The sequence below is a fragment of the Lacticaseibacillus porcinae genome (assembly GCF_003946305.1).
GTDB lineage: Bacteria > Bacillota > Bacilli > Lactobacillales > Lactobacillaceae > Lacticaseibacillus > Lacticaseibacillus porcinae.
Map to the genome: position 1 here is coordinate 115,343 of NZ_RHNS01000002.1, position 57,671 is coordinate 173,013.

General features: G+C 47.4%; 56 protein-coding genes (2 of these 56 running past the window's edge). 51 read left to right on the plus strand and 5 right to left on the minus strand.

The genetic code is table 11. The features are described from left to right. The 7 genes from EKM92_RS02865 to EKM92_RS02895 all read left to right on the plus strand — a co-directional run. Positions 1-11 carry the 3' portion of a MurR/RpiR family transcriptional regulator gene (locus EKM92_RS02865; protein WP_225420711.1) on the plus strand. It extends 826 nt beyond the left edge of the window, so 11 of the gene's 837 nt are visible here — the last part of the coding sequence; its start codon lies off the left edge, out of view; its stop codon occupies positions 9-11. An 18-nt stretch (positions 12-29) separates the two neighbouring features. Continuing rightward, complete coding sequence (gene murQ, locus EKM92_RS02870; RefSeq protein ID WP_125707692.1) at positions 30-911, plus strand: N-acetylmuramic acid 6-phosphate etherase; 882 nt, start codon at positions 30-32, stop codon at positions 909-911. Between the two features lie 82 nt (positions 912-993). Continuing rightward, a complete protein-coding gene (locus EKM92_RS02875; RefSeq protein WP_125707694.1) occupies positions 994-1,779 on the plus strand; it encodes a sulfite exporter TauE/SafE family protein in 786 nt (261 codons plus the stop codon). 266 nt (positions 1,780-2,045) lie between these two features. Next, positions 2,046-2,573, plus strand: coding sequence for a translation initiation factor IF-3 (infC, locus tag EKM92_RS02880; protein ID WP_082611841.1), 528 nt, complete (start codon positions 2,046-2,048; stop codon positions 2,571-2,573). 29 nt (positions 2,574-2,602) lie between these two features. Next, positions 2,603-2,803 carry a 50S ribosomal protein L35 gene (gene rpmI / locus EKM92_RS02885; protein WP_054718570.1) on the plus strand — a complete coding sequence of 67 codons (201 nt, stop codon included), beginning with the start codon at positions 2,603-2,605 and terminating at the stop codon, positions 2,801-2,803. Positions 2,804-2,906: 103 nt separating this feature from the next. Beyond that, positions 2,907-3,263, plus strand: coding sequence for a 50S ribosomal protein L20 (gene rplT / locus EKM92_RS02890; protein WP_125707696.1), 357 nt, complete (start codon positions 2,907-2,909; stop codon positions 3,261-3,263). 409 nt (positions 3,264-3,672) lie between these two features. Continuing rightward, complete coding sequence (locus EKM92_RS02895; protein ID WP_125707698.1) at positions 3,673-5,379, plus strand: M3 family oligoendopeptidase; 1,707 nt, start codon at positions 3,673-3,675, stop codon at positions 5,377-5,379. Between the two features lie 55 nt (positions 5,380-5,434). On the opposite strand, the gene EKM92_RS02900 is transcribed toward EKM92_RS02895, so the two are convergent. Genes EKM92_RS02900 through EKM92_RS02910 form a run of 3 tightly spaced genes read right to left on the minus strand, consistent with a single transcriptional unit; the run spans position 5,435 to position 7,955 of the window. Next, complete coding sequence (locus EKM92_RS02900; protein ID WP_125707700.1) at positions 5,435-6,388, minus strand: NADP-dependent oxidoreductase; 954 nt, start codon at positions 6,386-6,388, stop codon at positions 5,435-5,437. Beyond that, positions 6,385-6,996 (minus strand): alpha/beta hydrolase, encoded by a 612-nt coding sequence (locus tag EKM92_RS02905; protein WP_125707702.1) that lies wholly within the window; start codon positions 6,994-6,996, stop codon positions 6,385-6,387. The genes EKM92_RS02900 and EKM92_RS02905 overlap by 4 nt, the downstream gene beginning before the upstream one ends. After that, positions 6,993-7,955, minus strand: a complete 963-nt coding sequence (locus EKM92_RS02910) for a VOC family protein (protein ID WP_125707704.1) — start codon at positions 7,953-7,955, stop codon at positions 6,993-6,995. Before EKM92_RS02910 ends, EKM92_RS02905 begins: the two co-directional genes overlap by 4 nt. Positions 7,956-8,096: 141 nt before the next feature. Between EKM92_RS02910 and EKM92_RS02915 the strand changes: the two genes are divergently transcribed. From EKM92_RS02915 to EKM92_RS02955, 9 genes are read left to right on the plus strand one after another with little or no spacing between them, the layout of a single operon-like run. After that, entirely contained in the window at positions 8,097-8,621 is a 525-nt protein-coding gene (locus tag EKM92_RS02915) for a YqeG family HAD IIIA-type phosphatase (RefSeq protein WP_191988943.1), read from the plus strand. Continuing rightward, entirely contained in the window at positions 8,614-9,723 is a 1,110-nt protein-coding gene (yqeH, locus tag EKM92_RS02920; RefSeq protein ID WP_125707708.1) for a ribosome biogenesis GTPase YqeH, read from the plus strand. The genes EKM92_RS02915 and yqeH overlap by 8 nt, the downstream gene beginning before the upstream one ends. 11 nt (positions 9,724-9,734) lie before the next feature. Then, the gene (locus EKM92_RS02925; RefSeq protein ID WP_125707710.1) at positions 9,735-10,046 is read left to right on the plus strand and encodes a YhbY family RNA-binding protein; all 312 of its coding nucleotides are present in this window, start codon (positions 9,735-9,737) and stop codon (positions 10,044-10,046) included. Between the two features lie 9 nt (positions 10,047-10,055). Further along, positions 10,056-10,712 carry a nicotinate-nucleotide adenylyltransferase gene (locus EKM92_RS02930; protein ID WP_420812553.1) on the plus strand — a complete coding sequence of 219 codons (657 nt, stop codon included), beginning with the start codon at positions 10,056-10,058 and terminating at the stop codon, positions 10,710-10,712. Then, the gene (gene yqeK / locus EKM92_RS02935; protein ID WP_125707712.1) at positions 10,699-11,301 is read left to right on the plus strand and encodes a bis(5'-nucleosyl)-tetraphosphatase (symmetrical) YqeK; all 603 of its coding nucleotides are present in this window, start codon (positions 10,699-10,701) and stop codon (positions 11,299-11,301) included. Before EKM92_RS02930 ends, yqeK begins: the two co-directional genes overlap by 14 nt. A gap of 3 nt (positions 11,302-11,304) precedes the next feature. Next, positions 11,305-11,661 carry a ribosome silencing factor gene (rsfS, locus tag EKM92_RS02940; protein ID WP_056964698.1) on the plus strand — a complete coding sequence of 119 codons (357 nt, stop codon included), beginning with the start codon at positions 11,305-11,307 and terminating at the stop codon, positions 11,659-11,661. Continuing rightward, the gene (locus EKM92_RS02945) at positions 11,661-12,398 is read left to right on the plus strand and encodes a class I SAM-dependent DNA methyltransferase (RefSeq protein WP_125707714.1); all 738 of its coding nucleotides are present in this window, start codon (positions 11,661-11,663) and stop codon (positions 12,396-12,398) included. Before rsfS ends, EKM92_RS02945 begins: the two co-directional genes overlap by 1 nt. Positions 12,399-12,400: 2 nt before the next feature. Then, positions 12,401-13,537: a nucleotidyltransferase gene (locus EKM92_RS02950; RefSeq protein ID WP_125707716.1), complete on the plus strand. Its 1,137-nt coding sequence runs from the start codon at positions 12,401-12,403 to the stop codon at positions 13,535-13,537. Between the two features lie 12 nt (positions 13,538-13,549). Further along, a complete protein-coding gene (locus EKM92_RS02955; RefSeq protein ID WP_125707718.1) occupies positions 13,550-14,104 on the plus strand; it encodes a YceD family protein in 555 nt (184 codons plus the stop codon). Positions 14,105-14,149: 45 nt separating this feature from the next. Here EKM92_RS02955 and EKM92_RS02960 read toward each other — a convergent pair whose 3' ends face one another. Next, positions 14,150-14,755: a hypothetical protein gene (locus EKM92_RS02960; protein WP_125707720.1), complete on the minus strand. Its 606-nt coding sequence runs from the start codon at positions 14,753-14,755 to the stop codon at positions 14,150-14,152. A gap of 968 nt (positions 14,756-15,723) precedes the next feature. Between EKM92_RS02960 and gndA the strand changes: the two genes are divergently transcribed. The 33 genes from gndA to clpX all read left to right on the plus strand — a co-directional run bounded on the left by gndA (position 15,724) and on the right by clpX (position 56,440). Then, the gene (gene gndA, locus EKM92_RS02965; RefSeq protein ID WP_125707722.1) at positions 15,724-17,148 is read left to right on the plus strand and encodes an NADP-dependent phosphogluconate dehydrogenase; all 1,425 of its coding nucleotides are present in this window, start codon (positions 15,724-15,726) and stop codon (positions 17,146-17,148) included. A gap of 316 nt (positions 17,149-17,464) precedes the next feature. Continuing rightward, the gene (locus tag EKM92_RS02970) at positions 17,465-18,151 is read left to right on the plus strand and encodes a response regulator transcription factor (protein ID WP_056964689.1); all 687 of its coding nucleotides are present in this window, start codon (positions 17,465-17,467) and stop codon (positions 18,149-18,151) included. Continuing rightward, entirely contained in the window at positions 18,148-19,719 is a 1,572-nt protein-coding gene (locus EKM92_RS02975) for an ATP-binding protein (protein WP_338035093.1), read from the plus strand. The genes EKM92_RS02970 and EKM92_RS02975 overlap by 4 nt, the downstream gene beginning before the upstream one ends. Before the next feature lie 222 nt (positions 19,720-19,941). Continuing rightward, the gene (locus EKM92_RS02980; RefSeq protein ID WP_125707725.1) at positions 19,942-23,715 is read left to right on the plus strand and encodes a YhgE/Pip family protein; all 3,774 of its coding nucleotides are present in this window, start codon (positions 19,942-19,944) and stop codon (positions 23,713-23,715) included. Positions 23,716-23,751: 36 nt separating this feature from the next. Further along, positions 23,752-24,207, plus strand: a complete 456-nt coding sequence (locus EKM92_RS02985; RefSeq protein ID WP_125707727.1) for a MarR family winged helix-turn-helix transcriptional regulator — start codon at positions 23,752-23,754, stop codon at positions 24,205-24,207. Between the two features lie 886 nt (positions 24,208-25,093). Beyond that, on the plus strand, positions 25,094-26,113 hold the full coding sequence (trpD, locus tag EKM92_RS02990; protein ID WP_125707729.1) for an anthranilate phosphoribosyltransferase: 1,020 nt from the start codon (positions 25,094-25,096) through the stop codon (positions 26,111-26,113). Further along, positions 26,110-26,892 carry an indole-3-glycerol phosphate synthase TrpC gene (trpC, locus tag EKM92_RS02995; RefSeq protein WP_125707730.1) on the plus strand — a complete coding sequence of 261 codons (783 nt, stop codon included), beginning with the start codon at positions 26,110-26,112 and terminating at the stop codon, positions 26,890-26,892. Before trpD ends, trpC begins: the two co-directional genes overlap by 4 nt. Then, positions 26,889-27,473, plus strand: coding sequence for a phosphoribosylanthranilate isomerase (locus EKM92_RS03000; RefSeq protein WP_125707732.1), 585 nt, complete (start codon positions 26,889-26,891; stop codon positions 27,471-27,473). The genes trpC and EKM92_RS03000 overlap by 4 nt, the downstream gene beginning before the upstream one ends. 1 nt (position 27,474) lies before the next feature. Then, a complete protein-coding gene (gene trpB / locus EKM92_RS03005) occupies positions 27,475-28,668 on the plus strand; it encodes a tryptophan synthase subunit beta (RefSeq protein WP_125707734.1) in 1,194 nt (397 codons plus the stop codon). Continuing rightward, positions 28,661-29,434 carry a tryptophan synthase subunit alpha gene (gene trpA / locus EKM92_RS03010; protein WP_125707735.1) on the plus strand — a complete coding sequence of 258 codons (774 nt, stop codon included), beginning with the start codon at positions 28,661-28,663 and terminating at the stop codon, positions 29,432-29,434. The genes trpB and trpA overlap by 8 nt, the downstream gene beginning before the upstream one ends. 370 nt (positions 29,435-29,804) lie before the next feature. Continuing rightward, a complete protein-coding gene (glgB, locus tag EKM92_RS03015; RefSeq protein ID WP_125707737.1) occupies positions 29,805-31,688 on the plus strand; it encodes a 1,4-alpha-glucan branching protein GlgB in 1,884 nt (627 codons plus the stop codon). Then, positions 31,678-32,820: a glucose-1-phosphate adenylyltransferase gene (locus EKM92_RS03020; RefSeq protein ID WP_125707739.1), complete on the plus strand. Its 1,143-nt coding sequence runs from the start codon at positions 31,678-31,680 to the stop codon at positions 32,818-32,820. Before glgB ends, EKM92_RS03020 begins: the two co-directional genes overlap by 11 nt. Then, positions 32,817-33,986: a glucose-1-phosphate adenylyltransferase subunit GlgD gene (glgD, locus tag EKM92_RS03025; RefSeq protein WP_125707741.1), complete on the plus strand. Its 1,170-nt coding sequence runs from the start codon at positions 32,817-32,819 to the stop codon at positions 33,984-33,986. The genes EKM92_RS03020 and glgD overlap by 4 nt, the downstream gene beginning before the upstream one ends. Next, on the plus strand, positions 33,979-35,418 hold the full coding sequence (glgA, locus tag EKM92_RS03030) for a glycogen synthase GlgA (protein WP_125707743.1): 1,440 nt from the start codon (positions 33,979-33,981) through the stop codon (positions 35,416-35,418). Before glgD ends, glgA begins: the two co-directional genes overlap by 8 nt. Before the next feature lie 84 nt (positions 35,419-35,502). Next, positions 35,503-37,905 carry a glycogen/starch/alpha-glucan phosphorylase gene (locus EKM92_RS03035; protein WP_125707745.1) on the plus strand — a complete coding sequence of 801 codons (2,403 nt, stop codon included), beginning with the start codon at positions 35,503-35,505 and terminating at the stop codon, positions 37,903-37,905. Next, positions 37,906-39,693 carry an alpha-amylase family glycosyl hydrolase gene (locus EKM92_RS03040; protein WP_125707747.1) on the plus strand — a complete coding sequence of 596 codons (1,788 nt, stop codon included), beginning with the start codon at positions 37,906-37,908 and terminating at the stop codon, positions 39,691-39,693. A 240-nt stretch (positions 39,694-39,933) separates the two neighbouring features. Then, positions 39,934-41,670: an ABC transporter ATP-binding protein gene (locus EKM92_RS03045; protein ID WP_125707749.1), complete on the plus strand. Its 1,737-nt coding sequence runs from the start codon at positions 39,934-39,936 to the stop codon at positions 41,668-41,670. A 6-nt stretch (positions 41,671-41,676) separates the two neighbouring features. Next, positions 41,677-43,773 carry an ABC transporter ATP-binding protein gene (locus EKM92_RS03050; RefSeq protein WP_125707751.1) on the plus strand — a complete coding sequence of 699 codons (2,097 nt, stop codon included), beginning with the start codon at positions 41,677-41,679 and terminating at the stop codon, positions 43,771-43,773. 153 nt (positions 43,774-43,926) lie between these two features. Then, positions 43,927-44,175 carry a hypothetical protein gene (locus EKM92_RS03055; RefSeq protein WP_125707753.1) on the plus strand — a complete coding sequence of 83 codons (249 nt, stop codon included), beginning with the start codon at positions 43,927-43,929 and terminating at the stop codon, positions 44,173-44,175. A gap of 70 nt (positions 44,176-44,245) precedes the next feature. Then, positions 44,246-44,506 (plus strand): hypothetical protein, encoded by a 261-nt coding sequence (locus EKM92_RS03060; protein WP_125707755.1) that lies wholly within the window; start codon positions 44,246-44,248, stop codon positions 44,504-44,506. 81 nt (positions 44,507-44,587) lie between these two features. After that, on the plus strand, positions 44,588-45,037 hold the full coding sequence (locus EKM92_RS03065) for a MarR family winged helix-turn-helix transcriptional regulator (RefSeq protein ID WP_125707757.1): 450 nt from the start codon (positions 44,588-44,590) through the stop codon (positions 45,035-45,037). Positions 45,038-45,050: 13 nt separating this feature from the next. Next, positions 45,051-45,575, plus strand: a complete 525-nt coding sequence (locus EKM92_RS03070; RefSeq protein WP_125707759.1) for a GNAT family N-acetyltransferase — start codon at positions 45,051-45,053, stop codon at positions 45,573-45,575. A gap of 80 nt (positions 45,576-45,655) precedes the next feature. Then, positions 45,656-46,939 carry a trigger factor gene (tig, locus tag EKM92_RS03075; RefSeq protein ID WP_125707761.1) on the plus strand — a complete coding sequence of 428 codons (1,284 nt, stop codon included), beginning with the start codon at positions 45,656-45,658 and terminating at the stop codon, positions 46,937-46,939. A gap of 262 nt (positions 46,940-47,201) precedes the next feature. Next, positions 47,202-48,578: a glycoside hydrolase family 1 protein gene (locus tag EKM92_RS03080; protein ID WP_125707763.1), complete on the plus strand. Its 1,377-nt coding sequence runs from the start codon at positions 47,202-47,204 to the stop codon at positions 48,576-48,578. Further along, on the plus strand, positions 48,578-49,990 hold the full coding sequence (locus EKM92_RS03085; protein WP_125707765.1) for a PTS sugar transporter subunit IIC: 1,413 nt from the start codon (positions 48,578-48,580) through the stop codon (positions 49,988-49,990). The genes EKM92_RS03080 and EKM92_RS03085 overlap by 1 nt, the downstream gene beginning before the upstream one ends. Beyond that, positions 49,990-50,313: a PTS sugar transporter subunit IIB gene (locus EKM92_RS03090; protein WP_125707767.1), complete on the plus strand. Its 324-nt coding sequence runs from the start codon at positions 49,990-49,992 to the stop codon at positions 50,311-50,313. The genes EKM92_RS03085 and EKM92_RS03090 overlap by 1 nt, the downstream gene beginning before the upstream one ends. 3 nt (positions 50,314-50,316) lie before the next feature. After that, positions 50,317-50,523 (plus strand): hypothetical protein, encoded by a 207-nt coding sequence (locus tag EKM92_RS03095; protein ID WP_125707769.1) that lies wholly within the window; start codon positions 50,317-50,319, stop codon positions 50,521-50,523. 71 nt (positions 50,524-50,594) lie between these two features. Continuing rightward, positions 50,595-51,311, plus strand: a complete 717-nt coding sequence (locus EKM92_RS03100; RefSeq protein WP_225420703.1) for a GntR family transcriptional regulator — start codon at positions 50,595-50,597, stop codon at positions 51,309-51,311. A 126-nt stretch (positions 51,312-51,437) separates the two neighbouring features. After that, positions 51,438-52,307 carry an ROK family protein gene (locus tag EKM92_RS03105; RefSeq protein ID WP_125707771.1) on the plus strand — a complete coding sequence of 290 codons (870 nt, stop codon included), beginning with the start codon at positions 51,438-51,440 and terminating at the stop codon, positions 52,305-52,307. 121 nt (positions 52,308-52,428) lie between these two features. Further along, positions 52,429-53,367, plus strand: a complete 939-nt coding sequence (locus EKM92_RS03110) for a DMT family transporter (protein WP_125707773.1) — start codon at positions 52,429-52,431, stop codon at positions 53,365-53,367. A 62-nt stretch (positions 53,368-53,429) separates the two neighbouring features. After that, positions 53,430-53,945, plus strand: coding sequence for a DUF805 domain-containing protein (locus tag EKM92_RS03115; protein ID WP_164509875.1), 516 nt, complete (start codon positions 53,430-53,432; stop codon positions 53,943-53,945). 95 nt (positions 53,946-54,040) lie between these two features. Further along, positions 54,041-55,024, plus strand: a complete 984-nt coding sequence (locus EKM92_RS03120; protein ID WP_125707777.1) for a choloylglycine hydrolase family protein — start codon at positions 54,041-54,043, stop codon at positions 55,022-55,024. Between the two features lie 162 nt (positions 55,025-55,186). Further along, positions 55,187-56,440 (plus strand): ATP-dependent Clp protease ATP-binding subunit ClpX, encoded by a 1,254-nt coding sequence (gene clpX, locus EKM92_RS03125; RefSeq protein ID WP_125707779.1) that lies wholly within the window; start codon positions 55,187-55,189, stop codon positions 56,438-56,440. 34 nt (positions 56,441-56,474) lie between these two features. Here the strand turns inward: clpX and EKM92_RS03130 are convergent, their stop codons facing one another. Continuing rightward, the gene (locus tag EKM92_RS03130; RefSeq protein ID WP_125707781.1) at positions 56,475-56,771 is read right to left on the minus strand and encodes a hypothetical protein; all 297 of its coding nucleotides are present in this window, start codon (positions 56,769-56,771) and stop codon (positions 56,475-56,477) included. 130 nt (positions 56,772-56,901) lie between these two features. Between EKM92_RS03130 and yihA the strand changes: the two genes are divergently transcribed. Further along, complete coding sequence (yihA, locus tag EKM92_RS03135; RefSeq protein WP_125707783.1) at positions 56,902-57,501, plus strand: ribosome biogenesis GTP-binding protein YihA/YsxC; 600 nt, start codon at positions 56,902-56,904, stop codon at positions 57,499-57,501. Beyond that, a protein-coding gene (locus EKM92_RS03140; protein ID WP_054715814.1) for a nucleoside triphosphate pyrophosphohydrolase family protein crosses the window boundary here: on the plus strand, positions 57,501-57,671 show its 5' portion. 117 nt of this gene lie beyond the right edge of the window; 171 of the gene's 288 nt are visible here — the first part of the coding sequence; the start codon lies at positions 57,501-57,503; the stop codon falls past the right edge of the window. The genes yihA and EKM92_RS03140 overlap by 1 nt, the downstream gene beginning before the upstream one ends.

A 57,671-nucleotide genomic window follows, 5' to 3' on the forward strand; every position in this document is an offset into this window, starting at 1 on the left:
AAATTCAATGATGAAAGTGGGAATGTCCAATGACGCAATTAACCACTGAATCCCGCAATCCTGACACCATGCATATCGATCAGTTAAATGGTGTGGGGATCGCAGAAACAATTAATCAAGCTGATCAAGGCGTAGCCGTTGCTGTGGCGACCCAAACGCAAGCCATCGGCGAAGCCATCGAAGCTATTGCGGCACGGTTTGCGCAAGGCGGGCGGATCATTTATATGGGTGCCGGTACATCTGGGCGCTTAGGTGCTTTAGATGCCATCGAATTGACCCCGACTTATAGTGTGTCGCCTCAGCGTGCATTTGGTTTGTTAGCTGGCGGCGCTGAAGCCATGTACACCGCAGTTGAAGGGGCTGAAGATTCGAAAACTTTGGCGATCGAAGATTTGAAAGCGCATGCACTTGTTCCTGGAGACACCGTGATCGCCATCGCTGCCAGCGGTCGCACCCCTTATGCCATCGGTGCTTTAGAATATGCTAATGAGATTGGGGCATTGACTGTGTCAGTGACTTGCAACGCTGACAATGAGATGATGCACCTTGCCCAAATTGCCATCAGCCCAGTCGTTGGGCCTGAAGTGATCACTGGGTCTACACGCATGAAGGCAGGCACCGCTCAAAAAATGGTCTTAAATACCATTTCTACCGGGGTGATGATCAAGTCTGGTTATGTCTACGAAAACTTGATGATCAATGTACAACCTACCAACGAGAAACTGGTGCGTCGCGCAACAGGGATCTTGATGGAAGTCCTTGACCTGGATGTGGCAGCGGCGGCTGAATTGTTGCAACAAGCAGAAAATAATGTTCAAGCCGCGATCGTCATGGCAAAAAAACATGTTGGTCGCGATGAAGCTTTAGCGTTGTTAGCAGCCCATGATAATCGCGTGGATGCGGTGATTTAAATATTGAATGGCAAGCGTCGATGCTGAACCCATCATGGGCGTAGGTAGCGACGCTTTTTCAATGGTGTAAGGAGGGAGACGAGTGGGTGTTAGTTTACTTTATGCGCTAGTGATCGTCGTCGCCAATTCCTTTGGTGCCGTATCTGGCATGGGCGGCGGCGTGTTGATCAAGCCCATGCTTGATACGATTGGTGCAGATTCTGTCGCCGCGATTTCTTTTTATGCGACGGTGGCGGTGTTTACAATGTCTGTGGTGACCACTGGCAAACAGTTGCAACATGGGGTGAAATTGTCATTCAACATGTTGCTGTGGATCGCCTCAGGCGCCGTGATCGGTGGGGTGATCGGCAAGGCGTTGCTGTCTTGGAGTTTGAGCATGTGGTCTGAGCACATGGTGTTAGCCGCTCAAATCATTTTGACGATCCTCACCATTTTGTTTGCGTTTTTGAATACGCGGTTCAATTGGCGTAGCTTTGGGTTAAATGGGTGGTATTGGCAATTAGGTTGTGGCTTAGTCTTGGGATTCTTTGCGAGTTTCTTAGGGATCGGCGGCGGTCCGATCAATGTCGCGTTGTTGATGTTGTTATTTGGGATGCCGATCAAACTCGCAACTGTGTATTCGCTGGCGACGATTTTTTGTTCGCAAGGGGCGAAGTTGATCGCGATCATCATCGCCGGAGATAATCTGCAATTTGATCTGCAGCGGTTATGGTTCATTATTCCTGCGGCGATCGTCGGTGGGTTTGTCGGGGCTAAGCTTAGTCAAGTGTTGTCTAGTGAAAAAGTAACGATCGTTTTTCAATTGATGTTGCTGGTAGTGATCTTGATCAACGGGTATAATGGGGTGCAGCTGCTGATGCATTGGTGACAACTGATAGAAAAAATCTGTCGATTTAGCGAAGCAATCACACTGGCTCAGAAAAATATTTTTCTGGCGTCAATCTTTTTTCTTGACGCCACTGCACATTTCAGGTATGATATTAAACGTTGAGAAAACAAGCAGAAGCGCCCGCTTCTCGCCCACGTCATTGTGACCGCTAGGCAAATGTTCGGTAACCATGACGGCGGGAGTTTCTATGTAAAGAAGCTCGCGCTGTCTTTTTGCTTGGTTTTTTCCAAAAATTTTGGAGGTGAATTGCCATAGCACGAGATATGATGGTCAACTCGGGGATCCGTTCACGTGAAGTTCGTTTGATTTCAGAATCCGGCGAACAACTCGGCGTGAAGGCAACCCGCGATGCCTTAGCGTTAGCAGAAGCTGCTAACTTGGATCTGGTTCTTGTATCACCGAATGCAAAGCCACCCGTTGCGCGCATCATGGACTTCGGGAAGTTCCGCTTCGAATTACAAAAGAAGCAACGCGAAGCCCGCAAGAAACAAAAAACCATCAGCATCAAGGAAATTCGCTTGAGCCCAACGATCGGTGAGGCTGACTTCAACACTCGTTTGAAGAATGCCACCAAGTTCCTTGAAAAAGGGGATAAGGTCAAAGTTTCCGTTCGTTTCCGCGGCCGGGCGATTACCCATAAGGACTTGGGTCAAAAAGTTCTAGAACAAATGGCAGAGGCCACTAAGGAACTCGCCGTTGTTGAGTCTCGTCCAAAGATGGACGGGCGGAGCATGTTCTTGATGCTCGCACCAAAAGCTGACAAAAATAATTAGTCAGAAACGTTATTTAGGAGGAAATCGTCATGCCAAAATTCAAGACCCATCGCGCTTCAGCTAAGCGCTTCAAGAAAACCGCTAGCGGTGCTTTGAAGCGGGGCCACGCTTACACTTCTCACCGTTTCCACGGTAAGACCAAGAAGCAACGCCGTCAACTGCGCAAGTCCGGCTTAGTATCCCATTCAGATATGAAGCGGATCCGCCAGATGCTCAGCCAAATGAAGTAGTTTCCTTTACGGAAGCTCATTGATGGAGCACGGATCTCGCGCTCATGTTATCGTTTTACACTTCACACAACGTTGTGTGAGTTGAAATTAGGGAGGAATTCTAATGCCACGTGTTAAAGGTGGAACTGTTACTCGCGCTCGCCGCAAAAAGGTCTTAAAGCTTACTAAAGGCTACCGCGGTTCTAAGCACCGTTTATTCAAGTCTGCAAATGCCCAATTGATGGTTTCTTATCGCTATGCTTTCCGCGATCGTCGTGCGAAGAAGCGTGATTTCCGTCGTTTGTGGATCGCCCGTATCAACGCCGCTGCGCGTATGAACGGTCTTTCTTACAGCAAGCTGATGCACGGTTTGAAGTTGGCTAACGTCGACATGAACCGTAAAATGTTAGCAGATATTGCTATCGCTGATCCTGCAGGCTTCACTGCCTTAGCAGAAACAGCTAAAAAGGCTTTAGCCTAAATAGCGTAAAAGATCAGACCTTGTGTCTGGTCTTTTTTTGCCTTGCGGCACGAAAAGCTAAAGGCTCCAGGCCAATTGACTCTGGCTGGACAAGCATGGAACGCAGTCCACGAGATTTGAGCTAACTCGCAAAGCCCGCGAGTGGATCTCAAATCTTGTGCCATTGTAAGGCGGTGAACCGCCAACAATGGTTCGACGGCTGATGCTTGTCCAGCCTCCGTCAATTGACCTTACGCCTTTAGCTTTTCTGGTTTCCGGATCGTTCTGACACAACGAGCTTCGACTGCTGTGAAATGGGCAACTGTTTTTGATTCATGTTAATGTAAATCTGATATCAAGTCGTTGAATCCTGAGTCACTATTGCTCAAACAGAAGCACTCGGCGATAATAGGCACAGGAGGTGGGGTTTATGGATTTCACACAAGTTAAATACGAACGTCCGAATTTTCAAACTTATCAAACGACCATGACGCAAGCGGCGAAAGCTTTGGCCGACGCATCTACTGCAGAAGCTGCAGTGAAGGTGGCCAAGGCGACGGTTCCAGCAGTTAATGCGGTGATGTCTGCGGCAATGCTGGCAATGATCCGCCACAGTATTGATACACGCGATGATTATTACACCGCAGAAGACGATTATTGGAATGAATATGGCCCACAATATGACAATGTGGAGACCGATTACCTCAAAGCGTTAGTCAACAGTCCCTATCGTGATGAATTAGAAGCGATTTATCCGAAGCCATTTTTCTTAAAGGCTGAGAATCAACTACGGATCCGAACGCCAGCAGTGCTTGAACTGCAACAACGCGATAATCAATTGATCAGTGAATATGATAATTTAACTGCTGGTGCGGAAATTGAATTTGGTGGGAAAACATACACGCTTGCGCAACTTGGCGCGCCTATGGCAGATGCCGATCGCGACCTTCGCAAAGCTGCCAGTACCGCATATTGGGGCTGGTACGCTGACCATGAAGCTCAAATCGATCAGATTTATGATCAAATGGTCCAAGTACGCACTGAAATGGCCCACAAACTCGGTTTTAAAGATTATTCTGAAATGAGTTACGTGTTTATGGATCGCTTCGGTTATGATGAAGCGCAAGTGTCAACATACCGTGAAGCGATTCAAACTCAAGTGGTCCCGAAAGTAGTGATCCAACGAGAAAAGCAAGCAAAGCGTTTAGGGTTGTCCAAACTTGAATACTTTGATCTCGGCGTGCAGTTTAAATCAGGCAATGCCAAACCAGTGGGGACGCCGATCGAACTGGTGGCCAAAGCCAATCATATGTACCATCAAATGTCCCCAGTCGCAGGCGAATTCTTTCAACATATGATCGATTCGCATTTGCTGGATCTGGTGGCTAAGCCTGGTAAAGCTGGCGGTGGTTTTGCGGAATATATTCCAAGTGTTGAATCGCCATTTATTTTCTCGAACTTCAATGGCACAAGTGGCGATGTCGATGTGTTGACTCATGAAGCAGGGCACGCCTTGCAAACCTATGTTGCCCGCTGGATCCAACCAGGCGATACGGTATTTCCGACGAATGAAGCAGCGGAAATTTTCTCAATGAGCATGGAGTTTATCGCTTATCCTTATATGCCGGCATTTTTTGAAGGGCAAACCGATAAATACTTGTATGCCCATTTGCAAGCAGCACTCGAATTCTTGCCTTACGGGATCTTAGTGGATCACTTCCAACATGAGGTTTACACCCATCCAGACTGGACGCCGACAGAACGCAAAGCAGCATGGCGACGTTTGGAAAAATTATATTGTCCGGATCGCGATTACAGTGAAAATTCAGCCTTAGATCACGGCATTTACTGGTTCCGCCAAGCCCATATTTTCGATGTGCCATTTTATTATTTGGACTACACCATTGCGCAAGTGCTGGCGTTTGAATTCTGGCAACGGTTCAACGTTGACCATGATCCCAAAGCTTGGGACGATTACATGGCGATGGCCAAAGCCGGTGGGTCACAAACGTTGATCGAATTGATTCAAACTGGCCATTTGCGCTCGCCATTTGAACCAGACGCGTTACGCGATACCTTAAATGCGGTGCAAGCGGCCCTTGACGCCGTTGACGACCAACAACTTGATCACCACTAACTAAAATCGACGCCAGTTACTTCTATATAATAGAAGTTGCTGCCGTCGATTTTTTCTAAAGTAAATTCCGATTCAGGTGGGCGGCGTTCAATACGGTGTCTGGTTGCATCACCACTAATTTTCCACCAGTGTTGCCGGCTTCCATGAGTTCATGGCCATGGCGCACACCTTCAACAGTGAACGGTAAACTTTCACCGATGGTCATGGTCAATCCCCATGAACGAGCAGTTGTCATTAACGCTGCCAAGGCGACATCAGTCGGCGCGAGTTTGGTCAAATGCAGATTTTGATAATCGCCATCAGGGACGTCAACATAAGCGCTGGTCAACAACTTCCCGCCGCTAGTGACGAGCCGTTGTGCCAAAGGGGTCGTGGCACCGTTGAAGCGGACGTTGACGACATTGGGATAATGATGGGACTGCAAGGCTTGCGCTTCGACATCATCTAAGATCACGTCTGCGCCTAAAGCTTTGAGTTGATCGTGATGGGCAAGGCTGGCGATCGCGACGACATGCACCCCTTGGGCTTTGGCGAGTTGCACCAAGATACTGCCGACCCCGCCGCCAGCGCCGATGATCACTAAGCGGTCGTGTTGATGTAAGTCAAGTTGATTGAGGATCGAAAAAGCTGCGATCCCGACTAACGGTAACGCCGCGGCAGTCATGAAGCTGATGGCTGTGGGCTTTTTGATGATCTTGCTGGTGCTGGCAGTGACGAATTCGCTGTAGCCGCCGATCGGGCGATAATTGATCACCACATCGCCAAGTTGAAAATCATCGACGCCTTCACCTAAGGCTGAGACGCGACCGACGACATCAGAGCCTGGGACGATGGGAAATTTTAATGGCCGCGCGGTTTGTTCACCGCGACGCAAGCTGGCGTCGTAAGGATTGAGGCCAAAGCCTAAGACTTCCAGTTGGACTTGACCAGCTTTTGGTTGTGGGGCTTGCGCATTGATCAGGTTAAACACCCGAGGACTACCGAAATGATCAAAACCAAAACGTTTCATTGTACTTCCTCCTCTAAAATGGTTTGCAGCCATCGCTTGGTGGCATTGAGTTCCGCTTGGATCAATGCGTGACCGCGGCGATGGGAATAAGTCGCCACTGCCGCAAAGGCTTGAGTGAATTGCGTTTGTAATTGGGTGAAATTTTCTTTGGTGCTGTAAGGATCACCGGCGCCATGGGTCAACCACACGCGAGTATTGAACAACCGGCGCCTTGGATGAAAAGCTTCGATCGACACAGGATGCAGTAACATCGCATCGCGCCAAGGAACTGGTTGATGCAACATCGCATAGGCCGCAATGTTAGCACCGTTAGAATAACCTAACACGATGGCATGTTGCGGGTCGCGGTGATGCGCCGCGAGTTGTGCCGTGATTTCCGTGGTCAACCAAGTTGCTTGCCGTTTGGCATCGGCTAAATCAAAGCCGCCGGTTGCCGTATGCGCGAAATAGCGTGATTGTTCATTTTCCACCACGCGCCCGCCGATGGCTAAGCGCGCAGCTTGCGGCGCAAGAAACTTCGCGATGGGGATCAAATCGCGTTCTGAGCCGCCGGTCCCATGCAGCAAAATCAAGGTGGTGGTGCTAGTACTAGGGTCATAAATCGTCATGTTGCACCTCCGATTTGAAAAGGTGGCAATTGCGGTTGAAGAGATTGGCGTTGTGCTGCCAGCCATGGTGGCAACACCAATTGCTGACCGGCTTGGCTCGGCGTTTCATCACGGAAAAATCTTGGTCCCCGCGTTGCCACTTCAAATAATAATTGGGGACTGGGACGGAAATAATCAGATTGAAAGTAATACCGATCGACAATGCCTGACTGCGACAAGTCAAATTCTCCTAAGTGCGCCACCCATTGTTGTAAACTCGCCTGATCTTCAGTGATGAAGGCAATGTGATGGCCCATCCCATAACCTTGAGTGGCAATTGGCAGGTTGGGTTGCGCATCAATGATGAGCTGTTGACTGTGGCCACGAGTGCCGAGGGCAAATAATTGTTGGCTTTTGGCAGTGGCCAAGAGGTGAAAGCCGAGCACGTCAGTTAACACATAAGCTAAGTGCGCAGCATTGACGACGCTGATGGTCACCGGACCTAAGCCGCGCAACGCGATCTCAGCATCGACTGGGCTTTGGTCCCATGGTTGGTTGACTGCAGGCGTTGGGTCATGGGTATCTGACCACAGTTCAAAAACTTGCCCATCAGCGTCTTCAAAGGTGAGGACGGCATCGCCGAATCGCGTTTGGCGAGTGGATTCAATGCCAAAGCTCGCCAAGCGTTCGGCCCATTGCCCCAAGGCGTGATCATCCACCACGCGAAAGCTGATCGCAGCGATCATATTACTACCACGAACTGCAGGCAATTGCTTAGGCAAAAAGAAAAAGGTGAGGTCGCTACCTGCAGTCCCGACGGCATCAGTGAAATAAAAATGGTAGCTGTCTGGTTGATCAAAGTTGACGGTTTGTTTGATCAACCGCAACCCTAAAATATGCGTCATAAACTCATAGGAAGATTTTGGATCGCGAGCGATGGCCGTGACATGATGGATTCCTTGCAACGGTGGCAGAGACATTTGACTGACCTCCTTTTGCTTCTATAGCTTAAGTGTACACGCTTATTTTCCAAAAGGCGATTTTCAAGCTTCGCGGCGGTGTGCAAGGCCTAGCATCTTTGTTATAATAGGTTAGATATGCAAAGAAACGGAGGCCCATGTGTGGCAGTAATTAAACCAACGTGGCTGGTGCAAGCGGTGTATGGATTGACCCCTTCGCACTTGCAACAACAAGGCATCAAAGCGGTATTGTGTGATCTCGATAACACCTTGATCGCTTGGAACAACCCAGATGGCACCAAGCAACTGCATGATTGGTTGCAAGCGATGCAAGATGCTGGGGTGATCGTGATGGTGGTATCCAACAACAATCATGATCGCGTCAAGCGCGCGTTAGCCAAACTCGACTTACCATTTGTTTCCCGGGCGTTGAAACCTTTACCAGTTGGCATCCACCGCGCGATCAAACAACTGGGTTTTCAGAAGCAAGACGTGGTGATGGTCGGCGACCAACTGTTGACTGATGTGTTAGCCGGCAACATTGCTGGCGTTAAAACCATTCTGGTGCAACCGCTGGTGGAAACAGATGCTTGGAATACGCGGATCACGCGCTTTTTTGAACGCGGAGCATTTTGGTTGTTAGGCGGCAAAAAGCGTCTAACTTATATGGAGGACATTAATGACTGAAGAATTGCGTTGCATTGGTTGTGGGGCGTTGCTTCAAACGGAAGATCCAAACAAATCAGGCTACTTGCCAAGTAGCAGTTTGGCAAAGATCCAAGCCGATCCCGACGCTGAAGTGTATTGCCAACGGTGCTTCCGCTTGCGGCATTACAATGAAGTGCAAGACGTTGAATTAACTGATGATGACTTTTTGAACTTGTTGAACGCCTTAGGCCAAAGCGATGCCTTGATCGTTAATGTGGTCGATATTTTCGACTTTAACGGTTCGGTCATCCCTGGTTTGCACCGCTTTGTCGGCGACAACCCAGTGATTTTAGTCGGCAACAAAGCGGACGTCTTACCAAAGTCCGTCAACCCACGTAAGTTGACCAATTGGTTGACACAAGCGGCGCATGCCCAAGGCTTACGGCCAGTGGCGACCATGTTGACCTCGGCCAAAAAAGGGAAAATGATCGACGAGTTGCTTGACACCATTGAAAAATATCGCGAAGGTCGCGATGTTTACGTCGTTGGCGTCACCAACACTGGGAAATCGACGTTGATCAACCAAATCATCAAGCGATTGACTGGGGTGCAAGAATTGATCACCACCTCACGCTTCCCAGGCACCACGCTTGATCGCATCGAAATTCCACTGTCTGATGGCAAAGCGTTGATCGATACTCCAGGGATCATTCACCGCGGTCAAATGGCGCATTACATCGACACCAAAGATTTGAACTTAGTCGCTCCGACCAAACCAATCCGGCCAGCGGTTTATCAATTAAACCCTGGGCAAACGATTTTCTTAGCCGGTTTGGCGCGGTTTGATTTCTTACGCGGCAAACGCTCAGGCTTCACGATTTACGTCGATAATCAATTATTATTGCACCGCACCAAATTAGAAAATGCCGATGCCTTTTATGAAAAGCACAAAGCCGGCTTATTGCAGCCACCGCGTCCAGGGGCAGATTTTCCAGAATTGGTCCGCTTTGAATTCACGCCTAAGCAAAAGTCTGATTTAGTGTTTGCCGGCCTTGGTTGGATCGTCGTACCTGCAGGCGTTACCGTTGCTGGTTGGGCGCCTAAAGGGGTCGATGTGTTGATCCGCAAAGCATTGGTTTAAAGGAGAAAAACATGTTAACAGGGAAACAAAAGCGTTACTTACGCAGCTTAGCCATGACTCAAAAGCCATTGATCAACGTCGGTAAAAACGGTGTCTCAGACACGTTCATCGATGGCGTCAAAGCGGCTTTAGAAGCCCGTGAAATGATCAAGATCAGCTTATTGCCTGCTACTGACGATACCCCAAAGTCTGTGGGCGAGGCTTTACAAGAAGCGATTCCAGGGATGGACATTGCCCAAACGATCGGCCGCAGCTTGGTCGTTTACAAACGTGCCTTTGATCCAGAAAACCGCAAATTGTCTGCGGAACTCGCAAAGCTGTAGGCATCAGTCATGGGGACATTCATGAAAACCACCACGTTGTCGCATCCGGTGATCACCGCTAAAGAATCGGTGCAGATCCTAGGGCCACGTCGCAAACAAGTCGCGTTGTTTGGCGGGACGTTTAATCCCATTCACAACGGGCATTTGATCATGGCAGAAGCGGTGGGGACGCAACTGGGGTTAAAGCAAGTCTGCTTTATGCCAGATAACCAACCGCCGCATGTCGATCACAAAGATGCGCTGCCAGCTGCCCAACGGTTGCAAATGTTGGAGCTAGCGATCAAAGACAACCCGTTATTTGGGTTGGAATTGTGCGAACTCGAACGCGGAGGCGTCAGCTACACTTATGACACCATGGTTGACTTGAAGAAATTGCATCCTGACACGGATTATTTTTTCATTATCGGGGCTGACATGGTCGACTATTTACCGAAGTGGTATCGCATCAACGACTTGGTGAAGTTAGTGACTTTTGTCGGGGTCAAGCGCCCAGGCTACGCGCCTGCTAGTCCTTATCCAATCGTGTGGGTGGATGCGCCGATCATTGAAATTTCCTCGACTCAAATCAGGGAGCGTGTCGCAAGGGGCCAAAGCATTCGCTACTTGGTGCCTGATGCGGTGCGTGATTATATTAAGAAAGAAGGATTATATCTTGGCGACCATTGAATACCCGAGTCAATTGACCAACGGGCAGTCGCGAGGCAGCATTTTAGCCTTACTGCAGAATCGCTTAAGTCCTGAACGTTATCAACATTGCTTACGGGTGGAACAAACTGCACGCGTTCTCGCTGAACGTTTCGGCGAAGATGTCGATCGCGCGGGGCTTGCAGGCTTATTGCATGACTATGCCAAAGAGATCTCAAAAACTGACTACATCGATGTGATCAAACGTAACGGCTTTGATTTGGATCTTTTGCATTACAACCGCGGCATTTGGCACGGCATCGTTGGCACTTGGTTCATTAAACAAGAAGTCGGCATCACCGATCATTTGGTGATCCAAGCCATTGAGCGCCATACCACCGGCGATCCGCAAATGACGACACTTGATCAAATCATTTTTGTAGCGGACTTCATTGAACCTGAACGCAAACTTGAAGCGGAGATCAAAGCACGTGCCGCTGCCAAAACCAACATGCGCGAAGCCACGTTGATCGAATTGGAAAACACCTTAAGCTACTTGATCGCCAATCGCTACATCGTCTACCCAAAAACTTTATTGACCTATAACGCATTTATTCAACCAAAGGAGTAATCAATGGATAAAACCCAATTATTAGAAACTATCGTCAAGGCCGCAGATGACAAGCGCGCCGAAGACATCGTTGCTTTAGATATGGAAGGCGTGTCATTGTTGGCAGATTATTTTGTCATCATGAACGGGAATTCCGAACGCCAAGTGCAAGCTATCGTTGACGGTGTCGAAGATGCAGTGATGGCAGCTGGTGGCAACCAACCACGGATCGAAGGCAAAAAAGGCAGTCGGTGGATGTTGATGGACTTCAACGACATTGTGGTGCATGTCTTCGTCCCAGAAGAACGTGAATTCTACAACTTGGAGAAGCTTTGGTCTGACGCGCCGTTAGTTGACGTGCAACAATGGGTCACTGACTAATGATTTATTCCAGTTTCGCGCAAGTGTACGACACCTTAATGGATGATTCACTTTACTTGCGTTGGCGGGATTACGTCCAAAAACGTGTCCCCGCCCACGGTCAGAAATTATTAGAATTGGCAGGCGGCTCTGGTAGCTTGGCGCTGTTATTACAAGACGCCGGCTTTGATGTGGCGTTGTTTGACTTGTCTAGCGAAATGCTCGACCTTGCAGAAGCTAAGCTCGTGGATCAAAACAAGCAAATGCTATTGATGCAAGGCGACATGCGCGAACTTGACGGCATTGAACCTGTGTCAGTGGTGACTTGTTTTGATGATTCGCTGTGCTACATGCCAGATCTTGATAATGTTCGCCAAGTGTTCGCTTCCGTGTATGGCGTGCTAGAAGCAGGTGGTGACTTCATGTTCGATGCGCATTCGCTGCATCAAATTGATGACGTGTTCCCTGGGTACATGTACAACTACCAAACTGAAGACTATGCCTTCATGTGGAGTAGCTATGAAGGGGACTTGCCGCACACTGTGGAACATGATTTGACCTTCTTCGTGTACGACGAAGACATCGATGCTTACCACCCAATGCAAGAGACCCACCATGAACGCACCTATCCTGTCGCTGACATTGTCGCGCAATTGCAAGCAGTCGGCTTCTCCAACATTGAAGTCACTGCAGACTTCGGCGAAAAAGCCGTTGATGACAACGACACGCGGTGGTTCTTCCACGCGAAAAAGGCGTAATCATGCAAGCAGTGGGGATGATCGCAGAATTTAATCCGCTGCATAATGGACATGTCCACGCTTTGGCAGAGGCACGGCGCCGCGCCAACGCTGATGTGGTGGTAGTTGCCATGTCTGGGAACTTTGTGCAACGTGGCGAGCCGGCCATTCTCGATAAGTGGGCGCGCGCGAAAGCCGCTTTGCAATGTGGCGCCGACCTTGTCGTTGAGTTGCCAGTATTTGACGCCGTGCAAGCAGCGCCGCAGTTTGCGACTGGTGGCGTGGCGATCATGCAAGCGCTAGGCGTTTCAAGTTTAGCCTTTGGCACTGAAGCCGCAGACGTGGACTACGCGCGTGCTGCTGAGCGACTGCAAAGTGCCAAATTTGACGCTTCAGGGTTTCAAGATTTCACCCAAACTTATGCCACCCAACTCAACCAACAATACCGCGAAGCAACAGGGTTAGACTTGTCGCAACCAAATTTATTGTTGGGGATGAGTTATGCGCAGGCGAATTTGCAGTTGCAAGCAGGGTTGAAATTGTTGGCCATCCCGCGCGTCGGCGTTGACCATGATGCGCAACATGTCGCTTCACAATTTGCGAGTGCCAGCCATTTACGGGAGCTGATCACATCAGGACAACCCGTGAATGAATGGATGCCTGAAGCATCAGTTACCAGCTTGTCATCGCCGCATTACGATTGGTCGCAACTTTTCCCACTGTTGAAATACCGCTTATTGACTGCTAGCCTGAGTGAACTTGAGCAGATCAGCGGTATGAGCGAAGGGTTGCAATATCGGTTGAGTCAACAAATCAAAGGCCAGCAGTCATTTGATGATTTCATGACGGCCATCAAGTCCAAGCGCTACACCTATGCAAGGCTGCGGCGATTGTGTTTGAATGTGGTGTTAAACCTCACCCAAGCGCAAGTTGACGCGGCGCAACAACACCGCTTTTTGCATGTGTTAGGCTTCACCCAAGCTGGGCAAGCGTATTTACATCAAGTCAAAAAGTCAGTCGGCTTGCCATTGATCGTCAAACCTACCGCTGACCAACTGACGCCTAAAGGCTTAATGGCGGTGCAACAACAAGCAGATAATTTGATCACATTTCTCGGCGCCCCAGACCAAAATTATGGTCGGGTCCCATATCGTTTTTGATAGGAGGCAGTTATGCTAAAATTTACCGTTGCCGATTTGGCAAAATACAAACACACCCCGATGCACATCCAAGAAACTTTGGACGTGAAGGCAGAATTATTGGCGCGCGATCCTGAAATTTTAGACGCCACGCCGATGCAACTGGATGCATACTTAAGCGCCGATGATGGCGACTTCTTGTTGTCTGCCACCATTAAAGGGGAACTCACCGTGCCATCGACGCGGTCATTGACCCCTGTGAAGTTACCACTTGATTTCACCTTTAGCGAGATCTACGTCACCGACGACGCCGCGCGAGAAAAATATCAAGACGGCGAATTGGTCATCACTTTAGAAGATGATGAACTCGACCTTGGCGCCGCAGTGCTGGACCACATCGTGTTGAGCATTCCCATGAAGATCTTGACGCCTGAAGAAGAACAAGGCGCCAACATGCCAAAAGGTGAAGATTGGGAAGTGGTGTCAGAAGATGATTTTGCCGCCACCAAAGCAAAAGAAAATGAAAAGAATTCTCCTTTTGCTGGGTTGCAAGGATTGTTTGACGACAACGACGACCAAAAAGATTAATTTAAGTAGCGTGAAGCCTTTCAGCTTCGCGCTTTTTGTTTGACTTCAAAATTTTAGGTGATAATGATCGAGTTGTTCGGGATACCAAATCGGTTGGTTGCGTGCTTGTTGCGTGGCTAACCATTGAGGATCGTAAAAAGGCATGTGGTCGCGTTCAAATTGCGCTTTTTGTTGATTGACCCGCAAAAACATTACCCGTAGTAAGTCGTCAGTTTTGCGCAACGCTGCGTCTTCTTGATCAGTGTTGAACTGGATATCGCGGGCGTTACTATACATGTAATGTTCGACGTTTTTGATGTTAATGACTAAAATTGCGACTGGCAAGCGGGAGTTGATTGCTTTGTCATAGTGATCTCGAATCTCATTGGCAAGTGCTACGCGAACTTTGAGGCGGTGTATTTGACGGTCACTGCCGCCTTCAAAGTGAGCGATGAATTGCTGCAATAACTGATAATAAGTCAGTTTCCGATCGCCAAAAGCTTTGATACTGTGTTCGAGTTGACGGACTTGTTGAGACCAGTCGGTTCGCTGTGGATGGTCTGACGTTTTCAACCACCGCCGAAAAGCTTTGATTTCTGCGCCTATGAACGCGCGTTGCATTTGGTTGGCAAAATCGAGATCAGCAGGGTCCGTAATTAAATTCACCGTCATGAGGTGACCTTGTAAGCTTACCGCCTTGGCATAGCCCAAGCTGCCGTGTTTTTTTATAAATGACGGCCCGTATTCGGCAAAAACAGTTTGCGGTGGCCAACCCAGTTGTTCGTGTTTACCACCACGTGCAAAACGATTGGCACCTAAGATTACCAAATCATACTTACGAATGTGGCCATCAGGCATTAAGCAGGGTAATCGCACTGTGCCAGCAGTGACGGCCCGAAATTGAAATTGTTTACGGCTTTGTAGTAGCGTCTTGTCACCCCTTTCTATTGTCATTGTGAAGGCAAGTGACTGAATTGACAAATTTTAAGTCTTTAAAACGCGCAAAAAACTTTTTCCGGGCTCTCAACATCGTCGATACAAAACATTTACAAAAAGTTCTCGGCATAAGTACTTGACTTAGTTCTATGAAGGCGTTATCATGATGTCGAATTCTATGAGGAGTGGGTGGCTGAGCGCAGGTCACTCGTATCACTTCGCGACGGGTGGAAGTGCCCGCTAAACTCTCGGAGACCATCCCGTAGCATCTGGGCTTAACTGTCGAGCGCTGCTAGATCTCCAGTTCCAAAGTGCCGGTACTGAAGGGTCCCAGTCGTGGACTCAAACCAGTTACAGCCGGGAGTAGTGCCCTCACGGTGACGTGAGACGCAAGGCGACGTCTGTTTGCCAAAGGCAGTGCAAAGCCGATTAGCAACGAACGCGGTTGAGGTCTAATAAGCCAAGGCCCGCAGCAACGTCCTTGATTGTTGTTGGAATTGTATCATCGTAATTGAATGGCATACAGCCGTGAATCCACGAAGCAGAATACTGTTTCGTGGATTTGTTGTGCCGTCAGCCGGATGATTAATTATTTGCTGACAAGCAGTTGAATTCGTCGTGTGCCACTTTTAATCTGCGCTTAATTCTGCTACCATGAAAAGGTACGAAGTTGCGCTTTTTTGCGTATTAGGAGGCAATATTTAATGGATAAACCGACAATTGGCGTCATTGGCATGGCCGTGATGGGGAAAAACCTGGCTTTAAACATCGAAAGCCGCGGCTACACCGTCGCCATTTATAACCGTACCGCCAGCAAAACTGAAACTGTGGCCAAAGACCACGCAGATAAAAAACTTGTGCCAAGCTACACAATCGAAGACTTTGTGGCCAGCCTTGAAAAGCCTCGCCGCATCATTTTAATGGTGAAAGCTGGGGCCGGCACGGATGCGGTCATCGCGCAATTGTTACCATTATTAGATAAAGGCGACATTTTGATCGATGGTGGGAACACTAACTTCCATGACACCCGTCGGCGCAACAAAGATCTTGCCAACTCTGGCATCAACTTCATCGGCATGGGTGTGTCCGGTGGTGAACTTGGCGCCTTGCAAGGCCCAAGTCTCATGCCAGGCGGCCAACGTGAAGCTTACGACTTGGTTGCCCCAGTGTTGAACCAAATCGCTGCCAAAGCTGATGAAGACGGTTCTGCTTGTGTTGCTTACATCGGGCCAGATGGCGCCGGCCACTATGTCAAAATGGTCCACAACGGCATTGAATACGGCGATATGGAATTGATCGCTGAAGCTTACAACTTGCTGCGCAACTTTGTGGGCTTGGATATGGATGAAATCGCCAAAGTCTTTGCTGACTGGTCGAAAGGTGAATTGCATTCTTACTTGATCGACATCACTGCAGAAATTTTGACTCGCAAAGATGATCTAGGGACTGGCAAGCCTATCGTTGACGTGATCTTGGATCGCGCCGGCAACAAAGGCACTGGGAAGTGGAGTTCACAATCTGCTGCTGAACTTGGGGTTCCTCAATCTGTCATCACTGAATCCTTGTACGCACGCTACATTTCCGCAATGAAAGACGAACGTGTCGCCGCAAGCAAAGTTTTGCCAAAGCCAGTAGGCAACGTTGACGCCGGCGACAAAGCTGAAGCCATCGAAATGATCCGCAAAGCGTTGTACTTCTCCAAGTTGATGAGTTACGCCCAAGGCTTCGAACAAATGCGGGTGGCTTCTGATCACTATGATTGGGACTTGAACTACGGTGAAATCGCATCGATTTGGCGTGCCGGTTGCATCATCCGCGCTCAATTCTTGCAAAACATCACCAACGCTTACGAAAAGAACCCAGCTTTGAAGAACTTGTTGCTTGATGATTACTTCATCGACATCACCAAGAACTATCAAGAAGCTGTCCGTGACTTGGTCGGCTTAGCTGCTAAAGCTGGTGTGCCAGTGCCAGGGTTCATGGCTGCCATTTCTTACTATGATTCTTATCGTAGCGAAGTATTGCCTGCCAACATTTTACAAGCCCAACGTGATTACTTCGGTGCCCATACCTACGAACGTACCGATCGCGAAGGCACGTACCATTACACTTGGTATACTGAACAATAATCAAATTGAAACTGAGCTGCCGAGGTAGCTCAGTTTTTTTATGGTCAATTGTTGAATTGGAATAGACCAAAGAGAAAAGTGTTAGTTAGTGAAGACTATATTAGCATTTTGGTCTAGTCCAACTCATTTTACCAGAAATTCTTCCTTTTCTTTGTGGCAAACACTCTTAAGAATAACTGTGATAGTCAGTTAAAAAAATCTATGGTACAATGGCACAAGCAACGTTTTGCATGAGAAAAGCAAGACGACGAGGCGCGGCAAGATGAGAATTTTGTCATCGCCTCAAAATAGGTGAAAATGACAAAGGAGTCCAATCATGAGCCGAATTTTAATTATTGAAGATGAGAAAAACCTCGCCCGCTTCGTCGAACTGGAATTGAAGCACGAAGGTTACGAAACTGCCGTGCACTTTAACGGGCGCACAGGCCTTGAAGCTGCGTTAAGCGAAGACTGGGATGCGATCTTGCTTGACTTGATGTTGCCAGAACTCAACGGGTTAGAAGTTTGCCGTCGCGTTCGCCAAACCAAAAACACCCCAATTATCATGATGACTGCTCGCGATTCTGTGATCGACCGCGTTTCTGGTTTGGATCATGGGGCTGACGACTATATCGTTAAGCCTTTTGCGATTGAAGAATTGCTGGCTCGTTTACGCGCTTTGCTTCGCCGGATCTCTATCGAAGGCGAACATAACGCCGCTAAGCAAACCACTTTGACTTATCGCGACTTGACCATTGAAAAAGAAAACCGCGTGGTTCGTCGTGGCGACGACATCATCGAACTGACCAAACGTGAATACGAATTGCTGTTGACTTTGATGGAAAACATCAACGTTGTCTTAGCGCGTGACGTTTTGTTGTCTAAAGTTTGGGGCTACAACTCTGATGTTGAAACTAACGTCGTGGATGTTTATGTCCGCTACATTCGCAACAAGATCGATCGTGCTGGCGAACCTAGCTATATCCAAACCGTTCGGGGAACCGGTTACGTCATGCGCTCGTGATCAACGAATCGCAACCAAAACCCAGACGTCGCTTACCGTTAGCGGTTAAGTGGACGACTGTGGTCGGGGTGGGCATTTTCGTGACGTTTTTGGTGTTTTCATTGGTGCTTTATGGCGCGACTGGCAGAATTTTGAGGTCGCAAGAACAGCGCACCTTACAAGATACCTTAAGCGCCGTTGAGCAGCGATTGTCCCCGATCGCCTCGAAGCTCACTGTTGACAATGTCACCCCATTACTTGAAATCGACGGTAGTGACTACCAAACCAGTGCTGGCACTGGTGTATCGCTGGTCGGCGGCAATGATGAATCTGTGTTTGCGGATTCCGTCATTCAAAAACTGTCCCGTGCTGACGTGTCACTAGCGGTGTACAGCAATTCAGGCGTTGAATTGTACAGTACGCGCAGTGAAGATCAGCCGCTGGTGAAAACCAAAACCACCACTTACAAAATGATCCAAAAAGGTGATTTCAACGGCATGATCGTCTCTGCGCCGATCGTGTCATCGACCACTGGCAAGCACCTCGGTTATGTCCAAATCACTGATCGCATGCAAGCCACTCATGCCACCATGCGGCGGTTGTTGAACATGATTTTGATCTTAAGCGGCGTCGCATTGTTAGTGTCACTTTTGATGGGCTTCATTATGTCCCGCCGCTTCCTCAAGCCGATCCGTTCGATCACCAAAACCATTGCCGTGGTCAACGACGAACCGCAATCTGAAGTCCGCATTCCACAACTCAAACAAAACGATGAACTCGGCGATTTGGTCAATGAATTCAACGGTATGCTTGATCGCATTCAGCGCTTCATCGATCAACAAGCGGTGTTTGTCACCGATGTCTCGCATGAATTGCGGACTCCCGTGGCGATTTTGGAAGGGCATTTGCAACTGTTGAATCGCTGGGGCAAAGATGATCCAGAGGTTTTAGATGAATCGTTGACTGCCAGTTTGCAAGAAGTGACCCGCATGAAGTCGTTGATCCAAGAAATGCTGGATCTGACCCGTGCTGATCAAGTTGACGTCCAATTTCCTAATGCGGTGGTCGATCTCAACCAACTGGTGGAACAAGTGGTCAATGATTTCACGATGATCCATCCAGATTTCGTGTTTATCTTAGACAACGACTTGCAAGGGCCAGTATGGGTACGAATGTATCGCAATCACTTGGAACAAGTGATGATCATTTTGTTGGACAATGCGGTTAAATATTCAACCACGCGCAAAGAAATTCATGTCTCTGCGGCGACTAATACCGATGGAGCAGCCATTGCCGTCCAAGATTTCGGTGAAGGCTTATCCAATGAAGATCGCCAGCGCGTTTTCAACCGCTTCTATCGTGTCGACAAAGCCCGTTCGCGGGAAAAAGGTGGCAACGGCTTAGGGTTGTCCATCGCGCAACAATTAATCGAAAGCTATCATGGTGAGATTTCTGTGGATTCTGCGTTAGGCCATGGGTCAAGTTTCCGGATCGACTTGCCGACGATCACGCCTGATGTGGCTGAACATTTGCAAAGTTTAGCGGATGCGCAAGCACCTGAAGATCCCTTCAAAGATAGTCAACTTTAACCATTGGCCTCAACTCAAAGATGAGTTGAGGCTTTTTTGTGCTACCATTTCCTGAAATTCAGTGGACCACAAATGCCGAGAATTCAGGCTTTTGCTGGGATAATATGCGGAAAATATTCATCTTTTCTTGACATTTTCTTAAAAAAGTCGCATATTTAAAAACATGTTAATGGCGTATACAATATATCCCGTTAACACGTAACCCGAATTGGGTCGCGATCAATGACTAAAGGAGTTGACAAGCAAGTGATCAAGCGAGAGTTGAAGTTGATCACCGCTCACAAGGGGCTCATGTGGGCGATGATCGCAGTGATCTTGATTCCATTTTTCTACTCGTTTTGTTTTCTGACCAGTGCCTGGGATCCTTATGGAAATACTGGTAAGATCCCAGTCGCGGTAGTGAATCTCGATCAACCTGCCACTTTGGAAGGGAAAAAGATCCAGGCTGGCGCGGATACAGTCGCACAATTGCATGACGATTCACAATTAGAATGGCATTTCGTCAGTGCGGCTAAAGCTGCCCAAGGGCTTAAAAATAACAAGTTTTATACTGTGGTGACGATCCCCAAGGATTTTTCTAAAGATGCTGCCACGGTGTTAGATGCCAACCCTAAGCAGATGAAGCTTACATACGAAACCAATGGTTCATTGAACTATGTTTCTGAGATCATCAGCCAAGTTGGGGTCGATCGGTTAAATAGCAAAATCAAAGAAAAACTCACCACCGCCTTTTCCACTGAATTGTTCAATAAAATCGGTGAAATTGGTGGCAAGCTAAAAACTGCAGCTGATGGAGCAAAGCAGTTAGACGATGGCTTGATCAAATATACCAATGGGGTCAAGCAAGCAGATGATGGTGTGACCCAGATAAATGATTCTGTACCACAATTATCTAGCGGTGTTCAACAACTCGCAGATGGCGGGAACAAATTATATACTGGTGTCGGCCAACTCCAAGCTAAAGTACCAGAATTGTCCAGTGGGGTGTCACAGCTGACTCTGGGTGGTCAACAACTCAATGCTGGCTTGGGAGACTTGAATGCGCAAGTGCCTGTATTGTCTGATGGGATCATTAAGTTGACTGCCGGCGGCGTGAAGCTGACTAATGGTTTAGGCGACTTACAATTACAAGTCCCGACCTTGGCAGATGGCGTATCGAAGTTAACGGTTGGTTCTGGTCAAGTGACTGCAGGCCTTGGCGATCTTCAACTTAAATTACCAACGCTGAAAGATGGTGTGGTTAAATTAGTCGCAGGGAGCGCCGAATTAAATGACGGCTTGGAAAAGCTGGATCTACAAATGCCAGCCTTATCTGATGGTGTCAGTCAGTTAGCTGACGGCGGCGCTCAACTCAAAGATGGCCTCGGTAAGCTACAAGCACAAGTGCCAGACTTAGCAGATGGCGTGTCGCAATTAAATGATGGCGTCAATCAATACGTCGATGGCTCCGATCAAATCACCAGTGGGATCAGCGTGTTGTATAGCAAGAGCATTGCCGACAAAACCCAAAATCTAATGCAATTGGCTGACGGCCTGAAGACTTTAAATGGGAATGTTCCGGCGTTATCTCAAGGCGTTTCTGATTTATACAATGGTGCCGTGGCAATCAATGCCCAAGTCAATGGGAACACTGATGATACTGATTTAGTCAAAAGTGTGAATGCCTTATCAACTGGGATGGATCAGTTGTATCGGGCGGTAACTACTAAGTCCACAGATGCCAATGGCACGCAATATCCTGCCATGCAAGATGGCGTCCAACAATTAGTCGATGGTTTGGAGAATCTCCAAAAAGCGACAGTTACAGGGTCGCCAAATCTCCCGACTGCAACGAGTCAACTGAGTGCGGCGATGAGCAAACTGCACAACACTGTAAGCAGTCAAATTGATATGTTCCACAAATTTTATTCTGCAGACAAATATCCAGCTACCTCAAGCATGTTCGGTGCTGGTAGCGGGTTCATGAAGGAAGCAACTGCAGTCAAAAATGATGTGAATGATGCTAATAATCAGATGGAAGCCGCGATTGACAAAGTTTCCGATCCTGATCAACAACAAGCGCTTAAAGAAGCTTTCGAGAAACAAACGAAGGCTTCAACTGCGGCGTCGACGAAACTGACAACAGCAATGATGGTCCTGAACACAGTTGATTACAACTTGACCACGACGGATCGTGAGGATAATACCAATGCCGCAACTGGGGTCGCTGATCCGAAAGGGTTGTTAACTGCTGTTTCCGAATTCGATACGAATTTGAAGACGTTGAGTGGTTCCTTAAATGATCCTCAAGCGATTCCTGGTATGAGTCAAAAGTTGACTTATTCACAATCAATCGCACAACTTGTCGCTGGGATCAAACATCTCAATGATAATATTCCAGCATTAGTGTCTGGGGCAAAGCAACTGGATGATGGCTTGGCGAGTCTGAACACCAAAGCGCCACAATTATCAAGTGGTGTGACCCAGCTCACTGATGGCTTAGGCCAGCTGAATGGGCAAGTGCCAACCTTGTCTTCTGGGGTTTCTGATCTTTATGAAGGCTCCAAGACGATTTACAACGGCACCACTGATCCAACTGGTGTTGATCAAAATGAATACACTTTGACTCAAGCATTGACTGCGTTGAATAACGGTGGTCAAAAACTATCAGCGAATTCGACGGCACTAAAGACTGGTGTGAGTCAATTAAACGCCAGTGTCCCAACTTTAACTGCCGGGGTGCATGACTTATATGATGGCGCTGATCAAGAATCTACTGGTTTGGACAACCTCAAGAGTCAAGTGCCAGCGTTAGTATCTGGTGTGAGTCAGCTACACACTGGTTCGACTCAGTTATATGATGGCTTGGTGGAATTCAATGGCAATGTGCCGGCCTTGATTTCTGGAGTCGATCAACTTTACAGCGGCTCCGGTCAAGTTAGTGACGGCTTAACTCAATTGAATGGTAAGGTACCGGCATTAGTATCTGGTGTTAACCAGCTATATTCAGGATCTACTGAGTTAAGCAGTGGTTTGATCAAGTTGAACGGCAATACACCAGCTTTGGTTTCAGGGGTTGGTCAACTTTACACCGGTTCTGCACAATTAAGCACCGGCTTGACGCAACTTAACGGCAATGTTCCAGCCCTCGCTTCTGGTGTCAGCCAACTTTACAGCGGCTCAGGCCAGTTGCGTACCGGTTTAAACGAACTGAACAGCAAAGTCCCAGCCTTAAGTTCTGGGGTCAAGCAATTGAAGGACGGCACCGGTCAATTGGTGGCAAATAATCACCAGCTCACTGATGGTAGCAACCAATTGTCGACTGGCTTAACTGACGGCTATCAACAAGTCGCAGCCACCAAGTTGACGAAGCTGACGGCTAAAATGTTCGCTTCACCTTCTAAAGACGTCCAAAAGAAATATACTCATGTGAAAAACTATGGGGCTGCCTTAGCACCTTATGTCCTTGCCTTGGCTATGTTTGTCGCGATCATCATTTTCAACTTCGCTTATCCTATGAAGCGCAATGATGATGACGACGCTAGCTTGATTTCTTGGCTTGGGGGTAAAGTCTTAGTTGGTACTATGGTGGCAATCGTCGCAGCATTAGTTGAAGCCACTTTGATGTTAGTGATCGGTTTGCCAGTTGCTCACATCTTCGGCTTCTATGCGATGACGATCTTGTTTGCCTTATCTGCGATGTACTTGACGCAAGTGTTGAACCTTGCCTTTTCTCGCGTTGGCATTTTCATCGCGTTAGGATTACTCACGTTGAGTGGTTCTGGTGGGTTGTTCCCAGCACAAACGATTAGTCCTTTGTATGAAAGCACCCAGAAGTTCTTGCCGATGACTTACGCCATCAACGGTTACCGTGATGCCATTTCTGGTGGGATCGCCAGTGGTACCGTGGTTTCCAGCATCTTCGTCTTAGTGATCGTTGCCTTATTGTCTCTGGCTTTGATGATTCCAGCTGTTGGTTTACAATCAAATTGGAATCATGCAAGCGAAAAAGAGTAAAATGTGATACTCTATATCCAATAGGGGGAATATAAGATGGCCGAAACCGACTTGTTGGAAGCATATATCGAAGTCTACTTCAATGCGTTTAAGTACGTGGGCGACTTGATCTCAGAGCCGATGAAGGCTGACGGGATCTCATTTGAACAATTCTTGATCATGCGCGACTTAGCTGCAGGTGAGGAATTGGGTTTATCTGAAATTGCCAAAAAACGTGGTGTTACTCGCGCGGCGATTTCTCGGCAGATCAAGACCCTATTGGAAAAAGGCACTATCACGCAAGAACGCGACGATATCGATCGCAGACGGTTATACCTGCGGTTGACGGACCGCGGCGAAGAAATCACCTTACGCTTGAACAAAGTGATCCATAAACGCTTTTATGATTGGGTCGATATGTTAGGCGAACAAGATGCGCATGAATTATTGCGGATCATGCGCCGCGTCGGCGAAACCATCATCGCCAAAGATAAAGCCGACCGCGGTGAATAACATTAAAGGAGTCAGACAAATTGTCTGGCTCCTTTTTCTTTGAGCTATACCAATTGATGATTGGATCGAAAATCTGTGTCAGCGTCGTAGGCTGTCAGGTTTAGCTTTAATAATGTTCGACATCATGTATTTTCCGAATGTTGAGATCATTCGCTTTACGTCACATCGCCTGTGGCCAACCGATGGTGCAGTGATTTAAAAGTGGGACGGAAGCTGGCTGGGTTGCCGTGGTGAGATTCTCGTTTGCGGTTTTACCGCTTACGAGAAGCCGCAGGGAAAGATCCACTTGGCGGTGAGCGTAGCGAAACGTCCAAGTTAGCTTTCCTGAGGACCCTCACCACGGAAAGCCGTACCAGCTGGAGTCCCAATTTGAAATCACGGAATAAAGCTATACCACTGACGGCTGGCCACGACGAAAATGAAAGTCTGAAACTTTTTTCACGAAAAAGATTAAAAACCCGTTGACAAAAGATGAGAAAGAGATTATCTTATTCACAACAAAACAAGTTCGTCCATAAACCGTTGAGATGGAGATCAAGATCATTGTGCACGCACAGAGAGCGGCCGTTGCTGGGAATGCCGTAGAACGCAGGTGATTAAATGGACCATCGAGGGACACCCCAAAAACTTTTGCGAGTCAGGGTGTACGTCAGGTATACGTCAGTTACCGGGAGAGTGTTAGCTCTTCGCCAAGTGGGGGTATAGGCTTTATTTAGATACCCAATTAAGGTGGCACCGCGGAATAATCCGTCCTTAAACAGCATGACTGTTTATGGGCGGATTTTTTGTATTCTATGAAAAACAGGTGACCACAATGATGAACAAACGATGGCAACGCTTAGGACAATGTTGAACGCTACTCAGACATTCCTGGGAGGAAACCCTTATGTTAAACGAAACGATCGCACATTTAGTGAACCACACTGATTTAACTTTTGATGAAACCAAAGCTGCTCACAACGAATTGCTTAAAGGTGAAGTTGATCCTAGCCTCATTGCCAGCTACTTAACGGCAATGGCAGAAAAAGGGGCCACTGCCACTGAAATTGCTGGTGCTGCCGACTCCATGCGTAGCAACGCCACGAAGTTTGACCCTGAAGAACCAGTGCTTGAAGTGGTCGGTACTGGTGGTGATCACGCCAACACTTTCAACATTTCCACCACGTCGATGTTTGTCATCGCCGCCGCTGGTGCAGACATTGCCAAACACGGCAACCGCGCCGCTTCTTCTAAATCTGGTGCCGCAGATGTCTTAGAAGCATTAGGCTACAATATCAACGCTTCCGTTGATCAGTCAGAAGCCTTGCTTCATGAATACCACGCTTGCTTCTTATTTGCGCAAAAGTATCACGCCGCGATGCGTTTCGTCGGCCCGACCCGCAAGTTGCTCGGCTTCCCAACGATTTTCAACTTGATCGGCCCGCTGGCAAATCCCGCAAAGCCAACGTATCAATTGCTTGGCGTTTACCGCGAAGATCTGATGAAGCCGATGGCCGACGCCTTGATTCAATTAGGCGTTAAACGCGGCATGGTGGTTCATGGTGAAGATGGCTTGGATGAAGTCACAGCTACCGGCAAGACGGATGCGTTAGTGATCGACAATGGTCAAATCACTGCTCGCACTATTGATCCTCATGATTACGGGATTGAATATGCTGACAAAGCCGAACTCGTCGGTGGCACCCCAGCAGAAAATGCCCAAATCACTCGGGACATTTTAGCTGGGAACCCTGGTCCTAAAACTGATGCCGTGCTTCTTAACGCCGGGGTGGCGCTTTACATCGTCGGCAAAGCTGATTCCATCACCAACGGCATCGCGTTAGCAAAGCAAACCATCGCTGATGGCAAAGCCACTGAATTGTTGAACAACTTGATCAAAGCGTCGAATCAAGAGGTCGTGGCATGATTTTAGATGACTTAGTTGCTGCAACCACAGCCCGCATTCAACGCGAAAAACAATTGATCCCGCTAGCGGCTTTGCAACAACAAGTCGCTGAAGTCAAACCGTTGAACAAACCGAGTTTCATTGCGAGTTTAAATGATCACTTCGGCATTATCGCAGAAGTTAAGAAAGCCTCGCCTTCAAAAGGGCTGATTGCAAAAGATTTTCCCTTTTTAGGGATCGCGCGTGAATATACTAAAGCCGGGGTCGATGCTATCAGCGTGTTGACGGAGCCAGATTACTTTAAAGGTGATCTCGAGTTCATGCATGAAATCGCCCAAGTCACCAGCAAACCTATATTGCGCAAAGACTTTGTGATCGATCCTTACATGATCTATCAAGCGAAAATTCACGGTGCTAGCCTGGTGTTGTTGATCGTCGCAATTTTATCGGATCAACAACTGCATGACTATTATCAACTGGCCACAGAATTAGGCTTAGAGGTGCTTGTTGAATGCCACGACGAAACAGAAATCAACCGCGCATTAGCCATTCACCCGCAACTGATCGGCGTCAACAATCGTGATTTACGTGATTTTACCGTCGACATTCACCACTCAGAACAATTGCGAGCAAAGATCCCTGATGACATTAAAGTTTTAGCAGAATCAGGGATCACCCACGCCGCTCAACTCACAGAATTAAAAGCGCATGGTCTCAACGGTGTGCTGATCGGGGAAACCTTTATGCGTGCAACGGATCGCAAAGCTGTCATTCGTGAATATAAGGAAGCCGTTTTATGACTCAAGTCAAAGTTTGCGGGTCCACGACCCTTGAAGACATTGCTATTATCAACGCAGAACATCCTGATTATGCAGGGTTTGTGTTAGCTGGTGGGCGCCATCATGTGTCAGATGAACAACTCGCTAAGTTAACCGCAGCCCTGGATCCCACGATTTGCAAAGTGGCGGTGGTCGTCGAACCAGATCTCAAACATTTGATCCGCCTACATGATGAACATTTGATCGATGCGGTGCAACTGCATCGCGTCAGTCGCAAGAAAACTATTGTCGCCTTACAACAAGCAGGGTTGATGGTGATTTCAAGAATCGATGTGTCAGCACCTAGCACCGTTGCCGACATTGCCTTACTGGATGCCGGTGACGGGTCTGGTGAGACCCTTTCTTGGAACGACTTACCACCAGTTGTCCAACCGTTGATGTTAGCTGGCGGGCTCGATGGTAACAATGTGCAACAAGCAATCATGGCAGTGCATCCCCAAATCGTCGATGCCTCCAGTCGCTTGGAATCAAATGGCCACAAAGATGCCAAGAAAGTGCACGCCTTCATCACTGCTGTGCGTGCCATCAAAGAGGAGCTTTAATATGGAAGAAAAAATCGATAATCGTTTTGGTGAATTCGGTGGCCAATACGTCCCAGAAACGTTAATGGCAAGCTTAGACAAGCTCACTGAATGTTTTGAAAATGCCAAACAAGATCCTAAATTTTACGAAGAATTTCATCGTTTACTGAACGACTATGCCAACCGCCCATCGCTGTTGTATTATGCCAAGCGGATGACTGAAGACCTCGGTGGCGCCAAGATCTACTTAAAGCGCGAAGACTTGAACCATACCGGTGCCCACAAAATCAACAATGTGATCGGGCAGGTGTTGTTGGCACGTCGCCTTGGTAAAACCCGTTTGATCGCTGAAACTGGCGCAGGCCAACATGGGGTTGCCACTGCCACCATCGCCGCCTTGTTCGGCATGAAATGTGAAGTCTTCATGGGTAAAGAAGACACCGAACGCCAAAAACTCAATGTTTATCGCATGGAGTTGCTTGGTGCCAAAGTCAATGCCGTTACCAGCGGTCAAGGGTTGTTAAAAGATGCGGTCAACGCGGCACTGCAAGACTGGGCTGCGCATCCGGATGACACCTTTTACGTCATTGGTTCTGCAATGGGTCCAGCACCATATCCAGCAATGGTTCATGAATTTCAATCCGTCATTTCTAAAGAAGCCAAAAAACAACTTCAAGAAGTTGAAGGCCGCTTACCTGATGCTGTGGTTGCGTGTGTTGGCGGCGGTTCTAACGCCATCGGCTCATTTGCTGATTTCATTGATGATCCATCAGTTGCATTATACGGCGTTGAAGCTGCTGGTGAAGGCGTTGGCACTGGCCACACTGCCGCGACACTTGAAACTGGGACGCCAGGGATCTTCCATGGCATGAAGTCGATTTTCATGCAAAACAATGAAGGCCAAATCGCGAAAGTTTACTCCATCTCTGCTGGACTTGATTATCCCGGCGTCGGACCTGAACATGCGGCCTTAGATGCATCTGGTCGGGCTCATTACGTGGGGATCACTGACGATGAATCGGTTGATGCTTTTGAATATATTGCCAAAGAAGAAGGCATCATCGCCGCAGTTGAATCTTGCCATGCCGTGGCTTACGTCCAAAAACTTGCGCCAACGATGCGTAAAGATCAAATCATTATTTGCACGTTATCAGGGCGTGGCGATAAAGACGTCGCACAAGTTGCAGCATATCGGGGGGTCGATGTTCATGAGTAAATTACAAGCTGTTTTTGAAAATCACAAAGCGTTTATTCCATTTGTTACCGCAGGCGATCCCTCTGCACAAGCAACTGTCGATCAAGTGGTCGCTTTAGCAAAAAATGGAGCCGACATCGTTGAACTCGGGGTGCCATTCTCTGATCCGATCGCTGATGGGCCAGTGATCCAAGCTGCTGGGTTGCGGGCTTTTGCTGGCGGCATCACCGTTGAAGGGGTGTTCGACATTGTCAAAGCGATCCGTGAACAGACGAATGTCCCATTAGTCTTCTTAACTTATGCCAACATTCCTTTTAAATATGGTTATGATGCGTTTTGTGCGCGTTGTGAGGAACTCGGCGTCTATGGCTTAGTGATTCCTGACTTGCCAGAAGAAGAAGCTGACGAGATCTTGACCTTCACGGAAAAACATAACGTGGACTTGATTCCGTTGGTCAGTCCCACCAGTGGTCCTCGATTGAAGAAGTTAGTCCGCTACGCCACCGGCTTTATCTATATTGTGTCGGCACTTGGGGTCACTGGCCAACGTTCCAGCTTTGCCCAAAACCTTGATGACTTGATCGCCGACTTGCGGAAAGTCACTGATGCGCCGTTATGTGTCGGCTTTGGGGTCCATACGCCAGAACAAGCCAAAAACTTAGCCAAAGTCGCTGACGGCGTGATCGTGGGCTCTGCGATCGTCCAACTCGCCCAAGAAAGTGACGATGCACCAAAAGCCGTTGGTGATTACACCAAAGCGATGGTCGAAGCAATCGCTAAAGCTTGATCCTCACCATGAAGTGCTGAAATCCATCGATTTCAGCACTTTTTTGTTGGGTAAAATATGCCAAATGAAGCATGAAAAAGTGTTGAAACTCGCTTTAAACTCTGTGAAACATTTTTCGAAGATCAAATAATTTGCCTTGAATTATCAATTAATGTCAGCCGACAAATCGTGTATCCCGTGCTTATATGTAAGCGCTTAGTTATTTAGGCATAAATGTTTAAATTATTCTATTAAAAGCGACTAAATCAGCCTGTGGAAGGTGTCTTGCCGTGATGAAAATTACAAAAAAATATCATAATCTCTAGGGGCGAGAACTCTGACAAATCGTGTTATACTTAGCGTGTAAGCGGCATCAAAGGAGGCGACGTCGATGGATGAAACAACATCACCGTGGCTGTATCTATTCGGTCGTGGTGAAGATTATCAAAGTTATCGACGCTTTGGCGCACATCTTGTGCGTCCAGGCGTTTGGCAGTTTCTCGTGTGGGCCCCACATGCAGCTGGGGTCGCAGTAGTTGGCGACTTTTCTGATTGGAAACCAGTACCACTTTCGCCGATCGGTGAAACTGGATGCTGGCAAGGGCAACATTCAGGCGACGTGGGCCAATTATATAAATTCCATATCACCACGCAATCAGGTGACGTGATCGAAAAAATCGATCCTTATGCCTTTGCCTTTGAAAAAAAGCCTGGCACTGCGGCGAAATTGTGCGATTTGCCAAAACATGAATGGCATGATGCAGCCTGGCAAGCGCAACAAAAACAACAACCGATTTATTCACGGCCGTTGAATATTTATGAAATGCACCTCGGTTCTTTTCAACGCCATGAAGACGGGAGTTATTTATCTTATCAAGAACTGGCGAAACTGGTAATCCCTTATGTCAAGCAAATGGGTTACACCCATATTGAATTGATGCCGTTAATGGAACATTTGCTTGATGCCTCTTGGGGATACCAATTGATGGGGTACTTTGCGGCGACCAGTCGCTTTGGCGCACCAGAAGATTTCTTAGGGTTTGTCGATGCCGCGCATAAAGCTGGTCTTGGGGTGATCATGGATTGGGTGCCAGGGCACTTTATTCGCAACACGGATACGTTGGCGCAGTTTGATGGGACGCCGACGTTTGAATATCAAGATCCTCATCGCGCTGACAATGTCCGCTGGGGGACTTGGAATTTTGACCTTGGGAAAACTCAAGTTCAAAGCTTCTTGATCTCCAGTGCAATGTATTGGTTAGATCATTGTCACTTAGATGGGTTGCGGGTCGATGCGGTGTCCAACATGTTGTATATGGATTATGACGCTGGCAAAGAGCAAGATCGCAATGTCTTTGGTGGCCGCGACAATCTTGAAGGCCAAGCCTTTTTAAAGAAGCTCAATACTTCTGTGTTTGCGGCGCATCCAGAAGCCCTCATGATCGCAGAAGAATCGTCTGCTTTCCCGAAAGTTTCAGCCCCGATCGATATGGGCGGCTTAGGGTTTAACTACAAATGGAACATGGGTTGGATGAATGACACGCTGAAGTATTTTGAAATGGATCCTTATGCGCGTCGTGAACATTTGAACCTGTTGACGTTCTCATGGGTATACACCTATGACGAGCAATTCATTTTACCGTTTTCCCATGATGAGGTGGTCCATGGCAAAAAATCGTTAATGCACAAAATGCCAGGCGATCGCTACAATCAATTTGCTAATTTGCGGGTGATGTTCGTCTGGTTGATGACTCATCCTGGCAAAAAGTTGTTGTTCATGGGCAGCGAATGGGGACAATTCTTGGAGTGGCGCGACTACAGTCCGCTTGAGTGGGTCGATCTCGATGATCCGATGAATGCCGCGATGCAACAATTCACCAAAACCCTGAACAAACTCTATAAAAAGCGCCCAAGCCTGTGGGTCAATGACCATGACCCAAACGGCATGGAAGTCACCAAAGGCGATGGACCAGAGCAGTTGGCGTATATTCGCAAAGGGGAAACTGCAGATGACTTCACCATTGTGGTCTTGAACCTGATGCCAGAAGAAATTCAAGATTATCCGATCGCAGTACCTGCTTCAGGCGATTATGAAATTTTATTAAATACTGAAAGTTATCATTTTGGCGGGACTTGGCGGCGCCTACAGCGCACCTTGCATACCACCGGCGAGCCACTTGATGGACGACCAGATCAAGTCCGTGTGGTATTACCGGCGATGAGTGCATTATTGATCGCCCCAAAGAAAATCAGGAGGGAAACCCATGAGCACTGAAATGTTAGGCATGATCCTAGCTGGCGGCCAAGGCACCCGGCTAGGGAAATTAACCAAAAATACCGCAAAGCCTTCCGTACCTTTTGGTGGGCGCTATCGGATCATTGATTTCACGTTAAGTAATTTATCCAACTCCGGCGTCAATACGGTTGGCGTCATCACCCAATATCAACCTTTGGAACTTAACCGCCATGTCCAAAACGGCGCCAGCTGGGGCTTGAATGAACGCGGCGCCGGTGTGACCATTTTGCAACCTTATGCTAGCTCTGAAGGTGAGAAGTTCTTTGAAGGCACTGCCCATGCGATTTACCAAAACATGGCCTACATCGATTCTTACAATCCGCAATATGTGTTGATCTTGTCAGGCGACCATATTTATAAAATGGATTATGAGCGGATGCTTGCCTTCCATAAAGCCAAGAAAGCCACTTTAACAGTTGCTGTTATGCCAGTATCTTTGGAAGAAGCGACGCGCTTTGGGATCATGAATACCGATGACACGGATCGCATCATCGCCTTTGAAGAAAAGCCTGAAAAGCCGAAATCTGATTTAGCTTCCATGGGGATCTACATTTTCGACTGGGCACCGTTGAAGAAGTATTTGATGGATTCTTATGCCACTGATGGGAAAATGGAAGACTTCGGTAAAGACGTGATCCCAGCCTATCTGGCGCATAACGAACCGACTTTTGCTTACGCTTTTCATGGCTATTGGAAAGACGTCGGCACCATTCAAAGTTTGTGGGAAGCGAATATGGAATTCCTTTCCCCAAACAACCCGCTGAATATCACCAATCGCAACTGGCGCATTTACTCACAAAACGAAGCACTGCCGCCGATGTTTTTCACCAAATCAGCGAAGGTCCAACGTTCAATGGTTACTGACGGCTCTTATGTTGCCGGTACGGTTGAACACAGTATTTTGAGTCAAAACGTCAAAGTCGGTGAAGGCTCGACGATCACTGATTCGATGATCATGCCGAATGCCGTTATCGGCAAAAACGTGGTGATCGATCACGCCATTATCGGCGAAGATGCTGTTGTCGGCGACAACGGTGAAGTGATCGGCAAACCTGATGACATTGCAGTGATCGGCTACGGTGAAGTAGTCGGCCGAAAGGAGAAAGCATGAGACAAGGAGAAATGGCTGCCGTCATCGATTTAAATGAAGACGTGCACACGCTTTTACCATTAACAGAACATCGTCCCATTGGCACCTTGCCTTTTGCTGGACGTTATCGTTTGATCGATTTTCCATTGTCGGCGATCACTGCCGCAGACATTCACTCAGTCGGGTTGTTCATGCCAGAATCTGAACGCTCGGTACAAGATCATATTCGCTCAGGTGCTGCTTGGAATCTCGATTTGATTCAAGGTGGGGTGTTCTTATTCCCGTATGTGGCCACTCGCGACTATCAAAATGACGACTTGCGTGCGCGTTATTATGAGAACTACACCCAATTCTTACGCGGGTCTGGTTCCAAGTACACTGTGGTAATGGGTGCCAAAAACGTCGCCAACGTCAACTTGAATGCGATTTTGAATTATCACAAAGCCGGCGACAACCGTATCACCACGGTTTATAAGAAGTTGCCGTTGAGTCGCATCCGTCCAACAGACTGGACTTTGGCGTTGTCAGAACAAGGGACCGCTTCGGCAATTGTCCAAGCTAAGGAACGTCATGATGACCAAGGCAAAACTGAAATTCCAAGCTTCATGGATATTTATTTGTTGGCGACCACCGATTTGATCGACTTGCTGGAAGATGCTGCGCAAAGTCGTGAATTCCGCCGTTTGCCAGAATTGTTGCGGGATTATGTCTTAGCCAACAATGCCAATGCCTTTGAATATACTGGCTATTTAGCCCGGATCGACTCGATCCAGCGTTACTATGATTCTAATTTGCAAATGCTTGACGACGCCAACTTCCAGTCGCTGTTGTTGTCCAGTGTCCCAATTTTGACCAAGAGTAAAAATGAAGTCCCAAGCTTCTTTGCCAAAGATGCTACTGTGGTGAACTCGTTGTTAGGCACTGGCACTTATATAGAAGGAACGGTGCAAGATTCTGTGGTGTTCCGCAATGTGGTGATCCATCATGATGCCTTAGTCGATCATGCCGTAGTGATGCAAGGGTCGAAAATTTCCACTGGCTCGACGGTGAAATATGCAATTTTGGATAAAGGTGTGGTGATCGGACCAAACTTGACGATCGTCGGCAAGCCTGACAAGCCGATCGTTTTGCGGAAGAACCAAACGGTGTTCCGCGAAAGTGAAGTGGAGGGATCCGCTAATGCTTAAAGTGTTATTTGCGGCTGCAGAAGGTGTCCCTTTTTATAAAACTGGTGGCTTAGGGGATGTTGCCTATGCCTTGCCGCAAGCCTTGAAACAAGCAGGCGTTGATATTCGCGTGGTGTTGCCAATGTATTCGCGGTTGTTTCCAGACCAGTATCGTGAACAGTTGCGGCCACTGGCGCGGTTTACCTTGACGTTTGGCCATCAAGAAAAATATGTCGGCGTGTTGACGTTAAAGCTCAATGACGTGACGTATTATTTCATTGACAACGAAGAATTCTTTGGTCGCGATCGGTTGTACGGCGAATGGGATGATGGTGGTCGGTTCGGCTTTTTCCAAATGGCGATCATTGAAATGTTGCAAGTGATCGACTTTATCCCTGATGTCTTGCATGTCAACGACTGGCACACTGCGTTTATTCCGGTGTTGTTAGCAGACAAATACCAATGGATCAATGCATTATCTGGAATCAAAACCCAACTGACGATCCATAATTTGCAATTCCAAGGGTGGTTCCCGCAATCGATCTTGGACGATGTCTTCGGCATTGGGCGGCAATATGCCAATGATGATGGGTTTGTTCAAGATGATTCAGTGAACTTCTTGAAAGGTGGCATCAACTTCGCTAACTTAGTCACGACAGTCAGTCCAAGTTACGCTGGCGAAATTCAAACCCCAGCCTTTGGGGAACATCTCGATGGCACCTTGCGGAAACAAAACTGGAAATTACGTGGGATCTTAAATGGGATCGATACGAAATTGTATGATCCTCAAACTGACAGTCACTTGTATGCCAATTACTCCGCTGACGACCTTGCTGGCAAAGCCCAAGATAAATTGGCGTTGCAACAAGAATTTGGTTTACCGCAAACTGATGTCCCATTGTATGGTGTTGTGTCGCGATTGACCCGTCAAAAAGGGATGGACTTGTTAGTTGACGCCTTGAATCAGATCTTACCAAGTGTCGACATGCAAATCGTGATCTTAGGGACTGGCGATGGCGATCTTGAGCGTCATTTTGAAGATCTCCATGCGCGCTATGCAGGCAAAGTCGCCACCAAGATCGGCTTTGATGTGGCATTAGCCCAACGGATTTATGGTGGGGTCGACTATTTCGTGATGCCAAGTGCCTTTGAACCTAGTGGCTTGGCGCAAATGATGGCAATGCGTTATGGGGCGTTGCCGATCGTCCATGAAACTGGCGGTTTGCGCGATTCAGTGATCGCCTATGACGCAACTACGGGCGACGGCGACGGCTTCAGCTTCTGGGAATACAATACTGGCGTGTTAGCTGATACCTTGCAGCGGGCTGCAGAAGTGTACACCCAAACGCCTGACGAGTTCTTACATTTGCAACAAACGGCGATGGCCAAAGACTTTGATTGGGTCCATGCCGCTCAAGATTATTTGCAAGGTTATCAAAACTTGCTGAACTAAGAAAAATACACCATAATGCCAATGTTGACATTGTGTGAGATGGGTGGTGCTAGTCGCCACCTATTTTTGGAGGGAGTTTGATTTATGGGATTAACGAAGAAACGCTTCATCGCTGATTTTCAAGCTGAAGCTTTACATTTATTTGCCGATTCGCTGGACAATCTGTCACCGATGCAACAATATCAAGCACTAGCGTTTTTGGTAAAAGGCTATTACGCCAAAGACTGGGCGCAAACCAAGGCAGATTACGATCATCATCAGCAAAAGCAGGTGTATTATTTTTCCATTGAGTTTCTCCCTGGACGGCTGTTAGCGTCAAATTTGTTGAACCTTGGGATCAAAGATACAGTTGAAGCTGGGTTGAAGCAACTGGACATTGATATTCCAGACCTATATGCGCAAGAAGGTGATCCAGGTCTTGGTAACGGCGGCCTCGGGCGCTTGGCATCAGCGTTTCTCGATAGTATGGCAGCTGACGGGATGGCAGGCAACGGCAACGGGATCCGCTATCAATACGGTTTGTTTAAACAACGGTTTGTCGATGGCTATCAAGTCGAATTGCCAGATGATTGGCTGCGCGATCCATATGTGTGGGAAACGCGGAAAGAAAATCGGGCGGTGATCGTGCGTTTTGGTGGGTCAGTGTATTTGACCCCTTGTGATAACGGCGGGTTAGAGCCAGTTTATCAAGATACGGATGATGTGCTGGCAGTCCCTTATGACATTGCAATGGTGGGGCACCACAATCAAGTGGTCAACACGATGCGGTTGTGGAGTGCTGAACCTGTCCCTGGCCACACCCACAGCCTGGCGGAAAAAGCTCGCATCAATGCGATCACCCAAATTTTATATCCAGATGATTCAGATACTGCCGGGCGTGAATTGCGGTTGCGTCAAGAATATTTCTTCACCAGTGCCGGCATTCAAAGCATCATTACCCACTTCCGTCGCTTCCATCAAGATCTACATCTTTTACCAAACTTTGTGGCGATCCATATTAACGACACCCATCCAGCAATGGCAGTATTGGAATTGATGCGGGTGTTGCTTGATGACGGCGGCCTGAGTTGGGAAGAAGCTTGGCAGATCACGGTGCAAACGTTGAGTTACACCAACCACACCTTAATGTCAGAAGCCTTGGAAACATGGCCGGAAGAAATGTTTGCGCGCCTGATGCCACGGCTTTATCAAATTGCCCAAGAAGTGGATCATCGTTTCCGGGAAACTTATACCCCAAGATTTGGCGGTGAATTGATCCAACGCTGTGCCCCGATCGCTGATGGGTATTTGCGGATGGCTTATTTAGCCGTGATCGGTAGTCACGCCGTCAATGGCGTTGCAAAGATCCATAGTGAATTGTTGAAATCCAGTGTTTTGAAAGACTTATACACGATTTTCCCAGAGCGTTTCAATAACAAAACCAACGGCATCACCCCAAGACGTTGGGTGCAAATTGCCAATCCTGAATTATCTGAACTGATCGATTCCGCCATCGATACTGGCTGGCGTAGCGACCCGAGTTTGTTGGTCCCACTGGCAGCACACTTAAACGATGAGAAATTTCTCCAAGCCTTGCACACTGCTAAAAAGGCCAACAAAGAAAAACTCGCCGCGATCATTTTTGATCAGTTAGGCATTGAAGTCCCGACAGATGCGATTTTTGATGTGCAGATCAAACGGCTGCATGCCTACAAACGGCAACTGCTGCATGTTTTTGGGATCTTAGAAGCGTACTTAGCGATCAAAAACGGAGAAAAGCGGCCAAGTCGCGTCCATGTGTTTGGTGCCAAAGCGGCGCCGAGCTACCGTTATGCCAAGTCAGTGATTCGCTTGATCAATGCCGTCGCTGACTTAGTGAACAACGACCCTGATTGCAAAGGCAAACTCGCCGTTGCATTCTTACCAAATTATGGGGTATCGCTAGCTGAGCGGATCATTCCTGCGGCTGATATTTCTGAACAGATCTCAATGGCTGGGACTGAAGCTTCTGGGACGTCAAACATGAAACTGATGGCTAACGGGGCGTTGACCTTAGCGACCTTAGATGGTGCCAACATTGAAATCAAAGACGCCGCCGGTGAAGACGCAATGGCGATGTTTGGGTTGACCACGCCTGAAGTGGCACAACTCAAAGCCAGTGGTCAATATTCAGCACGGGCGATTTATGAAGCAGATCCAACGCTTCATCGCATCGTCGACATGTTGACTGATGGCACGATCCCAGATATTGCCACTGAAGGTCGCGAGATCCAAGACGAGTTATTAGTTTATAACGACACGTATTTAGTTTTAGCAGACTTCCGCAGTTATATTGAAGCGTCGCATAAACTCGACAGCTTGTGGCAAGACCCAATGGCTTGGGCGCAAGCGGCGTTGAAAAATATTGCTGCCTCTGGTCAATTCTCTGCGGATTACACGGTGGCGCGTTATGGTCGTGAAATTTGGGATGTGTTGCCATCGACTCCGGTAGGTCATGGAGGTGAGTAAATGCATTATGACTCGTTTGTCGACCGAACGCCTGCTGGGGCGTTGTTGAAAAATACACCGGTGACGTTCACGTTGACTGCCCCTGAAGCAAAAGTGGCGACTTTGCTAGTCTCACAAGCTGACGGCGGCATGCAAGCCGTGGTGATGCATCGCCATGATGGCTGCTGGAGTGCAACCATTATGCCGAATGTCCAAGGCTTGTGGTATTACGCTTTTCGAGTGGAAACGAATACCGGTCAAGTGACTTATGGGACTGTCGCTGGTGGCTTTGGCGGCAGTGGGCAAGTGTATCGCGACCCTGATGCGGCACCTTGGTATCAATTGACGGTGGTCGATCGCTTTGAAACGGTGCCTGACTGGTACAAAAATGCCCAGATCTATCACATTTTTGTCGATCGCTTCAACAATGGTAATGTTGACGGGCACATCAATCACCCCAAACCCAATAGCTTTTTATATGGGCAATTGTCTGATGATCCCTATTATGTCAAAGATGCCAATGGCGAAGTGGTGCGGTGGGACTTTTACGGTGGGAACTTAGCCGGGATCACTGCCAAACTCGATTGGTTGCAAAACTTGGGCTTCACAGCACTTTATTTGAGTCCGATTTTTGAAGCGGCCTCCAATCACCGCTATGACACTGCCGATTATTACCGCATCGACCCGATGTTAGGGACGCTTGCAGACTTCAAAGCGTTGGTTTCAGGATTACATCGTCGCGGCATGCACTTGATCTTAGATGGTGTGTTTAATCACGTCGGCCGCGATTCGCGCTATTTCAACGCTTTGGGACATTATCAAGATCGCGGTGCGGCCCAAGACCCAGCTAGCCCTTATGCGCCTTGGTTTACTTTCAAACATTGGCCAGATGATTACAAATCTTGGTGGGGTGTCAAAGACTTACCTGCCATTAAAAAAGAATCTACTAGCTTCCATGAGTTTATTGCTGGAGGTGAGGATTCGGTCATCGGCTATTGGACTGGCTTAGGAGTTGACGGTTGGCGGTTAGATGTGGTGGATGAACTGGCAGACGATTTCTTATTGCAGATCCGGGCGTTACTTGATCAATATCCTGATCGGGTGTTGATCGGTGAAGTGTGGGAAGATGCGTCCCATAAAATCGCTTATGACAAGCGGCGACCATATTTACAAGGGCATGAATTGCAAGGTGCGATGAATTATCCGCAGCGCCAGCTCATGTTAGATTACGTCAATGGGGCGATCAGTCCCGGGCGTTTTGCTCGGCAGCTGGAAACACTCAAAGAAAACTATCCACCGGAAGTATTTGCGTATAACTTCACCAGCATTTCCACCCACGATACCAAGCGGGTGTTAACCGCGTTAGGTGAAAGTCGCGACAAGCTTGCGCAAATTGTGACGTTATGGGCGAGTTTGCCAGGGAATTTAGTCCAGTTTTATGGTGATGAAGCGGGATTAAATGGTGATGTCGATCCGTTGAATCGTAAATATTATCCATGGGGTCACCTTGATGATGAAATCTTTGGTTGGTATCAAGCCGCTTGGCAGCAACGCCGTGACCCGTTGTTTTCAGGAAACGCAGGCTTTGCGGTGATTTATGATGGCGAAGGGTTAGGGATCTTACGCTATCTCGATGATCAAGCGGTGTTAGTCGGCTTTAATGCCACCGATCACAATGTGGAACTGGATCCGCAAACTTGTGACTTACATTTGGTCCCAGAAAAGTGGCGGTCAAAAATTGAAAGTCTGACGATCCCAGCACACAGCACTGTCACCCAAGCTTTACCTAAAATCACAATTAATAATTGATAATTTTGCGAGCATTCTCAAAATGACTGAAAAGTCAATGATTTTGAGGATGCTTTTTTTGTTGAATTGGCGCGGGTTTAGCGGTAAAAATTAAGACTTTACAAAGTAACTTCAAAGTAGGATAATCCAATTTGCTTTGCGTGATCGATATTTCGTTATTTTTAACGCAAAGTCCCATTTTGTTGTTGTAAATTGCCAAAGTCGACTGACCCGCGACTTTCAATTGGGAGGAATTATTGAATGATTTTTAAAGCGATCGGCAGATATAAACTGCTGGTAACTGCGGCATTATTGACCATGTTGCTGCAAGTCGGTGCCGCCTTGTGGCAACCTTCTTATATGAAAAGTATTTTGAAAGTGATGGCAGACATGACGCTGTCCACCAACGGGAAAATTGACAAGATCTCGCAGTACGGCATGGCGTTGATCGTGGTTGCCGTGGTCGGCTTGATCGGCTCAGTGCTGAACACCTTAACTGCCGCCAAGCTGTCACAAGCCGTTTCAGCTGACTTGCGAGAACAAACTTTCCGAAAGATCCAAACTTTCTCATATGAAGATGTCGAAAAATTCAAAGCCGACAATCTCGTGGTGCGAATGACCAACGATATCAACCAAATTCAAATGTTATTGATGATGGTGTTTCAAGTGTTGATCCGGGTGCCATTATTATTTGTCGGCGCCTTTATCTTAAGTATTATGACCATGCCAAACCTTTGGTGGATCATTGTGGTGATGGTGGTATTGATCGTGATCGTCACCGGCATTTCCATGGGTCGCATGGGCCCACACTTCGCGGCGTTCCAATCATTGATGGATCGCATCAATGGCATCGCCAAAGATAATTTACGCGGTGCACGAGTCGTGAAGTCTTTTGTCCAAGAAGCGAACCAAGCCAAAGCCTTCGACCAAGAATCTGATGAATTGCTGGGCCATAACTTGGCCGTTGGGTACACGTTCTCCACGATGATCCCAGCGTTTACCATTATTTCTCAGTTAGCAATTTTCGTCGCGATTTTGCTGGTGTCCACTTTCGTCACTCAAAGTGCGACGGTCGCTGCTGATCAACTCGGCGGGATCATGTCCTTCATCCAATATATGATGCAGATCATGTTTGCCATTATTATGGGCGGGATGATGTCGATGTTTGCCAGTCGTGGGATGGTGTCAATGGGTCGGATCTCAGAAATTCTCAAAACCGAAACCTCAATGACTTATACCACTGATGACGTGGTCGACCTTGACGGCAGCGTTGAATTCGATCATGTCAGCTTCGCATATCCCAACGACGAGCAACCAACGTTAAAAGACATTTCCTTTACGCTTACACCTGGGGAAATGGTCGGTATCGTCGGTGCAACTGGTGCCGGGAAGTCGACCTTAGCCCAGTTGATCCCGCGGTTGTTTGATCCCACCAAAGGGACAGTTAAAGTTGGCGGCGTTGATCTAAAATCACTTTCTCAACAAACGTTAAAAAACACGATTTCCATCGTGTTACAAAAAGCGATTTTATTCTCTGGGACCATTGCTGGGAACTTAAAGCAAGGCAAAGCCGATGCCAGTGCAACTGACATGGATCGCGCTGCCAAAATTGCGCAAGCCGCTGAATTTATCGACCGCTTGCCAGAACGTTATGATGCCCCAGTGGAAGAACGCGGCAATAACTTCTCCGGTGGTCAAAAGCAGCGGATGTCCATCACTCGTGGTGTGATCAAAGCACCGAAGATCTTGATTTTAGATGATTCCACATCAGCTCTTGATGCCCATTCTGAAAAGCTGGTACAAGAAGCGATGGCCCATGATCTTGATGGCACCACCACGATCATCATCGCCCAAAAGATCTCTAGCGTGGTCCATGCCGATACCATTTTAGTCATGGATGAAGGCCATCTAGTCGCGCAAGGCACGCACCAAGAATTGCTGGAAACCAGCGACGTTTATCAACAGATCTATGACACGCAAAAAGCGAAGGAGGACTAATTCAATATGAATGACACCACTCGCGCTTTGAAGTTCTTTTATTTATACTTCAAAAAATACAAATTTCAATTTTTGCTAATCGCGATTTTTATTATTGCGGCGACCTATCTTCAAGTGGAAGCTCCTGTGATCATGGGGGATGCCATCACGCATCTTTCCACGTTTGTCGGCGACTTCTTCACCCATCAACATGCCCCAGACGCGATCAAAGCGTTAAAGAAAATCGCCGCCGGTTCCACGCAAGCCCAAGATGCGTTGAACCAAATTGCCGCTAGCTTATCGAAAGCCACAGGCCACACGATCGCCGCTAGTTCGTTGACCGATGCCACGGTACCGAGTCAAGTTTTGGCGAATTTACCGAAAGGTACCACGATCCATGGGTTGCAACAACTCGCCGCAATGCCATCTGACTGGCATCATTTGACGAACGGCAATGTGCCAGCAGCAATCACTTCAAGCTTACCTAAAGGCACTACGATCAATAGCTTGATGAAAGTCGCCACGTCACCAGTCGCTTCCAAAGCTGATTTCTTCGGGTCGATGTGGAAGTTGCTTGCGTTTTACGTGACGACTGGCGTGGCGCAACTGTTGTACACGATTTTGTTCACCCGGATCGTGGCGCATTCCACCAACCGCATGCGCAAAGGGTTGTTTGGGAAGTTAGAAAAAATGACGATCGCTTACTTCGACCGTCATGAAGACGGCGATCTTCTCGCGCGGTTCACCAGTGATTTGGATAACATTCAAAACACCTTGAATCAAGCCGCGGTCAACGTCACCACCAACATTGCGCTATTTGTCGGGATCTTGATCATGATCTTCCATGAAAATGTTTCTTTGGCCTGGGTCACCGTATCGACGACACCAGTCGCAGTGCTTTGTGCCATTGTGATCGTCATTCAAGCTAAGAAATACACCGACAAGCAACAAGCTGAAGTCAGTGTCCTGAATGCTTATATGGATGAAAAGATCTCCGGACAAAAGGCGATCATCGTCGAAGGCCAACAACAACCCACCATCGATGGTTTCGTCACCAAAAATCAAGCAGTGCAAAAATCCACTTTCGCTGCGCAAGCTTGGTCAGGAATGATTTTCCCATTGATGAACGGCTTTTCATTGTTAACGACAGCATTAGTGATTTTCTTAGGGACGAAAATTGCGTTGAATGATTCCTCGTTATCGACTGCCGCAGCCTTAGGGCTAGTTGTCACGTTCATTCAATATGCGCAACAATATTACAATCCGATCATGCAGATCTCCAGTTCCTTTGGTCAATTGCAATTGGCCATCACTGGAGCGACTCGGTTGAATGTGATGTTTGATGAACCAGAAGAAGTACGGCCTGAACCTGGTAAGCCATTTGAAACTGTCGGCGATGGCATTGAAATCGAACATGTTGATTTTGGTTATTTACCAAATACCCCGATTTTAAAAGATGTGTCCATTTCTGTTGCCAAAGGGCAGATGGTCGCTTTAGTCGGGCCAACTGGTTCCGGTAAAACGACGGTCATGAACTTGATGAATCGTTTCTATGATGTCGACGCCGGTAGCATTAAATACGACGGCATCGATATTCGCGAATTCAATTTAGATGCCTTACGCGCCAAAGTCGGCATCGTGTTACAAGAATCCGTGTTGTTCTCAGGCACCATTGCGGACAACATTCGCTTTGGGAAACCTGAAGCGTCAATGGATGAGGTGATCACCGCTGCAAAAACGACACATATTCATGAATTCATCGAAAGCTTGCCTGATGGCTATGACACCCAAGTCGATGAAGCCAATTCACCATTTTCTGTCGGGCAAAAACAACAGATCTCAATTGCGCGGACGATTTTAACCGATCCTGAGATCTTGATCTTAGATGAAGCAACGTCAAACGTGGATACGGTCACTGAACAACAGATCCAATGGGCAATGGAAGCCGCCATTGCTGGTCGGACCAGCTTTGTGATCGCGCATCGCTTGAAGACGATTTTGAATGCGGATAAGATCGTTGTTTTGAAAGATGGTCAAGTGATCGAAGAAGGCACCCATCATGAATTAGTTGAAGCAGGCGGCTTTTACAGCGAACTGTATCATAACCAATTCGTGTTTGAATAATCGCATTAAAAGATTACGAGATTTGTTTGAAGCTGACCATCCTTGTGAATGCCAGGGTGATCGGCTTTTTGTTTATCCGTGATCAGTTGCATTTGTTGACGGCAAGGCGAATGGCTGGTGTACTTAAGAAACTCTCGAAAAGGCGGTGGTGACATGTTGTCGATCAGTTATTTGGTGCTTACGATGTGGTGGTTTCACGATGATCGACTCGATCAATCGGGTCTGATGAACGTGGTGTCGTGGACCTCGTTGTTAGCGGCCAACGGGTGGTATGCTTGGGAATATTATCAAAGTGGTCAAGGTGTGTCGACGATTAGTGCCGTCTTCATCTTCGGTGTTGCCAGCTGGAAGCTGTGGGAACTGTGGACGATTGGGCCGGATGATTGCGATGAAGAAGAATAGTACGATTGCGTCTACCATGGTAGAATAAAACGTAGAAAACGTTTACCACAGTCGCTTGGAGGACAAGCACATGCTAATTGTGATTTTGATAGTCGGGATCGTCGCCGCGGTATTTATGAACTCTGCGCAGGGCAAAGATCCAGTCAAACAAATACAGGTGAATATCGGATTTTTTATTTTTAGCATCGTGATTTACGGTTGGTTGTTTTGGACGACGCTTCAAGATGGTCAAAAAGCGATGCCAGTGCTCGCAGTGGTGATCATCATTATGCTGATATGGCGGCTGATTCAAGGCATTTTAAAATTACGCACACTACGCAGTCCTGAGTGATCAGGACTTTTTCTTTGGAAAAATTATATGTTGCAATTGCAACATTCGACTTGTATACTCAATTTTATTGGAGGTGAGCATATGGACGCCTTACGTTCGATCGGCATTATCGCCCGTGCCTTAGACAGTATTTCAAATATCGAATTTCGCGACGTGGACCTCACTCGCGGTCAGTATTTATATTTGGTGCGCATCGTGGAAACTCCAGGGATCATTCAAGAGCAGTTGGTCAACCAATTGAAAGTCGATCGCGCCACCGTTGCTCGCAGTGTGGCGAAGTTGTGTCAACAAGGCTTCGTTGAAAAACACCCAGATCCACAAAACGCGAAACGTCAACGTCTGTATGCCACTGAAGCCGGGAAACAAGCTTACGAGCCGATTCGTCGTGAAAATCAATATTCATTAAAAATGGCCACCCAGAACATGTCACCACAACAAATCGCCACTTTAGAACAATTGCTCGATCAAATGTGTGACAATGTTGATCACGATTGGCAGTTCGTTAAAAATGGTGGCAAACGTCAATACTAAGGAAGTTAATCAAATGTCAAACATTCAAATCGTTCCCGTTACCGATGAAGAGATCCCAACGTTGGTGCATATCGCCCGCGTCACTTTTGCTGATACCTTTGATGCCAACACGGCACCGGCAGATATGCAAGAATTTCTCGATACCGCCTATGCGCCTGAGCAATTGACCAAAGAATTACATACACCAGGGACGACTTTTTGGTTCGTCACTGTCGATGGCACCCCAGCAGGTTATTTAAAACTCAACATCAATCAAGCTGTCACCGCCGATGTCAAAGCTGACAATGCCTTGGAGCTTGAACGAATCTACATTTTGCCTGATCACAAACGTCAAGGCCTCGGGAGCAAATTATATGCGCATGCGTTAGCAATGGCGAAGAAATTTCACAAGCCGACCATCGCGTTAGGGGTGTGGGAACACAACGAACCGGCGAAATCTTTCTATATGAAGCGCGGATTTCACAAAGTCGGTGAACATGCTTTCGTCGTTGGCGATGATCCACAACATGATTGGTTGATGGAAGCCGCGGTAGAATAGCATTTTTCGTTTACAAATGGCCGCGTTTTGGGTATTATGGTTAAGTATGTAATACGAAATGACTATGTCGGAGGTACAGCATGGCTGCAAAATGGGAAAAGCAAGGCGCTAATGATGGCGTATTGACTTTTGAAATCGAACAAGAACAAATTAAATTAGGGTTGGACAAGGCGTTCAACCGTGTGAAAAAGAGCCTGAACGTTCCTGGGTTCCGTAAAGGTCACGTGTCCCGTACTGTGTTTGATCGCATGTACGGCGAAGCGGCTTTATACGAAGACGCATTGAACATTCTTTTGCCAGACGCTTACGAAGCTGCGGTTGACGAAACTGCCATCGAACCAGTGGACCAACCAAAAATCGACGTCGACAAAATGGACGAAGGCGAAGCTTGGGTCATCAAAGCAACTGTTACCGTTAAGCCAGAAGTTAAGCTTGGCGATTACAAAGGCTTAGATGTGGACAAGCAAGACCGCGAAGTTTCCGAAGCAGACGTTGAAGAAGAATTACAAAAACGTCGCGAAGGCCAAGCTGAATTAGTCCTTAAAGAAGACGCCGCAGCAGAAAAAGGTGACACGGTCACTATCGATTATGCTGGGACTGTCGACGGGGTTGCCTTTGATGGCGGCACTGCCAAGAACTACTCTTTGGAACTCGGCTCAAACTCCTTCATCCCTGGCTTTGAAGACCAATTAGTCGGCCACAAAGCTGGCGAAGAAGTCACTGTTAAAGTAACTTTCCCAGAAGATTACCAAGCAGAAGACCTCAAAGGTAAAGATGCTGAATTTGCCACGACCATCCACGAAGTTAAGACGAAGCAATTGCCTGACTTAGATGATGATTTTGCCAAAGACTTAGACGAAGACGTTGACACCTTAGATGAATTGAAGTCCAAGATCAAAGACGAACTTGTGGCTAAGAAGGCTGAAGCTGCTGACAACGCCAAGGAAGAACAAGCCATTGGCAAAGCAGTTGAAAATGCTGAAATCACTGAGATCCCTCAAGCAATGATCGATTCTGAAGTGTCCAACCAAATGGATCAATTCCTTGGCAACATGCAACGCCAAGGCATCAACCCAGACATGTACTATCAATTGACTGGCACTAAAGAAGAAGACTTGAAGAAGCAATTTGCCGCTGACGCTGAAACTCGCGTTAAGACCAACTTGGTGCTTGAAGCCGTCGTTGCTGCTGAAAAGATCGTGCCTTCTGAAGATGAAATCTCTGCAGAAGTTAAAGACCTTGCCGGCGAATACAACATGGAAGAAGACGCCGTTCGTCGTGCGCTTTCTGATGACATGTTGAAGCATGACATTGGCGTGAAGAAAGCGATCCGCGTGATCACTGAATCCGCTAAAGAAGCTTAATTCGTCTAACGAGACACCCACTAGCTACAGGCTGGTGGGTGTTTTTGCATGTGCTGAAATTTTTCGCTAGCCTTGATCGAGATAACCTTGATCAAGGCTTTTTATTTTCGATTTTGGCTGCAGTTCAATCCTTGAATAGTTCATAGGGTTAAATTTAAAAAACATACTCTTTAAAAGAAAACACTTGCATAATCAAAATGAACAAGCTATTCTTATTCACGTAGGAAACGTTTTCTAACAAATTGAATCATGGAGGGTGTCAATGACAGACAAAATGCCTGACACATTTTTCTGGGGTAATTCAAGTTCCAGTATGCAAACAGAAGGGGCCGTGCATTTAGATGGAAAAGGCCGATCCGTCTATGATGTGCGACCAGCAGGACCGGATACCAGCGATTGGCAAGTTGCTATCGATGCGTATCATCGCTACGAAGAAGATCTTGATTTGATGCAGGCCATGCATATGAACATGTACCGTTTGCAGATCTCGTGGTCGCGGGTGATTCCTGATGGCGATGGTGAGTTTAATCAAGCAGGGATCGCCTACTATGATCGCGTGATCGATGCATGCCTTGCACGTGGTATCACACCAATGGTTTGCTTGTATCATTTCGACATGCCACTGGCTTTAGCAAAACAATATAACGGTTTTATATCACGTCACACGGTGGATGCCTTCGTCCGGTTTGGGCAAGCGATGATCGAACGCTTTCATGATCGGGTGAAATATTGGTTGGTGTTTAACGAGCATAACTTATACTTCACCGATGAAGTGTTCAATATTTCCGGTTATCTCAAAGGCGCAAAGACCTTGCCAGAAATGTATCAAATCTTTCATCACACCATGTTGGCGCACGCAAGACTCGATGCGTATGTTCATCAAACGTATCCTGACCTTAAAATCGGCGGCATGTTAGCCTATACCCCGATTTATCCGCAAGATGCTGATCCCAAGACGATCTTTGCAGCGCGTCAACTAGACGAGTTTCTGAATAACAATTTAAATTCAGCTTATGTCAACGGTCATTATTCACCAGAAGTATGGCGCTATATCAAACGTTCTGGTTTGGATTTCGATTGGCAGCCAGAAGATGCCGCAGTATTATCCCAGCAGCATGCAGATTTCATCGCGTTTTCGTATTATCGCTCCGCAGTGGTGGATGCCACCAAAATCCCTGATGGCACGCCAGTCAATCGGTACTTAGCCTACAGTTTCGAAGATAATCCGTTTGTTGGGCAAACCGAATGGGGCTGGGCGATCGATCCACTCGGATTGCGAAATGTGATCACCAAGTTATATGACCAATATCAAGTGCCGGTATTTCCCGTCGAAAATGGCATCGGCATTCATGAAACTTGGGATGGCGAACATCAAATCGATGACACTGCCCGCATCGACTACCACCGTGCGCATATTCAAGCGATGCAAGCCGCAATGTTTGAAGATGGCGCCGAAGTATTAGGGTATTTGGGCTGGGGGTTGATCGATATTCCAAGTTCTCATGCTGATATGGAAAAGCGTTATGGCGCAGTGTACGTCAACCGCGGTAACCACGATTTACGCGATTTACGTCGCGTCCCGAAGAAAAGCTTTTATTGGTTTCAACAAGTCTTTGGTTCTAATGGGGAGGATCTCTAATGGAAAATAATTCTAAATTTGGCAGCTGGGTCAACGCCAAGATCATGCCGCCAGTCATGAAGTTTGTGAATACCAAAGCCGTTAAAGCGTTACAAGACGGGATGATTTATTCACTACCATTCATCATTGTCGGCTCGATTTTTCTGATTTTATCCAACATTCCAATTCCCGCAGTTGCTCAAGCATTGAACGATTCTGGCTGGGCCGCCTTTTTCAGTCAAGCTTATACCGCAACCTTTGGGGTATTGTCACTGTGGGCAGTCGTCGGCATGGCATATGTTTATGTCCGCAACGAAGGCTATGAACCACTGCCAGCTGGGTTGACTAGTTTGTCAGCATTTTTACTGATTCAATTGATGCAAACCGACAATCCATTGAAAACAGCGATGGCCAATGGCACTGGCGATCTTTCTGCTAAAGCAGTCACGGCTAACATCGACAAATTGCCGCATGCGTTACAGACTTTGGTCAACAATCCAGTAACTGGAGTTTTCAATGTCACGTGGTTAGGTGGCCAAGGGATGGTTGGTGCGATCATCGTTGGTTTGTTAACGGGTTGGGCCTATTCCGGTATGTTGAAAAAAGGTTGGAAGATCACATTACCAGAACAAGTACCAAGTTCTGTTGCCAAGCAGTTTACTGCAATGATCCCAGCTGGTGTGATCCTTGGTGTCGCAATGTTGGTATACGCAGGCTTTAAGACCTTCATGAAGACCGATCTTTTGCAATATGTTTACACCCTTTTGGAAATGCCGATGCAAGGGTTATCAGATTCGTTGTTCGGTGCGATCATCATCGGCTTTGCCGTGTCGTTCTTCTGGTTCTTCGGGGTGCATGGCGGCTTGATCGTCGGTACCATTGCTGGTGTGTTCTTAATGCCAAACACTGCCGCCAACGCGGCTTTATATCACGCCGGCAAGTTGAGCTTAGCTAACGGTGCACACATTGTCACCAACGAATTCTATAACAACTTTATTAATTTGACTGGGTCAGGCATTACCATCGGGTTGGTGATCTTCACTTTGGTCGCGGCGAAATCGACGCAAATGAAAACCTTAGGGAAAATTGAATTAGTCCCAGCGATTTTCAACATCAATGAACCATTCTTGTTCGGGTTGCCTTTGGTCATGAATCCATTTTTAGCAATTCCATTTTTCTTGACGCCTGTGGTGATCGCGTTGACGACTTACCTGGTGATCTACTTTGGGATCGTGCCACCACTCAATGGGGTCGCGGCACCTTGGACGACACCAGCGATCATTTCTGGATTCTTCATCGGCGGTTGGAAAATGGCGATTTGGCAAGCATGCACCTTGGTGATCTCTACGTTGATCTACTTCCCATTTGCGAAAAAATATGACCAGATCTTAGTCAAACAAGAAGCCGAAAAAATGGCTGAGGAGGCCAAATAATGGCAGATAAAACGATTATGTTAGCTTGTTCTGCAGGAATGTCCACGAGTTTGTTGGTCACCAAAATGCAAGCTGCAGCAAAAAAACTTGGGCGTGATTACCATATTTTTGCCACCAGCGTTTCGGATATCGATAATCAATTGACCAACACCCACCCAGATGTTTTGATGCTTGGGCCGCAAGTTGCTTACATGAAAGGCGACGTCAAAGTGAAAACTGATGCCGCTAAGATCCCAATGGCAGTGATCAATATGCAAGATTATGGGATGATGGCAGGCGACAAAGTGCTTGCCGCAGCTGAACAATTATTGAAGGAAGGATAAACAATGGTTGCGTATGATGAAAATGGTCACCATTTTACTTGTACTTTTGAACCAGATGGCCGTTTAGCGGTTACCGTTGATGAAAAGTCTACGGCACGGGGATACTTAGTCGGTAATCTGGTGCGTTTTCCCAAAAGTTTGGCGATCGGAGACGACTTTGTAATGACGTTGACCTTGCCAGCTGCAGTCGTGAAACAACTAAACGCATAATCTTTCGCCGTAACGGATATGTCATGCTACAATTAACCTATATGAAATGAATTTAGAATGTAGGTGGCAGCGTGAAAAAATATCAAGTGATCGCCAATCAAATTCGTGAGCGGATCTTATCTGGTGTTTATCCACCGAAAACGATGATCCCAGATCAAAAACAATTTGCTGAAGAATTTGATGTGTCGATGATCACGGTGAAAAAAGCATTAGATGGCTTGGCAAGAGAAGGTTTGATCTACAAAAAGTCCGGTTTAGGCACTTTTGTCCTTGGTAAAATTCCGTTAGGGAGTGCGGCTGATTCTCCGGCCAATGCGTTTGATGGGTTGTCAGCGCAACAAGGTGCCGATCATGTGGAGAGTATCCCTTTGCTATTTGAATTGGCGTTTCCCACTCCTGAAATCGCTGAAAAGCTCGACTGTCCAACCAGCGAACCGATTTATGACATTTTACGGTTGCGGAAACTCAATGGCAAACCGTTTATCTTAGAACACACCTATATGCCAGTACGGTTGGTGCCAAATCTCACCAAAGAGATCTTGACGACCTCAATTTATCAATACATTCATAACGAATTGAAGTTGGCGTTTGGTGGGGCATATCGCCAAATCCATGCCAGTGAGCCCAATGAGCTTGATCAACGGTATTTAAATGCTGGCGAGCACACGCCAATGCTTGAAGTCGAGCAAGTGGTATGGTTGACCAATGGTGAGAATGTTGAGTACTCCACCAGTCGTAATGTCTTTGATCAGCGGTCTTATACCGTGATCGATGTGAATGATTTTTAACTGAGAAGTTGTGGCTAACGCTGCAACTTTTTTGGTGAAGTTGGTGAATGTCTGGTCCAATTTTGCTAAAGAACATGCTTTTTGTGGTAAAATGAATGCGGATACAAAATTCAGGGAGGTTATTAAATGACGCAATTGATCGCGATTGATATTGGTGGTACCAGCATTAAATTTTCGCTGTGGGATGGCAACGACTTAGGTCCAGTGCAAAGTCGGCCGACACCCGATAACTTGGATGATTTTTATGCGGTGCTGAAAACTGGCGCTGAATCCGTTCGCGGCGATGCTGAAGTTGAAGGGGTGGCGATTTCCTCACCTGGTTCCGTTAATCAAGCCACAGGCGTCATCGAAGGGGCTAGTGCGATCCCATATATTCACAATTTCGAGATCCAACCACGCCTCGTTGATTTGTTTGGCTTGCCAGTCACCTTGGAAAATGATGCCAATTGTGCGGCGCTCGCTGAATTAGCAGCAGGCGCAGGCGTCGGTCACCACAGTTTGTTATTCTTAGTGATCGGCACTGGGGTTGGCGGTGCGGTGGTCGTCAACGATCGCATTTGGCATGGTGCGCACTTGTATGGCGGCGAATTTGGGTATATGTTGATGCGGCCTGAAGGCACCTTGAGTGAGATCGTATCTCCAGTGAACTTGGCCCATCGCTACAATGCGGCCACTGGTGACAATATCGATGGCAAAACCTTATTTGAACGTGCCGAAGCCCGTGATCCTGAAGCGATGCGGCTAGTGGCAGACGCTGAAGCGGTGCTTGGGAAAACGATTTTCAATTTACAATACGCTTTTGACCCAGAACGTATCTTGATTGGCGGCGCCATTAGTGAAAATGCGAAGTTCTTAGATGGCGTGCGGGCTGCAGTCGATGCCGTCAAAGCGCGTGTCGGTATCGGTGACATCACCCCTGAGATCATGCCTTGTGAATACCTCGGTGAAGCCAACTTACGCGGTGCGGTCGTTAATTTCGAACAACAAATCGATTAAATCAAAGGATACCTAGCCGGATACTGGTTGGGTATTTTTTTGCGTCAAATTTGACGACCAGATGATTTTGCGTTTTACTGTGCGTACATCGAATCGTCGTCAATCATCAAGGAGAACAAGCATGTTACCAATTGTCATTGGCTTAGTGATCGGCTTTGGGTTGCCGATTCAAACTAGCATCAATTCACGTTTAAAAGAAGCATTTGGGTCGCCGTTTTGGTCGAGCTTGATCAGTTTTGCGATCGGAACGGTAGGGTTGGCTGCAGTGGTGTTGCTCCATCGGCAATCGTTGTTCCCAACCGTCACCACGATCAGCAGTTTACCTTGGTGGATATGGTTAGGCGGATTATTTGGTGTGATTTATCTCACGTCAAATATTTTGCTGTTTCCTCAACTCGGCGCAGTGCAAACGGTGATTTTTCCTGTGCTCGGGCAAATCTTAATGGGGTTGTTGATTGATAACGGCGGGTGGTTTCAAACTGCGCAGAATCCAGTGACCGCGATGCGAGCAATCGGGGCCTTGTTGGTGATCGCTGGCGTCTTAGTTACCGTTGCCTTACCAGCCTACTTCGCACGCCGTGAAGAATTTGGAAACACCACGCAAAAATCTAGCGTTGGCCTTTGGTTATGGCGCGGCTGGGGTGTGATCGCGGGGATGTTGTCAGCGAGTCAAACGGCAGTGAATGGTCGCTTAGGCGTGGTATTAGGGTCAGCGCAACAAGCGGCATTGATCAGCTTTGCGATGGGCACTGTTGCGTTGTTGTTGATCGTGGTGATTTTGCATCCCCAGATTACCTTTAAAGAAACGCGTCGTGATCATCGCTGGTGGATGTGGATCGGTGGGTTGATCGGTGCTTGTTTTGTATTGGGGAATGCCTATTTAGCGCCGACTATCGGGACCGGTTTAGCAGTGGTCATTGTGTTGTTAGGCTTAATGGCAGGGAGCTTGGCGATCGATCAATTCGGATGGCTTGGTGCTAAGCGTAATCCCGTCAGTGGATTGCAGTTGATCGGGTTAGCAGTGATGATCCTCGGTGTTGCATGCATCCGCTTACTATAACAAAACTGTTAGTTGACGCCATTAATATTCATGCGATAATACGCTTGAGAGGAATGATAAAAATGGCAAAAGCAACAGAGAGTGTGGCAGCGGCCACAGGCAATAGATATTACGGTGCCAAGGGGGTTGGCGCGATCGGGGCATTTTTTGGTAATTATGTGAACTTTACTGGGCGTTCGAGCCGCCGGGAGTATTGGTGGTGGACCTTGTGGTATGCTCTGCTTTCGTTGATCGCGTTGGTTGGCTTGGGTGCGGCAATCGTAATGAGTGCAGTCGATTGGACCCACCTCGATAATTTAAGCGAATTGACAGGGAAAAGTCTGATCCCCATCTTCATTTTGCTGGGCATTTATTTGTTATTTGCCTTGGCCATCGTGATCCCAGGGCTGAGTTTGACGATTCGCCGTTTTCGCGATGCAGGGGTCCCTTGGTGGGTGTATGTGATCTTGCTAGCAATCGAAGCTTTTGCTGGCATCGTTTATGGTGGCGATTCAAACACTGCGACTTTTATTTCTGCAGCAGTCGGGATCACTTGTTTTGTGATCGAAGTGTTACCGTCTAAAAATAGTCCTGAATAACTGTGAGATACCGCGAAAATTTTTCGCGGTATTTTTTGCTTACATCCGTCAACACATTAGCGCTATACTGAAAAGACTAGACAGGAGTGTTGACAATGTGCACAAGTTTTACATATGAAGATGCAGACAAGAATTGGTATTTATCTCGGACCATGGATTTTGAAGCAGAACTCGGCGGTCGACCAGTGGTGATCCCAAGGCATTATCATTTTAATTCAACGGTTGATGAAACTGGATTTGTTGGCCAATATGGTTTTGCAGGCGCCGGACGTGACCTCGGCGGCTATTTCATCGTGGATGGCGTCAACGAAGCAGGTCTTGGTGCTGCGACCTTATATTTAGAAGAATCGCATTATTCTCCAGCACCGCTTGACGGTCATATCAACTTGGCCAGTCCCGAAGTGGTGGCCTACTTGCTGGGGCATTATGCCAGTGTTGCTGAAGTGAAAGCCGCCGTCGCGCAACTCAATGTCGTGGCGTCACCCAATCCCTTCATGAAAATCGTTGTCCCATTACACTGGGTCGTTGTTGATAAAACTGGCGCGATGATCGTGTTGGAACAAACTGGCAATGGCTTGGAATGCTTCGATGATCCCGCTGGCGTGATGACCAATTCGCCACAATTTCCATGGCATTTACTCAACCTCAATCAATATCCCCATTTGCAACCAACGATCGAAGCGTCATCACAATATGGTGACCTTCACGCAACCGGTTTTGGTGCTGGGACCGGGGCAGTGGGTTTACCTGGTGATTATACGTCACCATCGCGGTTTGTTCGGATGGCCTATCTCAGACAAAATGCCGAAATCGTCAGCGGTGAAGCTAATGTGATCAATACCCTGAACCACCTCACTAGCTCCGTCAATATTCCTAAAGGCGAAAAGCTGATGGCCAATGGCGGCAGTGACTATACGCAATACCGCGGTTATATGTGCTTAAATTCCGGCCATTATTATTTCCAACCTTACCAAGACCAAACCATTTATGAGATTACCCTGAGTGAAGATTTGCTCAATGCGACAGACGCTCACGAATATCCAGTCGCACAAGCCCAACAGATCAACGTTTTGAACTGATGACTAAGCCCCGCAAAGCATGGGTGAAAATAACTTTCAAAAAGAAAGTCATTTCTGATTGCAAGGTTTTTGTCACTATGTTAGGCTAGACCAGTCCAATCACTATGCAGGCGCAGTCTGTTTTGGTATGATTGACTTATCAAGAAGGGGTTGAATACTACTATGTTTGACAACGTTGAAACCACGGGTCCGGTTACCTGCAGTTTTTGTGGGAAATCCCAAGATCAAGTGAAAAAGATCGTTGCAGGCCCTGGCGTATATATTTGTAACGAATGCATTGAGTTATGCAAACAAATCATCGATGAAGAGTTCAAAGAAGATGCCTACCAGAACCTGTTAGAAGTACCTAAGCCAATTGAGATCTTAAACATCTTAAATGACTATGTGATCGGCCAAGATGCCGCTAAGCGTGCCTTAGCTGTGGCGGTTTATAACCATTACAAACGCGTCAACCAAATGGAAGTTGCAGACAAAGACGATACGGAATTGCAAAAGTCCAACATCGCCTTAGTCGGCCCAACTGGTTCCGGGAAAACGTTCTTGGCGCAATCGTTGGCGCGCATTTTGAACGTGCCATTTGCTATTGCTGATGCAACCACGCTGACTGAAGCTGGTTATGTCGGCGAAGATGTGGAAAACATTTTACTGAAGTTGCTACAAGCAGCCGACTATGATGTTGAACGCGCCCAAAAAGGCATCATCTATATCGATGAAATCGATAAGATCGCCAAGAAATCTGAAAATGTATCCATTACCCGCGATGTTTCCGGTGAAGGCGTCCAACAAGCGTTGCTGAAGATCTTGGAAGGCACCATTGCCAATGTGCCACCGCAGGGCGGACGTAAGCATCCCCAACAAGAATTCATTCAAATCGACACCACGAACATCTTGTTCATCGTCGGCGGCGCTTTTGATGGCATTGATACCATCGTTAAAAACCGTATGGGCGATAAGACTATCGGATTTGGGGCCTCTGCACCAGAAGCAGGTTACGACCCAGACAAGTCTGTGATGCAACAAATCGTCCCTGAAGATTTGATGAAGTTTGGGATCATTCCAGAATTCATCGGCCGGATCCCGATTATTGCCGCACTTGAGAAGCTGACTGAAGACGACTTGGTTCACATTTTGACGGAACCAAAGAACGCTTTAGTCAAGCAATATCAAAAGCTGTTGAGCTTGGATCACACCGAACTTGAATTCACCAACCCAGCGTTGCACGCGATCGCCCACAAAGCTATCGTCCGTGATACTGGTGCGCGTGGCCTGCGTTCGATCATCGAAGCTGTGATGCAAGACTTGATGTTTGATCTGCCAAGCCGTCCAGAAGTCACCAAGGCCATTGTGACTAAGGCTGCGGTCGAAGGCAAAGGCAAACCAGAATTAGTCGTGAAAGATTCTCGCGAAGCGTCATAATCGAACTAAAAAGAGTTGAGGCCAGACCTCAGCTCTATTTTTGTGGGGTGTGGCGGTGCAGTAACAGCATCCCTGTCACCCAGAACAAACTAGAAACAATCGCTGTGACGAAAAACCAATCATCATAATCAGTGGTGACATTCCAATCACGCAAAATTCCGATACACCCGATGAACAATGCTTGCACTAACGTTACTAAAGTTTGACCAGCGAAATAACTGGCAGTTAACCAGATCTTTTGCGGTAGCCAGACGCCGATAATGGTCAAGCACAGTTGCACGATCAAGAGAAAACTAGCCATTAACAATAACCATGGGATAAATTCTGTCATGAGTGCCTCCTTTATGTCTAGACAACGTAATGCGATTTGGCCGAATTTGCAAATCGTTGTGGTTTTGTAATAGGGTGCTTGTGGTTTTCGTGATACACTATTTGAGTTAGATAAGGAGGGATCCGATAATATGAAGATCCACAACGTTGACCTGACCATTTCAGCAGTCAGTGCCAAGCAGTACCCAGATACTGGCTTTCCAGAAATTGCCTTTGTCGGCCGCAGTAACGTTGGCAAGTCCAGCTTGATCAACCGCTTGATCGACCGCAAAGCGATGGCTCGCACCTCAAGTGTGCCTGGGAAGACCCAAACGCTTAATTTTTACATTCTTGAAGACATGTTGTACTTCGTTGACGTGCCAGGCTACGGTTTTGCGAAGGTTTCAAAAGCTGATCGCGCGAAGTTTGCGGCCATGATCGAAGAATACCTCACCACTCGTAAACAATTGCGCGGCGCGGTGTTACTCGTCGATGCTCGCCACCAACCAAGTGAAGATGATGTGTCGATGTATCAATATCTGAAGTATTTTCACATTAAAACTTTAGTCGTCGGCACCAAAGTTGATAAAACCAGTCGGGCTAAGCGCAATCAAGTGATCCGCAACATCAAGCAGACCCTTGATTTGAACCAAACCGATGATTTGATCTTATTTTCTGCGGAAACTGGCGAAGGTAAGCCAGAAGTTTGGCAATGGTTGGAACAAACTGCAGGCATTGAGGAGGCAAACTAGTGGAATTAAACGACTATCAAAAAGAAGCCAACAAAACGCTTGCTGGCAACGAACATGTGTTGACGAACTTGGCGTTGGGGTTGGCTTCTGACTCCGGTTTAGTGGTCAGCCAAATCAAAAAATATACTTTCCAAGGCGCCGATTTAGATCATGACGCCTTAGAAAAGAAA

Excerpts from the sequence above, each read along its gene's own strand:
- murQ (WP_125707692.1), top strand. The coding sequence starts at position 30 with ATGACGCAATTAACCACTGAATCCCGCAATCCTGACACCATGCATATC.
- rpmI (WP_054718570.1), top strand. The coding sequence starts at position 2,603 with ATGCCAAAATTCAAGACCCATCGCGCTTCAGCTAAGCGCTTCAAGAAA.
- rplT (WP_125707696.1), top strand. The coding sequence starts at position 2,907 with ATGCCACGTGTTAAAGGTGGAACTGTTACTCGCGCTCGCCGCAAAAAG.
- EKM92_RS02895 (WP_125707698.1), top strand. The coding sequence starts at position 3,673 with ATGGATTTCACACAAGTTAAATACGAACGTCCGAATTTTCAAACTTAT.
- EKM92_RS02900 (WP_125707700.1), bottom strand. The coding sequence starts at position 6,388 with ATGAAACGTTTTGGTTTTGATCATTTCGGTAGTCCTCGGGTGTTTAAC.
- EKM92_RS02905 (WP_125707702.1), bottom strand. The coding sequence starts at position 6,996 with ATGACGATTTATGACCCTAGTACTAGCACCACCACCTTGATTTTGCTG.
- EKM92_RS02910 (WP_125707704.1), bottom strand. The coding sequence starts at position 7,955 with ATGTCTCTGCCACCGTTGCAAGGAATCCATCATGTCACGGCCATCGCT.
- yqeH (WP_125707708.1), top strand. The coding sequence starts at position 8,614 with ATGACTGAAGAATTGCGTTGCATTGGTTGTGGGGCGTTGCTTCAAACG.
- EKM92_RS02925 (WP_125707710.1), top strand. The coding sequence starts at position 9,735 with ATGTTAACAGGGAAACAAAAGCGTTACTTACGCAGCTTAGCCATGACT.
- EKM92_RS02930 (WP_420812553.1), top strand. The coding sequence starts at position 10,056 with ATGGGGACATTCATGAAAACCACCACGTTGTCGCATCCGGTGATCACC.
- rsfS (WP_056964698.1), top strand. The coding sequence starts at position 11,305 with ATGGATAAAACCCAATTATTAGAAACTATCGTCAAGGCCGCAGATGAC.
- EKM92_RS02945 (WP_125707714.1), top strand. The coding sequence starts at position 11,661 with ATGATTTATTCCAGTTTCGCGCAAGTGTACGACACCTTAATGGATGAT.
- EKM92_RS02950 (WP_125707716.1), top strand. The coding sequence starts at position 12,401 with ATGCAAGCAGTGGGGATGATCGCAGAATTTAATCCGCTGCATAATGGA.
- EKM92_RS02955 (WP_125707718.1), top strand. The coding sequence starts at position 13,550 with ATGCTAAAATTTACCGTTGCCGATTTGGCAAAATACAAACACACCCCG.
- EKM92_RS02960 (WP_125707720.1), bottom strand. The coding sequence starts at position 14,755 with ATGACGGTGAATTTAATTACGGACCCTGCTGATCTCGATTTTGCCAAC.
- gndA (WP_125707722.1), top strand. The coding sequence starts at position 15,724 with ATGGATAAACCGACAATTGGCGTCATTGGCATGGCCGTGATGGGGAAA.
- EKM92_RS02970 (WP_056964689.1), top strand. The coding sequence starts at position 17,465 with ATGAGCCGAATTTTAATTATTGAAGATGAGAAAAACCTCGCCCGCTTC.
- EKM92_RS02980 (WP_125707725.1), top strand. The coding sequence starts at position 19,942 with ATGACTAAAGGAGTTGACAAGCAAGTGATCAAGCGAGAGTTGAAGTTG.
- EKM92_RS02985 (WP_125707727.1), top strand. The coding sequence starts at position 23,752 with ATGGCCGAAACCGACTTGTTGGAAGCATATATCGAAGTCTACTTCAAT.
- trpD (WP_125707729.1), top strand. The coding sequence starts at position 25,094 with ATGTTAAACGAAACGATCGCACATTTAGTGAACCACACTGATTTAACT.
- trpC (WP_125707730.1), top strand. The coding sequence starts at position 26,110 with ATGATTTTAGATGACTTAGTTGCTGCAACCACAGCCCGCATTCAACGC.
- EKM92_RS03000 (WP_125707732.1), top strand. The coding sequence starts at position 26,889 with ATGACTCAAGTCAAAGTTTGCGGGTCCACGACCCTTGAAGACATTGCT.
- trpB (WP_125707734.1), top strand. The coding sequence starts at position 27,475 with ATGGAAGAAAAAATCGATAATCGTTTTGGTGAATTCGGTGGCCAATAC.
- trpA (WP_125707735.1), top strand. The coding sequence starts at position 28,661 with ATGAGTAAATTACAAGCTGTTTTTGAAAATCACAAAGCGTTTATTCCA.
- glgB (WP_125707737.1), top strand. The coding sequence starts at position 29,805 with ATGGATGAAACAACATCACCGTGGCTGTATCTATTCGGTCGTGGTGAA.
- EKM92_RS03020 (WP_125707739.1), top strand. The coding sequence starts at position 31,678 with ATGAGCACTGAAATGTTAGGCATGATCCTAGCTGGCGGCCAAGGCACC.
- glgD (WP_125707741.1), top strand. The coding sequence starts at position 32,817 with ATGAGACAAGGAGAAATGGCTGCCGTCATCGATTTAAATGAAGACGTG.
- glgA (WP_125707743.1), top strand. The coding sequence starts at position 33,979 with ATGCTTAAAGTGTTATTTGCGGCTGCAGAAGGTGTCCCTTTTTATAAA.
- EKM92_RS03035 (WP_125707745.1), top strand. The coding sequence starts at position 35,503 with ATGGGATTAACGAAGAAACGCTTCATCGCTGATTTTCAAGCTGAAGCT.
- EKM92_RS03040 (WP_125707747.1), top strand. The coding sequence starts at position 37,906 with ATGCATTATGACTCGTTTGTCGACCGAACGCCTGCTGGGGCGTTGTTG.
- EKM92_RS03045 (WP_125707749.1), top strand. The coding sequence starts at position 39,934 with ATGATTTTTAAAGCGATCGGCAGATATAAACTGCTGGTAACTGCGGCA.
- EKM92_RS03050 (WP_125707751.1), top strand. The coding sequence starts at position 41,677 with ATGAATGACACCACTCGCGCTTTGAAGTTCTTTTATTTATACTTCAAA.
- EKM92_RS03055 (WP_125707753.1), top strand. The coding sequence starts at position 43,927 with ATGTTGTCGATCAGTTATTTGGTGCTTACGATGTGGTGGTTTCACGAT.
- EKM92_RS03060 (WP_125707755.1), top strand. The coding sequence starts at position 44,246 with ATGCTAATTGTGATTTTGATAGTCGGGATCGTCGCCGCGGTATTTATG.
- EKM92_RS03065 (WP_125707757.1), top strand. The coding sequence starts at position 44,588 with ATGGACGCCTTACGTTCGATCGGCATTATCGCCCGTGCCTTAGACAGT.
- EKM92_RS03070 (WP_125707759.1), top strand. The coding sequence starts at position 45,051 with ATGTCAAACATTCAAATCGTTCCCGTTACCGATGAAGAGATCCCAACG.
- tig (WP_125707761.1), top strand. The coding sequence starts at position 45,656 with ATGGCTGCAAAATGGGAAAAGCAAGGCGCTAATGATGGCGTATTGACT.
- EKM92_RS03080 (WP_125707763.1), top strand. The coding sequence starts at position 47,202 with ATGACAGACAAAATGCCTGACACATTTTTCTGGGGTAATTCAAGTTCC.
- EKM92_RS03085 (WP_125707765.1), top strand. The coding sequence starts at position 48,578 with ATGGAAAATAATTCTAAATTTGGCAGCTGGGTCAACGCCAAGATCATG.
- EKM92_RS03090 (WP_125707767.1), top strand. The coding sequence starts at position 49,990 with ATGGCAGATAAAACGATTATGTTAGCTTGTTCTGCAGGAATGTCCACG.
- EKM92_RS03095 (WP_125707769.1), top strand. The coding sequence starts at position 50,317 with ATGGTTGCGTATGATGAAAATGGTCACCATTTTACTTGTACTTTTGAA.
- EKM92_RS03105 (WP_125707771.1), top strand. The coding sequence starts at position 51,438 with ATGACGCAATTGATCGCGATTGATATTGGTGGTACCAGCATTAAATTT.
- EKM92_RS03110 (WP_125707773.1), top strand. The coding sequence starts at position 52,429 with ATGTTACCAATTGTCATTGGCTTAGTGATCGGCTTTGGGTTGCCGATT.
- EKM92_RS03115 (WP_164509875.1), top strand. The coding sequence starts at position 53,430 with ATGGCAAAAGCAACAGAGAGTGTGGCAGCGGCCACAGGCAATAGATAT.
- EKM92_RS03120 (WP_125707777.1), top strand. The coding sequence starts at position 54,041 with ATGTGCACAAGTTTTACATATGAAGATGCAGACAAGAATTGGTATTTA.
- clpX (WP_125707779.1), top strand. The coding sequence starts at position 55,187 with ATGTTTGACAACGTTGAAACCACGGGTCCGGTTACCTGCAGTTTTTGT.
- EKM92_RS03130 (WP_125707781.1), bottom strand. The coding sequence starts at position 56,771 with ATGACAGAATTTATCCCATGGTTATTGTTAATGGCTAGTTTTCTCTTG.
- yihA (WP_125707783.1), top strand. The coding sequence starts at position 56,902 with ATGAAGATCCACAACGTTGACCTGACCATTTCAGCAGTCAGTGCCAAG.